This window comes from Enhygromyxa salina (assembly GCF_000737335.2).
GTDB classification, from domain to species: domain Bacteria; phylum Myxococcota_A; class Polyangia; order Nannocystales; family Nannocystaceae; genus Plesiocystis; species Plesiocystis salina_C.
The window spans coordinates 1-56,305 of the sequence record NZ_JMCC02000023.1 but is presented as its reverse complement, the minus strand read 5'-3'; the positions used below and the strand labels follow the sequence as shown (position 1 = coordinate 56,305).

At 67.0% G+C, this 56,305-nt stretch carries 56 protein-coding genes (1 of these 56 cut by a window edge); 23 read left to right on the top strand and 33 right to left on the bottom strand.

Annotated elements, in window-relative coordinates:
- The 3 genes from DB30_RS10645 to DB30_RS10635 form a co-directional block, all read right to left on the bottom strand.
- Nucleotides 1-540 carry the 5' portion of an alpha/beta fold hydrolase gene (locus DB30_RS10645; RefSeq protein ID WP_146658469.1) on the bottom strand. The gene continues 273 nt to the left of window position 1, outside the view, so 540 of the gene's 813 nt are visible here — the first part of the coding sequence; it begins with the start codon at nt 538-540; its stop codon lies beyond the left edge, outside the window.
- A 221-nt stretch (nt 541-761) separates the two neighbouring features.
- Nucleotides 762-1,598, bottom strand: a complete 837-nt coding sequence (locus tag DB30_RS10640) for a hypothetical protein (protein WP_052548283.1) — start codon at nt 1,596-1,598, stop codon at nt 762-764.
- 10 nt (nt 1,599-1,608) lie between these two features.
- Nucleotides 1,609-2,502: a serine/threonine protein kinase gene (locus DB30_RS10635; RefSeq protein ID WP_052548282.1), complete on the bottom strand. Its 894-nt coding sequence runs from the start codon at nt 2,500-2,502 to the stop codon at nt 1,609-1,611.
- A 142-nt stretch (nt 2,503-2,644) separates the two neighbouring features.
- Here DB30_RS10635 and DB30_RS10630 point away from each other — a divergent pair, with 142 nt between their 5' ends.
- The gene (locus DB30_RS10630; protein ID WP_153258281.1) at nt 2,645-2,785 is read left to right on the top strand and encodes a hypothetical protein; all 141 of its coding nucleotides are present in this window, start codon (nt 2,645-2,647) and stop codon (nt 2,783-2,785) included.
- A 405-nt stretch (nt 2,786-3,190) separates the two neighbouring features.
- A complete protein-coding gene (locus DB30_RS10625) occupies nt 3,191-3,394 on the top strand; it encodes a cold-shock protein (protein WP_052548281.1) in 204 nt (67 codons plus the stop codon).
- 133 nt (nt 3,395-3,527) lie between these two features.
- On the opposite strand, the gene DB30_RS10620 is transcribed toward DB30_RS10625, so the two are convergent.
- On the bottom strand, nt 3,528-4,937 hold the full coding sequence (locus DB30_RS10620) for a penicillin-insensitive murein endopeptidase (protein ID WP_165703697.1): 1,410 nt from the start codon (nt 4,935-4,937) through the stop codon (nt 3,528-3,530).
- A 240-nt stretch (nt 4,938-5,177) separates the two neighbouring features.
- Here DB30_RS10620 and DB30_RS10615 point away from each other — a divergent pair, with 240 nt between their 5' ends.
- From DB30_RS10615 to DB30_RS10605, 3 genes are read left to right on the top strand one after another with little or no spacing between them, the layout of a single operon-like run.
- The gene (locus DB30_RS10615) at nt 5,178-5,645 is read left to right on the top strand and encodes a hypothetical protein (protein WP_052548279.1); all 468 of its coding nucleotides are present in this window, start codon (nt 5,178-5,180) and stop codon (nt 5,643-5,645) included.
- 3 nt (nt 5,646-5,648) lie between these two features.
- A complete protein-coding gene (locus DB30_RS10610) occupies nt 5,649-6,224 on the top strand; it encodes a MotA/TolQ/ExbB proton channel family protein (RefSeq protein ID WP_052548278.1) in 576 nt (191 codons plus the stop codon).
- A gap of 8 nt (nt 6,225-6,232) precedes the next feature.
- Entirely contained in the window at nt 6,233-6,976 is a 744-nt protein-coding gene (locus tag DB30_RS10605; RefSeq protein ID WP_052548277.1) for a hypothetical protein, read from the top strand.
- Nucleotides 6,977-6,994: 18 nt separating this feature from the next.
- Here the strand turns inward: DB30_RS10605 and DB30_RS10600 are convergent, their stop codons facing one another.
- Both DB30_RS10600 and def read right to left on the bottom strand, forming a co-directional pair.
- Nucleotides 6,995-8,362, bottom strand: coding sequence for an FAD-dependent oxidoreductase (locus tag DB30_RS10600; RefSeq protein WP_052548276.1), 1,368 nt, complete (start codon nt 8,360-8,362; stop codon nt 6,995-6,997).
- Between the two features lie 324 nt (nt 8,363-8,686).
- Nucleotides 8,687-9,244, bottom strand: a complete 558-nt coding sequence (gene def / locus DB30_RS10595; protein ID WP_052548275.1) for a peptide deformylase — start codon at nt 9,242-9,244, stop codon at nt 8,687-8,689.
- A gap of 326 nt (nt 9,245-9,570) precedes the next feature.
- Between def and DB30_RS10590 the strand changes: the two genes are divergently transcribed.
- Both DB30_RS10590 and DB30_RS10585 read left to right on the top strand, forming a co-directional pair.
- Nucleotides 9,571-10,650, top strand: coding sequence for an Mrp/NBP35 family ATP-binding protein (locus DB30_RS10590; protein ID WP_052548341.1), 1,080 nt, complete (start codon nt 9,571-9,573; stop codon nt 10,648-10,650).
- A 239-nt stretch (nt 10,651-10,889) separates the two neighbouring features.
- Nucleotides 10,890-11,558 (top strand): hypothetical protein, encoded by a 669-nt coding sequence (locus tag DB30_RS10585; RefSeq protein WP_146658465.1) that lies wholly within the window; start codon nt 10,890-10,892, stop codon nt 11,556-11,558.
- A gap of 19 nt (nt 11,559-11,577) precedes the next feature.
- Here the strand turns inward: DB30_RS10585 and DB30_RS10580 are convergent, their stop codons facing one another.
- From DB30_RS10580 to DB30_RS10560, 5 genes are all read right to left on the bottom strand, one after another.
- Nucleotides 11,578-13,029 carry a flavin-containing monooxygenase gene (locus DB30_RS10580; RefSeq protein ID WP_052548273.1) on the bottom strand — a complete coding sequence of 484 codons (1,452 nt, stop codon included), beginning with the start codon at nt 13,027-13,029 and terminating at the stop codon, nt 11,578-11,580.
- A gap of 117 nt (nt 13,030-13,146) precedes the next feature.
- Nucleotides 13,147-15,429, bottom strand: a complete 2,283-nt coding sequence (locus tag DB30_RS10575; protein ID WP_052548272.1) for a hypothetical protein — start codon at nt 15,427-15,429, stop codon at nt 13,147-13,149.
- A 95-nt stretch (nt 15,430-15,524) separates the two neighbouring features.
- The gene (locus DB30_RS10570; protein WP_165703696.1) at nt 15,525-16,082 is read right to left on the bottom strand and encodes an RNA polymerase sigma factor; all 558 of its coding nucleotides are present in this window, start codon (nt 16,080-16,082) and stop codon (nt 15,525-15,527) included.
- 76 nt (nt 16,083-16,158) lie between these two features.
- Nucleotides 16,159-18,468, bottom strand: coding sequence for a heavy metal translocating P-type ATPase (locus DB30_RS10565; RefSeq protein WP_052548270.1), 2,310 nt, complete (start codon nt 18,466-18,468; stop codon nt 16,159-16,161).
- A 79-nt stretch (nt 18,469-18,547) separates the two neighbouring features.
- A complete protein-coding gene (locus DB30_RS10560) occupies nt 18,548-18,847 on the bottom strand; it encodes a hypothetical protein (RefSeq protein WP_052548269.1) in 300 nt (99 codons plus the stop codon).
- 49 nt (nt 18,848-18,896) lie between these two features.
- Here DB30_RS10560 and DB30_RS10555 point away from each other — a divergent pair, with 49 nt between their 5' ends.
- Complete coding sequence (locus DB30_RS10555) at nt 18,897-20,600, top strand: ABC1 kinase family protein (RefSeq protein ID WP_205632956.1); 1,704 nt, start codon at nt 18,897-18,899, stop codon at nt 20,598-20,600.
- A gap of 43 nt (nt 20,601-20,643) precedes the next feature.
- On the opposite strand, the gene DB30_RS10550 is transcribed toward DB30_RS10555, so the two are convergent.
- Nucleotides 20,644-21,702 carry a hypothetical protein gene (locus DB30_RS10550; protein WP_052548267.1) on the bottom strand — a complete coding sequence of 353 codons (1,059 nt, stop codon included), beginning with the start codon at nt 21,700-21,702 and terminating at the stop codon, nt 20,644-20,646.
- 467 nt (nt 21,703-22,169) lie between these two features.
- On the opposite strand from DB30_RS10550, the gene DB30_RS10545 reads away from it, so the two are divergent.
- From DB30_RS10545 to DB30_RS10525, 5 genes are read left to right on the top strand one after another with little or no spacing between them, the layout of a single operon-like run.
- A complete protein-coding gene (locus tag DB30_RS10545; RefSeq protein ID WP_052548266.1) occupies nt 22,170-24,008 on the top strand; it encodes a serine/threonine-protein kinase in 1,839 nt (612 codons plus the stop codon).
- Entirely contained in the window at nt 24,005-25,423 is a 1,419-nt protein-coding gene (locus DB30_RS10540; RefSeq protein ID WP_052548265.1) for a serine/threonine protein kinase, read from the top strand. Before DB30_RS10545 ends, DB30_RS10540 begins: the two co-directional genes overlap by 4 nt.
- Nucleotides 25,424-25,452: 29 nt before the next feature.
- Nucleotides 25,453-26,379 carry a hypothetical protein gene (locus DB30_RS10535; protein ID WP_146658463.1) on the top strand — a complete coding sequence of 309 codons (927 nt, stop codon included), beginning with the start codon at nt 25,453-25,455 and terminating at the stop codon, nt 26,377-26,379.
- 27 nt (nt 26,380-26,406) lie between these two features.
- A complete protein-coding gene (locus tag DB30_RS10530) occupies nt 26,407-27,918 on the top strand; it encodes a hypothetical protein (RefSeq protein ID WP_146658462.1) in 1,512 nt (503 codons plus the stop codon).
- Nucleotides 27,919-27,941: 23 nt separating this feature from the next.
- Nucleotides 27,942-28,775 carry a hypothetical protein gene (locus DB30_RS10525; RefSeq protein ID WP_052548262.1) on the top strand — a complete coding sequence of 278 codons (834 nt, stop codon included), beginning with the start codon at nt 27,942-27,944 and terminating at the stop codon, nt 28,773-28,775.
- Here DB30_RS10525 and DB30_RS10520 read toward each other — a convergent pair.
- On the bottom strand, nt 28,764-29,354 hold the full coding sequence (locus DB30_RS10520) for a hypothetical protein (RefSeq protein WP_052548261.1): 591 nt from the start codon (nt 29,352-29,354) through the stop codon (nt 28,764-28,766). The two genes, DB30_RS10525 and DB30_RS10520, sit on opposite strands and share 12 nt — an antisense overlap.
- A gap of 96 nt (nt 29,355-29,450) precedes the next feature.
- Here DB30_RS10520 and DB30_RS10515 point away from each other — a divergent pair, with 96 nt between their 5' ends.
- The gene (locus DB30_RS10515) at nt 29,451-30,359 is read left to right on the top strand and encodes a metal-dependent hydrolase (RefSeq protein WP_052548260.1); all 909 of its coding nucleotides are present in this window, start codon (nt 29,451-29,453) and stop codon (nt 30,357-30,359) included.
- On the opposite strand, the gene DB30_RS10510 is transcribed toward DB30_RS10515, so the two are convergent.
- Both DB30_RS10510 and DB30_RS41345 read right to left on the bottom strand, forming a co-directional pair.
- On the bottom strand, nt 30,356-30,958 hold the full coding sequence (locus tag DB30_RS10510) for a glutathione S-transferase family protein (RefSeq protein ID WP_052548259.1): 603 nt from the start codon (nt 30,956-30,958) through the stop codon (nt 30,356-30,358). The genes DB30_RS10515 and DB30_RS10510 overlap by 4 nt on opposite strands.
- A gap of 19 nt (nt 30,959-30,977) precedes the next feature.
- Nucleotides 30,978-31,448 carry a hypothetical protein gene (locus DB30_RS41345; RefSeq protein ID WP_205632955.1) on the bottom strand — a complete coding sequence of 157 codons (471 nt, stop codon included), beginning with the start codon at nt 31,446-31,448 and terminating at the stop codon, nt 30,978-30,980.
- Between the two features lie 46 nt (nt 31,449-31,494).
- Here DB30_RS41345 and DB30_RS10500 point away from each other — a divergent pair, with 46 nt between their 5' ends.
- Nucleotides 31,495-31,644 carry a hypothetical protein gene (locus DB30_RS10500; protein WP_153258278.1) on the top strand — a complete coding sequence of 50 codons (150 nt, stop codon included), beginning with the start codon at nt 31,495-31,497 and terminating at the stop codon, nt 31,642-31,644.
- A 34-nt stretch (nt 31,645-31,678) separates the two neighbouring features.
- Nucleotides 31,679-32,668, top strand: a complete 990-nt coding sequence (locus DB30_RS10495; RefSeq protein ID WP_146658459.1) for a spermidine synthase — start codon at nt 31,679-31,681, stop codon at nt 32,666-32,668.
- A 3-nt stretch (nt 32,669-32,671) separates the two neighbouring features.
- On the opposite strand, the gene DB30_RS10490 is transcribed toward DB30_RS10495, so the two are convergent.
- The 14 genes from DB30_RS10490 to DB30_RS10430 all read right to left on the bottom strand — a co-directional run bounded on the left by DB30_RS10490 (nt 32,672) and on the right by DB30_RS10430 (nt 47,129).
- Nucleotides 32,672-33,070, bottom strand: coding sequence for a VOC family protein (locus tag DB30_RS10490; protein WP_052548256.1), 399 nt, complete (start codon nt 33,068-33,070; stop codon nt 32,672-32,674).
- Between the two features lie 92 nt (nt 33,071-33,162).
- Entirely contained in the window at nt 33,163-34,653 is a 1,491-nt protein-coding gene (locus DB30_RS10485) for a DUF1552 domain-containing protein (protein WP_240480201.1), read from the bottom strand.
- Nucleotides 34,650-36,374 carry a DUF1592 domain-containing protein gene (locus tag DB30_RS10480; RefSeq protein WP_146658458.1) on the bottom strand — a complete coding sequence of 575 codons (1,725 nt, stop codon included), beginning with the start codon at nt 36,372-36,374 and terminating at the stop codon, nt 34,650-34,652. The genes DB30_RS10485 and DB30_RS10480 overlap by 4 nt, the downstream gene beginning before the upstream one ends.
- Before the next feature lie 242 nt (nt 36,375-36,616).
- Nucleotides 36,617-37,891 carry a DUF4215 domain-containing protein gene (locus tag DB30_RS10475; RefSeq protein WP_052548254.1) on the bottom strand — a complete coding sequence of 425 codons (1,275 nt, stop codon included), beginning with the start codon at nt 37,889-37,891 and terminating at the stop codon, nt 36,617-36,619.
- A 164-nt stretch (nt 37,892-38,055) separates the two neighbouring features.
- Entirely contained in the window at nt 38,056-38,583 is a 528-nt protein-coding gene (locus DB30_RS10470; protein WP_146658457.1) for a hypothetical protein, read from the bottom strand.
- Between the two features lie 268 nt (nt 38,584-38,851).
- Nucleotides 38,852-39,391 carry a hypothetical protein gene (locus tag DB30_RS10465; RefSeq protein WP_052548252.1) on the bottom strand — a complete coding sequence of 180 codons (540 nt, stop codon included), beginning with the start codon at nt 39,389-39,391 and terminating at the stop codon, nt 38,852-38,854.
- Nucleotides 39,392-39,446: 55 nt separating this feature from the next.
- A complete protein-coding gene (locus tag DB30_RS10460; RefSeq protein WP_153258275.1) occupies nt 39,447-40,094 on the bottom strand; it encodes a hypothetical protein in 648 nt (215 codons plus the stop codon).
- Nucleotides 40,095-40,489: 395 nt separating this feature from the next.
- Complete coding sequence (locus DB30_RS42730; RefSeq protein WP_276204346.1) at nt 40,490-40,624, bottom strand: hypothetical protein; 135 nt, start codon at nt 40,622-40,624, stop codon at nt 40,490-40,492.
- Nucleotides 40,621-41,112, bottom strand: a complete 492-nt coding sequence (locus DB30_RS10455; RefSeq protein ID WP_052548250.1) for a hypothetical protein — start codon at nt 41,110-41,112, stop codon at nt 40,621-40,623. Before DB30_RS10455 ends, DB30_RS42730 begins: the two co-directional genes overlap by 4 nt.
- A gap of 650 nt (nt 41,113-41,762) precedes the next feature.
- Nucleotides 41,763-43,298 (bottom strand): IS1380 family transposase, encoded by a 1,536-nt coding sequence (locus tag DB30_RS10450; RefSeq protein ID WP_146658456.1) that lies wholly within the window; start codon nt 43,296-43,298, stop codon nt 41,763-41,765.
- Nucleotides 43,299-43,418: 120 nt separating this feature from the next.
- On the bottom strand, nt 43,419-43,727 hold the full coding sequence (locus DB30_RS10445; RefSeq protein ID WP_052548248.1) for a heavy-metal-associated domain-containing protein: 309 nt from the start codon (nt 43,725-43,727) through the stop codon (nt 43,419-43,421).
- Between the two features lie 46 nt (nt 43,728-43,773).
- Nucleotides 43,774-44,676: a hypothetical protein gene (locus DB30_RS10440; protein WP_052548247.1), complete on the bottom strand. Its 903-nt coding sequence runs from the start codon at nt 44,674-44,676 to the stop codon at nt 43,774-43,776.
- Nucleotides 44,677-44,772: 96 nt separating this feature from the next.
- Complete coding sequence (locus DB30_RS10435) at nt 44,773-45,531, bottom strand: YqjF family protein (protein ID WP_205632954.1); 759 nt, start codon at nt 45,529-45,531, stop codon at nt 44,773-44,775.
- A gap of 2 nt (nt 45,532-45,533) precedes the next feature.
- Nucleotides 45,534-47,129 carry a TolC family protein gene (locus DB30_RS10430; protein ID WP_146658455.1) on the bottom strand — a complete coding sequence of 532 codons (1,596 nt, stop codon included), beginning with the start codon at nt 47,127-47,129 and terminating at the stop codon, nt 45,534-45,536.
- 574 nt (nt 47,130-47,703) lie between these two features.
- Between DB30_RS10430 and DB30_RS10425 the strand changes: the two genes are divergently transcribed.
- The 5 genes from DB30_RS10425 to DB30_RS10405 all read left to right on the top strand — a co-directional run bounded on the left by DB30_RS10425 (nt 47,704) and on the right by DB30_RS10405 (nt 50,991).
- A complete protein-coding gene (locus tag DB30_RS10425) occupies nt 47,704-48,333 on the top strand; it encodes an RNA polymerase sigma factor (protein WP_052548245.1) in 630 nt (209 codons plus the stop codon).
- Between the two features lie 20 nt (nt 48,334-48,353).
- Nucleotides 48,354-48,911, top strand: a complete 558-nt coding sequence (locus DB30_RS10420; RefSeq protein WP_146658453.1) for a hypothetical protein — start codon at nt 48,354-48,356, stop codon at nt 48,909-48,911.
- The gene (locus tag DB30_RS10415) at nt 48,908-49,462 is read left to right on the top strand and encodes a hypothetical protein (RefSeq protein WP_052548243.1); all 555 of its coding nucleotides are present in this window, start codon (nt 48,908-48,910) and stop codon (nt 49,460-49,462) included. The genes DB30_RS10420 and DB30_RS10415 overlap by 4 nt, the downstream gene beginning before the upstream one ends.
- On the top strand, nt 49,459-49,956 hold the full coding sequence (locus tag DB30_RS10410; protein WP_146658452.1) for a hypothetical protein: 498 nt from the start codon (nt 49,459-49,461) through the stop codon (nt 49,954-49,956). The genes DB30_RS10415 and DB30_RS10410 overlap by 4 nt, the downstream gene beginning before the upstream one ends.
- 132 nt (nt 49,957-50,088) lie before the next feature.
- Nucleotides 50,089-50,991 carry a universal stress protein gene (locus DB30_RS10405; RefSeq protein WP_052548241.1) on the top strand — a complete coding sequence of 301 codons (903 nt, stop codon included), beginning with the start codon at nt 50,089-50,091 and terminating at the stop codon, nt 50,989-50,991.
- 23 nt (nt 50,992-51,014) lie between these two features.
- Here the strand turns inward: DB30_RS10405 and DB30_RS10400 are convergent, their stop codons facing one another.
- Genes DB30_RS10400 through DB30_RS10385 form a run of 4 tightly spaced genes read right to left on the bottom strand, consistent with a single transcriptional unit; the run spans nt 51,015 to nt 54,610 of the window.
- Complete coding sequence (locus tag DB30_RS10400) at nt 51,015-51,842, bottom strand: alpha-ketoglutarate-dependent dioxygenase AlkB (RefSeq protein ID WP_052548240.1); 828 nt, start codon at nt 51,840-51,842, stop codon at nt 51,015-51,017.
- Between the two features lie 29 nt (nt 51,843-51,871).
- Nucleotides 51,872-52,411 (bottom strand): alpha/beta family hydrolase, encoded by a 540-nt coding sequence (locus DB30_RS10395; RefSeq protein ID WP_052548239.1) that lies wholly within the window; start codon nt 52,409-52,411, stop codon nt 51,872-51,874.
- Nucleotides 52,412-52,414: 3 nt separating this feature from the next.
- Nucleotides 52,415-52,903 carry a hypothetical protein gene (locus DB30_RS10390; RefSeq protein WP_052548238.1) on the bottom strand — a complete coding sequence of 163 codons (489 nt, stop codon included), beginning with the start codon at nt 52,901-52,903 and terminating at the stop codon, nt 52,415-52,417.
- 36 nt (nt 52,904-52,939) lie between these two features.
- Nucleotides 52,940-54,610: an FAD-binding oxidoreductase gene (locus DB30_RS10385; RefSeq protein WP_052548237.1), complete on the bottom strand. Its 1,671-nt coding sequence runs from the start codon at nt 54,608-54,610 to the stop codon at nt 52,940-52,942.
- Nucleotides 54,611-54,846: 236 nt separating this feature from the next.
- Between DB30_RS10385 and DB30_RS10380 the strand changes: the two genes are divergently transcribed.
- Both DB30_RS10380 and DB30_RS10375 read left to right on the top strand, forming a co-directional pair.
- Nucleotides 54,847-55,329: a zinc ribbon domain-containing protein gene (locus DB30_RS10380; RefSeq protein WP_052548236.1), complete on the top strand. Its 483-nt coding sequence runs from the start codon at nt 54,847-54,849 to the stop codon at nt 55,327-55,329.
- A gap of 3 nt (nt 55,330-55,332) precedes the next feature.
- The gene (locus DB30_RS10375; RefSeq protein WP_146658451.1) at nt 55,333-56,091 is read left to right on the top strand and encodes a CPBP family intramembrane glutamic endopeptidase; all 759 of its coding nucleotides are present in this window, start codon (nt 55,333-55,335) and stop codon (nt 56,089-56,091) included.
- Nucleotides 56,092-56,305: the final 214 nt, after the last annotated feature.

The following is a 56,305-nucleotide window of genomic DNA, read 5'->3' as shown; positions in this document are numbered from 1 at the left end:
CAGATCAAACCACCCCGACAGCAGCGAACGCGCGTTGCGCAGCTCGGAGTCTGGCAGGATCAAGCGCGCGAACGGCTCGATCTCCCCGCGGCGCAGCAGCGACGAGCCAAACAGATCACCGAGCGTCCGCAGGCCCGGCAGCTTGCCGTGCGGCAGCCCCGGCGTGGTCGCCATCAACACCAAGCCCGCGACCCGCTCTGGATGCCGCAGCGCGACGTGCTGGGCGATCATGCCGCCCATCGAGATCCCCGCGAGCACGGCCTTGCGAACGCCGGCAGCGTCGAGCACCGCCGCGACGTCGTCGGCCATGTCGCCCATCGTCCACGGTCGCGTGGGCATGTCGCTGCGACCGACCCCCCGGTTGTCGGGCACCAACACATGCCACGGAAGCTCCGGGTCCGAGGCCAGCTCCGCTGGCATCTGAAACCAAAACCGACCGTCGAGCATCAGGCCCTGAATCAACACAATCGTTGGATTCGCCCGCGAGCCGTACTCTTGAAAGTGGACGCGGTGCTCACCAGATCCCGTAGCGAAAGGCACCGGGCATGTGTAGGAGAGCCCTGCGTGCTTGGCAACCGCGGGCGCGGCTACGCGCTAGGAGCCCGTGGTGCAATGCATCGCGTCGCCTCGCGCCGGGATTTTCGTCGAGATTGAGGAGCCGAAACGCACCTGTACCGGGCGTACTGGAAGTTTCGGCGACGAAGAGCTCGGCGGAAAGACCAAGCGAGGCGGCGTGAGGCGTTGCACCACGGGCTCCTAGGCTAGAACCGTCCAGCGACGCCGAAGCTGACCCCGCCGCGGGTCGGCGCCAGGGTGGGCACCACGCTCAGGAAGGTCGACTGGCGCCAGCTCCGATAGCGATCGCGCTGGATCATCCCCGTCGTCACGCCAACGATCCCAAACACGGCCCCAGCCGCGCCGATCCCAAACAAGGTCGGCGTCAACGGCCGATCAAAGGCCCCAGGCTCGCGGGCCTGGACGCCCGCCGCGATCAACGTGACCCCGCCGACCACGAAGCTCATCGTTCCGGCCACGAGCAGGCCGTTGCCGGACGGCCGCGACTTGGCCTGGGTGTACGTCTTCCAGTCGTTGAAGTTGGCGCGCGCCCGAGCCCCGCGGACCAGCAGGTAGGTACCCACGCCAATGCACGCGAGCCCGAGCGGCACGAAGGTCGAGGCCACGAAGCGAGGGTTGCCGTCGGTCCGCGCGGCCTCGACGACCACCGCAGAGCCCGCCGCGAGACCCAGGCCGATCGTCAGGCTCCCCGCCACCAGCCGACCCGCGCCGCTTGGCGGCGGCGGCGGTGGTGGCAGCGGTGGCGGCTGCATCACGGTGTCCCACGGCTCCGCCAGTTCAGTGGGCGATACGGGCTCGGGCGCGGGCTGGAGCTCGGGCAGCCGCGGACGCTCGGGGGGCGGCGTGATCTGGACGGGCTCGATCCCACGGTCGAGGCTACGCGGCTCGCTCGCCGCATCGCTTGGCGTGGGCGCGTAGATCACCCCCTCGTCGGTTGCCCCTCCCGGGCCGGGCGAGGGAGCGCCAACAAACAGCGCACCGAGCTCCAAGGCGAGCTCCAAGGCGAGCACCAAGGCGAGCATGGTAGCGAGGCTACCCGATCTCCGCGCGCACGCCCGCCGCGGTGATCGCCGCGTGGATGTCTCGCCAGAACTCGAGCGCCGTCGGTGTGCGCTCGGCCGCGCACGGGTTGAGGGCCCGCGCCAACGGCGGGCCGTAGATCGAGTCGAGCGAGCGGGCCAGCCGCTGCGGCTCACCAGCGAGGATCTGCTCGCGGTTGAACCTGAGGATCTGCCCATACACCACACACATGAAGGTCAGCGCCGCGTGATAGATGTCGACGCGACGATCGATCGGCCCGAACCGGGCTGGATCGATCGCCTCGGGCGGGAGCATCCAGCGGGCCAGCTCGGACCCGTGTGGGCGAATGCTGCCCTCCATGCGCGAGATCCCAAAGTCGCCGAGCTTGAAGCCGATCACCGGCTCGCGGGCCTCGTCGAAGGGATCCTTGGTCGCGCTCACGAACACGTTGCCAACGTGGATGTCCTTGTGCACCCAGCCAGCCCGATGAATGTAGGCGGTTGCCTGCAGCAGATCCCGAGCCATCTGCGGGAGCCACAGCTCGCTCGCCACGTGCAGCTCGGCCGAGAGCGGATACAGGCACTTCTCGATGATGAGGTAGAACAGGTTGTGATAGACGAACGCGTCGTGGATATACGTAATGCTGGGATGCCGCATGGTCGTGAGCACGGCGGCCTCCCGCTGCCAGCGATCCGCGACCTGTTGGAACGAGCCCATCGGCTTGAGCACCTTCGCGACTAATTCGTTGCCCCAGTCGTCGGTGCAGTCGTAGACGATGCCGTAGTAGCCCTGGCCGATCGGCGCGCCAATGTAGTAGTTCGCGTGGTCGCGTCGGACCGCCTCCCCCGCGTCGGGGAACACGTAGTGGACGGGCTCGGGGTTGGGCTGGGGCGGGGTCTCGCTCATGCGGCTGGCGGTCGCACTCTAGCAAACCTGTCCTCAGACCCCCACGCAGTCCTGACAACCACGCATCACCGGATCCACGCGGGGCTCGATGACCATGACCGAGTGGGCGATGGTCTGACCGAGTGGGCGATGGTCATCGCCTTTGTCGACCGTTGCCGGCCCACTCGGACCGCTTGCAGGCGCCCTGGTCGGATCGCTGGCTGGGTGGCTTGGCGTCAGCGCGCTGCTGCTCGCTATCATGGTCGCGGACGAGTGCCGCTTGCTCGCGGCGCCGCCCGAGTGAGGCGGTGGCGGTCGCTACACCCGCCTCGTCGGTGGGCGACCGCCGACATCCGGCGAGTTTGCCGCAGCACACGTTGACGCACGCGGTTCCGAGCGGTCACGGTCGAGGGCGCGCCACCGTGGTCCGACGCTATAGGGGAGAACACGGGTGCTCGTTCGAGTAGAACCGGACAATTCTGCGGAATTTCCCCACCCAGAGCGCCTGTGTGTCGCCGAGATGGCCGTCACCGACAGTCTCGCGCGGCCAAAAGCGCAACGAGCGCGCGCCTCGGCGCCAACGGCAGCCGCCGCGGCGCCATCGACGAGAGTGGACACGCGCCCTCAATTCACGTACACGCCTCCCTCGCAAGGTCCGTGCCCCTTGGGTGGCGAAGGCGTTGCGAGACACTCTTTCAGGAAAACAAAAATGGCAGAAGGTACGATCAAGCGTCTCACGGACAAGGGCTTCGGATTCATCGACACTGGTACGGGCAAAGACATGTTCTTCCACATGTCCAACGTCGAGGGCGCCCGCTTCGATGAGCTCCGCGAAGGCCAGAAGGTTACTTTCAACGCGGGTGAAGGCCCCAAGGGCCCCCGCGCCGAAAACGTTCGCGTCCTCGAAGGCTGAGGATCCGAAAGGCGCTGATGCGCTTTAAAGAAGGGCCGATTCGTCGGCCCTTTTTTATTGGTTGCTAGGAGCCCGTCCCATGGACACAGGAAGCGCCTCAGCTCGGGGCCGAGCTGAGGCCCAGGCAAGCCCGCTACTTCCGAAAGCGCACGTGGAAGTGGTTCACGTGGCCTTTGGAGTGGCGGATGATCCCGTGCCCACGACCCTTGCCGCGCGGGTATTGGAACAGCTCGTCCAGCGTGTCGCTCGACACGCCCTTCTTCTGGGCGTGCTCGTACAGCAGCTTCTGGACCGAGTAATCCATGAAAATGTACTTGATCTCGTCCGTGTTCAAGAACGCCTGGATCAGATCCCAGGTCCGCGCGACGTCGAGGTTGTTTGCGTTGACGGCGACGAACTTGGTCTCGTCGGCCTTGTCGCCCTTGAGCACGTAGCCCATGTCGACGTCCTTGCCGTGCTGGTGGCTGCGGTGCGGCGGGAACTTGCCGCCGCCCTTCTTGGAGATGTCGCCAACGTGGATCTTTGGCGAGCTGCGCCACACGTTACGGTACGATGAGATCGCAGTCTGGATCAGCCGCACGGTGTCCCCAGTGCCCCACGCCAGGCCCGGGTTCTTGACCACGTAGTACTTGCCCGAGGGCATCTGCACGCCGCTTGGGAGCACGCCGGTGTCATCGTCGAAGCCGCCAAAGCCGGGCAGGATCGAGCCCTCTTTGTAGACGACCAGCGTCTTGCCGACCTTGAGATCGTTGGCGTCTTTGAGCTTGCCGCGCTGAAACCCGAGCAGCTCGCCGGTCGTGAGCCCGTACTTCTCGGCGATGTCCCCCAGCGTGTCGCCCGAGCGCACCGTGTACTCGAACTTGGTTCGCTCGCGCGGGGCGATCTCCGGACACACGCGCAGCTTCTGCCCCACGCTGAGCAGGTTGGCGTTGGACCGGAGCGAGCTGTTGAGCTTGATCAAGTCGCCGCGCCGAACCCCGTAGCGACCGGCGATCTCGCCAAGGTGCTCGCCCGGCACGACCACGTGGGTGTGCAGCGGCGTGCGGTAGCCACAGGTCTTGCTGTTCTTGGTCTTCTTGGTCTCGAGGCAGATCAGCAGCTCTTGCCCGACCCTGAGCGAGTTCGGGTTTTTCTTCAGCGACGCGTTGCGCGAGATCACCGTGTCGGTGCTGACGTCGTACTGGGCCGCGATACCGCTGAGCGTGTCGCCGGAGCTGACCTCGTGGGTAGCGATGGTCTTGCCGCCGCCGCAGGACTTGCCGCTGCCGCTCGACTTCGACTTTGACTTTGACGAGCCCGAGTCGGCGTTTGGGTTGGGCAAGCAGATCTTCAGCTTCTGGCCCTCGCGGATCTTGTTGGGGTCGAGGCCGGGGTTGGAGCGCTCGATCGAGCGCTGGCTGACCCCGTGCTTGACCGCGATCCCGCTGAGCGTCTGACCGCTCGCTATCTCGTGCTCGATCATCTCGCCACCGTCTGGACAGCCACCCGCGCTCACGAGGCTCGGTGCCACGAACGGCGCCGCGAGGCCGACGACAAAGCCCACAATGAGTCCCAATCGGACGCGCACCCGGATTGACTCGCATGAGCGCGAGGCGATCGCAAGAGCCCGGACAGGGCTCTCAGTGGCTGTTCTCGGGGTTTGGACCGCGACTGAATACACACGAGGCTCGGTGCGTCGCCCGCCAATTCGCGCCGAATCGCACGCGCGGCGCGTTTGACTCCAGGAGAACCGTCCGGCCCGATCGGTTGATCTAGTTCGGCCTTCGGGTGATCTTCGCCGCGCATGGCCGAGAAGCAAGAGCGCAAGCGCAAGGGTAGTGGCGGGAGGACGACCGTGCTCGGCGCGTTGCTGGCGGTCGTCACACTCGTCGCCCTGTGGCTGTCGGACTGTATCCCCGGCTTCGGGATCGGCTCGTCAGGAGACGCCGAAGGTGACGCGGACCAAGCCGAGCCCGCGCAGCCGGCCGAGCCCGAGCAGGTCACCCCGCCCGAGCCCGAGCCCGAGCCCGAGCCGCCAGCGCCCGAGTCGGCGGCCAACAAGACCCTGAAGATCACGATCGACGTGCACGGCTGCTCGATCGACGGCGCGCCCGCCAGCGATTGTGCGAGCGTGTGCGAGCGCGGCGAGCTGTTCGAAGGGGTCGACGACGCGATCCTCGACGTCAAAGAAGCATCGCATGGATCGGTCATCGCCATGACCGACTGCTTGAAATCCAAGGGCATCGAGAAGGTCGCGATCAACCGCGAGTAGCCAATGGGGATCTCGACCCTCTTTGATCCACTCTCGGTGTTGGTGCTCATTGCCGTGCTGGGCATGACCGGCACCTCGGCGCTGTGGTTTCGTCAGGGTCAGCAAGCCTTCGACCAGGTCGTTGGCGCGCTCGGGATCCTGCGTCGCGTCGCGGCCCAGCTCGCGGCTGACCACCCAATTCGCAAGCGGCTCGAGGCCGCACCGGTCGTGGATCTGAGCTTCGAAGAGATCACCCGCCTGATGAGCGGGGACACGAGCGAGCCTGCCGCCCGCGCGATCGTCCGGCTCAACGAGCGGATCGGCTGGATCGAGCGCTTCGCTCAATTCGCCGTCCACCTGGGCATCCTCGGCACCGTGTTCGCGCTGGTCAGCTCGGATCCAACCGATCTGGTCGGCTTCCGCGCGCGCCTGCCGACTGCTCTGGGGACCACGTTCTGGGGGCTGATCGGCGCGCTCATGCTGTCGGCGGTCGCCGGCACCTGCGAGAGCCTGATCGAGCGCGCGCGCCTGCACGTTCGCATGGCCCTGCTCGAGGGGCTCGAGCAGCGACCCGAGCAAGTCGCCAAACCACTCGACTGAGCGACCTCATGCGCAGGCGCAACATCGACATGCTCCCGCTGCTCGACGTGTTCATGGTCGTGCTGTTCGTGTTCGCAACCATCCAAGAGAGCGAGCTCGACAGCACCGCCCACGAGATCGAACAGCTGGAGGCCGAGCTGGTCGAGGCCCAAGCGATCGCGGCCGCCGAAGCTGCCCGCGCCGCCACGCAGGCCGCCCAGCTCGAGGTCCAAGCGCAGCATGAGAAGCGTGCCGCCCAGCTCGAGGCCGAGCTCGCCAACTACCAGCGCGCTTGTGGCCCGCGCCTGCCCGGCGATCCGCTGTGCCCTGCCGCGGATCCGCAGCGGCGCGAGCAGGCCGAGACCGCGGTGATGCAAGATCAGCTGCTGGCCAACATCGCCGTGTTTCAAATTGAGATCGCCGGCGAGGTCGACCTCGAGTCCGGCCGCGTGATCAACCACTGCTGCTTTCGCGCTGATCCGCCGCAGGGCGAGTGGCGTCGCTGCGGCGAGGTGCCGTACTCGCGGCTCGCCCAGTCCGATTGGTTTGACGAGGGCGCCGACGGCCTCCGCGAGAGCCTCAAGCAGACCCGCGAGGGCTACGCGATCATCTTGTTGCAGCAGGACAAGCCGGCCAGCTATCAGCTGACCAAGGACTTCGCGCAGCTGCTGCAATCGCGGTTGCGCGACCACTACGTGTACGACAACGGGGTCGCGAGTGGACAGCTGCAGTGTCCGCTGCTCGCCCGCGAGCCCGCGGCCCCGCAGCCGTGACGGCCCAACTCATGAGACTCACGAGCCAGAACGCCGCAGCCCCGAGAGCTCGGCGGCGACGGAGAGTTCACGCGTGGCGGTGGGACGCTGCTGCGCGGGCGCCCGTTCGCGGCGGCCGAACAGCACGGGCCACAATACCCGCGGACGAAACAACCTCGACGCGGGACTCACGAATTGCATGACCTCGGTGAGGGTCCGGTAGACCTCGAGATCGTGGGCTGAGAGAGCGACCACGCGGTTGAGGTATCGGTGCATCAGCGCGGCTCCCAGAGACACCTCTTGATGACTCTCGGGCCAGCAGAAGGCTTCTGTCGATGTCATCTGCCACGGCACGTCCGTCACCCGTGCGATCCGACGCTGCATGCGAGCCGTTCGTTGGCCGGGCCGCAGCTGGCTGAGCAGCTCGGCCTGCATCGCGGCTGTGGTCATGCCTTGTCCAAAGCTCGGGTCGAAGCTGCACAGGGCGTCGCCCATGACCAAGTACCCGGCCGGTAGCCGCTGCATCCCAGCGTAGTTGCGCCGCAGCTGGTAGGGCATCGTGTGTTGGCGCAGCTCCCCGATCAAGCTGGAGCGCGAGAGCAACGCGTGTAGCTGCGGCTCCGCCAGCGTCTTGGCCCACTGCACAAAGCCAGCGAGATCCAGCGGCGCCCGATCCCCGTGGTAGCCAAACAGCGTCACCATCATGCGACCGCCCTCGACGCGAAGGCCGATCCCGCCGCGGTGGTTGTTGGGCGCCTGGGGGTAGATCATCACCCCGTCGGGGTAGTGACCGCCGTGCAGGTCAAACAGACCGGACACGTAGGTCATCCCAATCTCGACCCGCTGCTCCTCGACTTCGCCGTAGCCCCACGCGGCGAGCCACTTCGAAGAGCTCGAGCCGCGGCCAAGCGCATCGACGACCAGATCGGCCTCGAGCACGGTCCCGTCACGCAAGCGCACACCTTGGACGCGGCCACGCCGGACGCCGCCCCAGACACCACCTCCAAGCTCGCCCCGCTCATGGATGGGCGCCTCGACCGGGCAGTCGAACCGCAACTCCACGTTGCCCCGCGCGGCCAGTGAATCGCGCAGACGCGACTCGAGGAGCGGACGGGAGACCATCCAATTGTCGATGCCGAGCCGACCACGAACACGCCACGTGCCGTGGTGGTGCCACCGAAATTTCTGACCAAAATCGCTGACGCTGGCGCCGTCGGCCAACAACGCATCGAATGCGCCTGGGAACAGCTGGGCCATGATCTGCTGGCCCCGGTGGAGCAGCGCGTGGGTGTGATGGCTCTGCGGCACCCCGCGCCGCGGCACGGGCCCCGGCAGAGCGTCACGCTCGAGCACGGTGACCTTTTCGAAGTTCTTCGCCAACGCCGCCGCGGCACACAGCCCAGTCACGCTGCCACCGATGACAATCGCGTGAGTCGCTGCCGACCTTCGATTCGACCGATCCGAGCGTTCTAGGGGTTCGCTAGACTCGTGACTGGCTTTGTCGAGGCGGCTCACGCCATCAAAGTTGCACGATGCGTGTTCCCAAGCTCATCAAAATTGCCAGAAAAAGCCCCGCTGATCGCACGAATTCAATGAGAGCAGAGTTTCCCGCACACATGACGGAATCGCTCGTCATGTGCGTATGCTTGGCTACGACCTCACCAGAGCGCGATTCACAAATAAGTATGCAGACCCGTGTGCTGCTCGCACACGGGCGCACAGTCAAAAAGCTCACTCAGCGGATGCGGACGCGCCGCGGTCCGTAGTCTCTGCGTCGTGTTGCGAATGCCAGCGCTTCATCTTGCGCTTGATCATCTCTTTTTTGACCATACCAACCAGATCGATCATCAGCTTACCGGTGAGGTGATCGTGCTCGTGCTGCAGCGCGCGCCCGAACAGCTCGTCGCCCTCGGCCTCGAACATCTCACCCTCGACGTTCATCGCCCGAAGCTTGGCCCAGCGCGGGCGCTTGACGTCAACGAACACGTCCGGGAACGACAGGCAGCCCTCCTCGGCGATCGCGAGGCCCTTGCCGGTCTCGACCACTTCGGGGTTGATGAACACCAGCGGGTCCGCGGTCTCGGAGCCCGTCGCGACCTTGCCGTCGATGATGAAGATCCGCTCGAGCCGGCCGACCTGGATGGCGGCGATGCCCGCGGCGTTGAGCGAGAACATCGTGTCGATCAGGTCGCGCACGAGCTGACGGATCTCGTCGGTGACGGCCTCGACGGAGAAGGTGTCCTCGCGCAAGCGCGGATCGGGGTACTTGACGACTTCGAGCACTGCCATGATTTGGTGGTCCAGGGTGGTCCAGCGGACGCGCGAGGGTAGCCCGAAGCCGCACCGGAGGCCAGATCACGCCGCTTCGGTGCCACCCGCGCCACGCACCGCGCGACCCAGCTCGCCCGCAAGCCGCCGGGTTCCAGCTGGCCAAGCGCGAAGGTCGGTGAGGGGGGATCGGGCCCGCTTGGAGATGGGGGTCATTCTTGCTAGGTTTTTCCGCGCTCGCGCGGCCCCATGCCCACAGGAAACCGAGTCTTCGATCCCCTTCTCAGGGGGCCAGTCATGTCCCCCCGCACAATCAACCCGCGCAGCGGCTGGATGTGGGGTTCACGATGAGCGCCACACCCGACAGCGTCCGCCAAGCACTGAGCACCGTCGAAGACCCGGCGACCGAGCGGGACCTCGTCAGCGCTCGTCAGGTCGGCGAGATCAGCGTCGGTGACTCGATCGACGTCGAGGTCGCGCTGATCTCACCGGGCTACCCGCTGCGAGGCACGCTCGAGACTCGGATCCGCGCGGCGCTCGAGCCCTTCGCCAAGCCGGTCAACATCGCGTGGGGGCTCAAGGTCCCGCGCAAGCCGCCGCGCCAGGATCTGGATCGGCTGCCCACCGTCAAGAACGTGCTCGCCGTGGCCGCGGGCAAGGGTGGCGTTGGCAAGAGCACGGTCGCGGTCAACCTCGCGATGGCGCTGCAGCGACTTGGCGCCAGCGTCGGTCTGCTCGACGCCGACATCTACGGGCCAAGCGTGCCGAAGATGATGGGCCCGGCCTCGCGCCAGTGCGACAAGAGCGTCGGCGGAGCGCGGATCATCCCAGCGCTGCACCGCGGGATCCCGGTCATGAGCGTCGACTTCTTCGTCGAGACTGGGCGCGCGGTGATCTGGCGGGGCCCGATGATCCACAAGCTGTTGCAGCAGTTCCTCGAGGACGTCGAGTGGGGCGAGCTGGACTACCTGATCATCGATCTCCCCCCGGGTACGGGCGACGCCCAGCTCTCGCTCGGGCAGCTGCTCCCAATCACGGGCGGCGTGATCGTCACGACCCCGCAAGAGGTCGCGCTGCTCGACGTGCGCAAGGCCGTGGACATGTTCAAGACCCTCGAGATCCCGCTGCTCGGGCTGATCGAGAACATGAGCCACTATCGCTGCCCCTCGTGCGGCCACGTGGATCACATCTTCAGCAGCGGCGGCGGCAAGCGGCTCGGAGAGGAGTTCAACGTGGAGCTGCTCGGCCAGCTGCCGATCGACAACACCGTCAGCGCTGGCGGTGAGACCGGGAACCCCGTGGTCAACTCGGCGCCCGACGGCGAGCACGCCAAGGTGTTTCTCGAGACGGCGGCGAAGGTCGCCCTGGTCGCCGCCAAGATGCACGCGACCGGCCCCAAGCGCAGCTCGCTGCTACGGACCGTCTAGAGCTAGAGCGCGCACCTCTTGGCCTGTCCCGGCCCTTGGGTTGCGCTGACCCAAGCCGTTGTCACCAATGATCGCTCGACGTGGGTGACGACCTCGAACTCCTCGACGCTGGCAGTCCTGGTGCAATGCCTCGCACGAGCGCAAAACAGATTGAGATCTGCCACCGTCCGTGGGACGCTGCGGCCATGACAGTTCGAAGAGGGAGTGTGGCTGACAAGGCAGCGCTTGGATTGGCCCTCATGACGCTCGGCTGCGCGTCGCGGGACAACGGCTTCACCCTCGACGATGGCGACGCCGGCGGCAGCGAGGACGCTTCGGGCGATGGCAGTGGCGATGGCGATGGCGATGGCGGTCCCTCGGGCGACACCAACACCGAGCCCAATGACGTTCCCTTCGAGCTGGTCTCCGCGAGCCTCAACGCGACGGGCCAGTTCGTGGTCCTGCGCTTCAGCGAGCCGGTCGCGCCGGTCAACGGGGTCGATCCCGCCGACTTTCGGATCAGCTTCGCCGCACTGTCCGCGCTGTGCAGCGGCAGGGATGGCTGCGTCGATCAGACCTCGTACTGGGACCCCAACTTCTTCGCCGCCACCTACATCGGCTACCAACCCTACTCGAACGCGCGCTTCGAAGTCGACCTCATCACCGCGGGCAATCAGGCGACCGATGTGTTCTTGCGCTTCGAGACCCCGCTCGACCCCGCGCTGTGTGAGTACTTCGCGCCCTACGAGGGTGAGTATGGCGCCTTGTTCGTCCACCACGCGCCCGGAAACATCCCGCTGAAGAGCAGCGACGGCGAGTCGCTCGCGGCGATCGGGCCGCAGTGGGTCGCGCAAGCCCAGCCGTTTTGGGACACCGACGGCGAGTATCCAAACCTGAACCCGAAGATCTCGATCCCGTGTCCGCCCTAGAACACCGTAGGGCGCTGGCTCACGCGTCGAGCAGGTAGTCGCCGCGATCGAACTTTGCCCGGCGCATGTACGCGTGGGTTGACCACGGCCACAGCGTCGAGTTGCGCCCGGTCTCGTCGAGGTACCAGCTCGCGCAGCCACCCGCGGTCCACACCGTGCCCTGGCCGCCGCGCTCGATCTGCTGGACATAGCGGGCCTGAACGCCAGGATCGGGCTCGACGGTCGCGGTGTCGTTGCCGTCGATCTCGCCGAGGACCCCGAGCAGCAGCTCGAGCTGGGCCTCGATCATCAAGAGCATCGAGGTGTGCCCAAGCCCGGTGTTGGGGCCGGTCAACAAGAACAAGTTGGGGAACCCGGCGACCATCGAGCCAAGGTGGGCCGTCGGGCTGCCGCGCCAGACCTCGGCCAGGCTCTCGCCGCTGCGGCCGCGCACGTACTTGGCGAAGGGCGGGTTGGCGACGTGAAAGCCGGTCGCCCAGATGATCGCGTCGAGCTCGTGGAGCTGGCCCTCGGTGTCGACGATGCCCTCGGGCACCAGCTCGCGGATCCCGGCGCTGACGAGGCTGACGTTGTCCTGGGCGAGCGCGGGGTAGTAGTCGTCGGACAGCAGCACGCGCTTGCAGCCAAAGGTGAAGTTGGGGCGCAGGCGCTCGCGCAGCTGGGGATCTTTGATCTGGTGATGCAGGTAGCGCAGCGCCTGGCGCTGGACCACGCGCATGATCCACGGGTTGCGAAACCCGAGCAGCAGGCTCTCGTGGCGGACATACAAGCCGGCGCGCATCAGCCGTTGGGTCAGCGGCACGCTCGAGAACAGCCGGCGCTCGAGCGGGCCGAACGCCCGATCCTTGCGCGGCACCACCCACGGGGCGGTGCGCTGAAACAAGCTCAGGTGGCCAACCCGCGCTTGGATCCGTGGCACGATCTGGATCGCCGAGGCGCCGGTGCCCACAACCGCGACGCGCCGGCCGTCGAGCTGCGCGTCCTCGTCCCAGCGGGCCGAGTGAAACGCCTGGCCCGCGTAGCGCTCGATCCCGCGAAACCCTGGGACCCACGGCTCGCTGAGCGCCCCCATCCCCGCGACCAACACGTCGGCGGTGAACGGCCCGCGCGAGCTGGAGAGCTGCCACCGCTTGGTGACGGGATCCCACGCCGCTTCGCGAATGGTGTGGCCAAACCGAACATGGGGCAGCACGCCAAACTCACCAGCGCAGCGGCGCACGTAGTCCAGGATCTCCGCTTGCGGAGAGAACATCCGCGACCACGCGGGGTTGGGCGCAAACGAGTAACTGTACAGCGGCGACTCTACGTCGCAGGCACAGCCGGGGTAGCGATTGTCTCGCCACACACCGCCCACTTCTTCGCCGCGCTCGAACACCACGAAGTCGTTGATGCCGGCCTGGCGCAGCCGAATCGCCGCGCCGACGCCCGAGAACCCCGCGCCAACGATCGCAATGTGGACGTGCTCGCTCATCGTACCGAGCCAGCAATCTATCAGGCCAGGTTTGCGACCGGCAACCAGCTTTGGACTTCGCGCGTGCCGTTCGCGGGTCGTCCTACGCAGGTGTCTTGGTCGTTCCGGTCACGCCAGTCATGGCGCACACACGCTGCCGCCCTGCCAGGGCGTGCATGTTCCGCTCTTGCACGGATGCCCGTCGTCGCAGGCCGCGAAGCAGGCGTTGCTAGCGAACGCGTGGACCGCCCCCTCTGGACACTCCGGCGCGGTGAGGGGGTCGTTCTGCACGCACGAGAGCAGCCGGCCGCAGTTGTCACCAAAGCTGCGGGTGCACGACTCGATCAGGGCCGGATCCCCCCACAGCCCGCCACACGACTCCTGGCATTGATGGGCCTCACCGTCGGGGTAGGTCTCGAGGCACCAGAATTCTTGCGCGGTCTTCTCGTAGCAAGTGCACAGCGGGGCGAGTGCAGCAGCAGGCTCCTGCACCTTGGGCTGGCCCTCGACGTCGACGAAGGTCCCCACGAACTTCGGCTTGCCGTCGTCGCCGAGCGGCCAGCGGATCTGCAGCTCGCGGATCTGCTTGGCGAAGTGAAAGCGGGCGGTCACCGGGGCGCCGATCGTGAGCGGCGTGGTCAGGGTCAGGCCGTCGCGGTTGTGCACGAGCATCGTCGCTGGGGTCCCTCCTTCGATCAGCTCGATCGCGCCAAACCCATCGCGCTTGTCTTTGCGGACGCAGCGGACCCGCAGCCAGTCGCCCTCGATCTGGGTCGCGCAGCCGGCCTTGGTCGAGCCCGCGACGTTGACTTCTTCGGTTGGGCTCCACTCGTCGCGGGCCGGGACGAAGCTCAGCCCCTCGGGAAGGCCGCCGCCCGGCAGCGCGACCGGCAAGCCCGAAGCCAGGCGCACGGCCAGGGCCCCACCCACGGCGGCGTGGCCCTTGGCGGTCATGTGGATGTCGTGATCCAAGAACGCGCCCGGCTCGGCCCCACGCAGAGCCTCGGTCGCGTCGAGCGAGCGGATGCCGTGCTGCTCGGCGTTGTCGACCAAGTCACGCAGCAGCACCAGCGACTCGCTCATGTCGGGGCGATCGCTGACGCCGTACTTGTCCCACTCACTCGCGTCGACTTGAACGTCGACAGGCAGCGCGACCAACACCAGCTCCGCGCCGTGCTCGTCGCACAGCGCCTTTAACTCTTGCAGGTAAGCGTCGAACACCGACGTGGGTGGGGGCACCAGCGGGACACCAGCGGCGATCTGCTCGCGCAGGGCGTGGCGCTCGGCGAGCAATTGTTCCTCTGCTTGGATCAGATCTTTGGCCTGGGTTTCGCCCTTGCGCTCTTGCTTGCGCAGCAGCTTCTGGAGGTGAGCCTCGCGCTGGCGCGCGGCCTTGCGGATCAGCCCGGCGGTCAGCAGCACCGAGCGGCCCTCTTCGCCAAAGTCTTCGTCAACGATGTCGCCAGGCTCGCCCCGGGTCACGTCGCGCTCGAACTCACCAAACTCGTACTCGCTCGCCTCGCGCACCAGATCGTCGAGCTGGTCACGGTTGCTGCGCAGCTCTTCGTCGACCTCGCTGATCCGCTCGCGCGAGGCGTCGAGCGCCTGCTTGGCCTGGTCGAGCTCGGCGTCATGCTGGGCGTGGGCGGTGATGCTGGTGACGACGAGATCCTCGAAGCGCCCCTCGGAGGGGGTGCCGAGATCGACCTGCTCCTCGCCGTCGGGCAGCTCGGCCTTGCCCCGCTCGTGGCGCCAGCGGCGAAACGCATAGAACGCGTGGGACTGCGAATACAGCCACTTGCGTCCGGGGAATTGCCGGACCTCGGTCGGCGCGTGCTCGGCCCGGACCGCCCAACCATCCCACACGGTGTGGCGATCTTTGTTGGGCCGATCGATCTCGAACGCGTCGTTGAGGAAGTTGATCGTCAAGACCACGACCGCCGGCTTGCGCTGCTCGAGCAGCTCTTTTGCCAGCGCCAGGTACTCTGGCGGCCCGTAGGTCGGGACCCCCGCGTTGAGCACCGGGCGGCTGGTGATCGCGGCGAGCTGGGCGGAGAAGGTCTCGTCATCGTTGACGCCAAGCCCAAACACCTGCGAGTCGCCGAGCACGATGATCTCACCGGGGTTGGTGCCGGCGGCCGGCCAGTCGGCCCCGCGGTAGCCCTGCGCGTTGACGTTGATCGTAGACAGGGGGTTGTTGCGCAGCCGGAACTTCATGGTTGCCCCAGGCTCGAGCCGGACGCCGAGCTCGGGGTCTTCCACATAGAAATTGACGTGGGGGAACGCGCCCTCGTAGCGATCGGCGAACACCTTCTCGGCGATCACCAGGCCAAGACCGAGTCCAAGCACAACCTGGCTGGCAATGAAGACGCGACGCAACCACTTGCGCTTGGGTTTGGGCGTGGGTTCCTCGGTGGACATGGCGGGCTCACCCGGACGGCCGGGCGCTGCGAGCATATTCCAACCCAGCCGGCGACGGATACCACCCGCGCCCCCCCCCCACCGCTCAGCTCGGCTCAGCTCGAACAGGTGCAGTCGGCACAACCGAGCGAGGCACAGGCGCCGCAGTGTTCAACGAGATCTTTGGCGAGGGCCCGACGAGCACGATGGATCCGCACGCCCGCGTTGGAGGCCGACAGCCCACGCTCGGCCGCGAAGTCCTTGACCGCCAGGCCGTCGACGTCGATCCGCGAGAGGGCTTCGGCGTACGCAGGCCTGAGCTCGGCGGCGACCTGAGCCACGCACCGACAGCCGCGATCGAGCGCGTCGAGCTCGGGCGGGTGTTCGTGGAGCGAGGCCTCGACCGTGACGGCGTCGACCGTTCGCTGCAGCCGCGCGCGGCTGCGATGGCTGTCTGCGCAGGCGTTGCGGAGCACCCGGTAAAACCACGCCCGCGCGGCCTCTGGACGCCGGATCTCGGCGAGCTGCTGGACGCTCTTGGCGAAGGTGTCCTGCAAGATGTCTTCGGCGAGCGCGGGGTCGCCCACGCGGCGGACCGCGAACGCGAGCAGCGCCTCACGCTGGGCGAGGAGCTGGGCGAGCGCGCTGCTGGAGTCACGGGTCGCGGCGGTCATCGTCGGGTCCATCCAGCGCAGACGCGGGCCTGCGCGTGGCATTACAGTAGCTCCGTCGGCGGCAGGACAAAACGCCTCATGCCCTACCCTCGCGCATGCTGGGCGAGAACCCACGCAGGCGCAGGGCATTGACGATCACGAACACGCTCGAGATCGCCATCGCGGCGGCGGCGACGGCGGGCGAGACCAGCAGACCAAACCGGGGATACAAGACGCCGGCTGCCATCGGGATCAAGCTCGCGTTGTAGGCGAACGCCCAGAACAAGTTCTGGCGGATGTTGGTCATGGTCCTGCGCGACAGCTCGACCGCGGTGACGACCCCCGCGAGGTCCGCCGTCATCAGGACCAGGTCCGCGCTCTCGATCGCCACGCGGGTCCCCGTGCCCATCGCGATGCCAACGTCGGCCTCGGCCAGGGCCGGCGCGTCGTTGATGCCATCACCCACGAACGCGACCTTCCGGTCATCCCGATCACCCCGTTCGCCCCGTTCGCCCCGATCATCGGCCCGCAGCGCTCGAAGTGCGTCGACCTTGCCGCCGGGCAAGACCTCGGCGATGACGCGATCGACACCAAGGGCCGCGCCGACGGCTGCCGCGGTGCGGCGATTGTCGCCGGTGATCAACGCGAGCTCGAGCCCGTGCCGCCGCAGCGCGTCGAGGGCCGCGCGGGCGCCCGGGCGGATCGGATCGGCGACCCCGAGCACGGCGACGACGCGGCCGTCGATCGCCACACACACGGGGGTGTTGGCGCGGTCGCTGGCGCGATCGAGGGCGGCCTGCGCCGCCCCCAGCGGGTAGCCGCGATCACGCATGAAGCGATCCGCGCCGATCTCGACGAGCTGGCCCTCGACGCGCCCGCGCACGCCCATACCCGGCACCGCTTCAAACTGGGTCGCCGCCAGCATCGGCAGCCCTCGCTCGACGGCCGCGGCGACGATCGCCCGCGCAACCGGGTGCTCGGACTTGACCTCGAGCGCCGCCACGTAGGCCAGCAATCGGGCCTCGCCGAGCTCGCTCCCGGCGTCGAAGCGCTCGATGTCGGTCAGCGCCGGCCGGCCCTGGGTCAGCGTCCCGGTCTTGTCAAACGCGATCACCTGGGTCCGCTGCAGGGTCTGCAAGGCGTCGCCGCGGCGAAACAGCACGCCAAGCTGGGCGGCGCGCCCGGTCCCCACCACCGTCGACATGGGCGTCGCCAGCCCCATCGCGCACGGGCACGCGATGATCAGCACCGCCACGGCGTTGACCAACCCCAGCTGAAGGCCAAGCGCGGCGCCGAACACCCACCAACCCAAGAATGTCAGCAGCGCCAGGCCCATCACGATCGGCACGAAGTAGCCGGTGACGCGGTCCACGACCCGCTGAATCGGCAGCTTGGCGCCCTGCGCCGTCTCGACCATGGCGATGATCTGGGCCAGCACCGTGGCGTCGCCGGTTCGCGTGGCCCGGACGTCGAGGCTACCCAGGCCGTTGATCGTACCCCCAACGACTGGGTCGTTGGGTCGCTTGTGCACGGGGTTTGGCTCGCCGCTGATCATCGACTCGTCGACGTGCGAGTCGCCATCGATGACATCACCGTCAACGGGGACCGTCTCGCCCGGCCGCACGATCACGTGATCGCCAACGAGGACCTCAGAACTAGGGATTTCGATTGTCTCGCCGTCACGCATGACCCGCGCGGTTCGAGGGGCGAGCGCGATCAGCTGTTCGATCGCGGCCGAGCTCCGACCCTTGCTCAGCGCCTCGAGGTGCTTGCCGAGCAGGACCAAGGTGATGATGACCGCCGCCGCCTCGAAATAGACATGGACCGCCGCGGCGGGCAACAGCGCGGGCGCGACGACGGCGACCACGGAGTAGCCATAGGCCGCCGAGGTCCCGATCGCGATCAGAGAATTCATGTCGGGGTGGCCGCGAAGCAGCGCGGGGAACCCTTTGCGATGAAACCTCAGACCCGGTCCCAGCATCACCGCGGTCGCGATGATCATGGCGATCCAATTGAGCAGCTCGCGGCCCACGTTGAGGCTCAACCAGTGGTGAAACGACGGGATCGCGTGACCCAGCATCTCGACCACGAACAGCGGCGTGCTCAGCAGCGCCGCCACCACCAGCGAGCGGCGAAGCCCGCGATGCTCACTGGCCTTGGTGTCGGCCAGGTCCTCGTCGGTCCCGGCGGTCACGGGTCGGGCCTCGTAGCCAGCGGTGCGCACGGCTCCGGCCAGCGCCGCGAAGTCCACACCCTCCTGGTGGCGGATCGTGGCGCGCTCGGTCGCGAGGTTCACGCTGACGGCGTCGACGCCAGCGACCGTGGCCAACGCTCGCTCGACGTGGCTCACGCACGAGGCGCAGCTCATCCCGCCGATGCTGATCTGAGTGGAGTGGTTTGCTTGCATGTCTGACCGCGCACGGTTGCGCGCCTTTGCCCTGCAGACGCCACGACGGCGCCGGTATTACGCCGCTGGCGACGATGGTTCACTGGTGAGGCGCAGCGCCAAAGCGATCGCCAAACCGCTTCACCAGCTTGTCGAGTACTTGCTGCGGGGTCTGGCTGCCAAGCTCGTCGAGGTGCCGATACAGCGCGTCAGCTGGCCCAAGCGCCGCGGCCCACTCACTCGCGGCCGCGCGCAGGTCAGCGGCCGCCGCGTAGTGGATCATGGCGCTGCGACCGGTCGGGTAGTCGATCAGGCCGCGCACCCGAACTTGAAACACCCCAGGGGCGGAGGGCGCCTGCTCGGCGATCTGCGCCGCCGGGTACCAGGTCGAGAAGCGCATGGCCGCAGCGTACCCCCACACCCACGAACCGGCTATCATCCCGACCTTCGTGTCGGTCCTTCGCACCATCGTTCACTCCTCGCGCGCGCTCGTGACCACGGCCAAGGACGTGGTCCGGTTCCGCGAGATCGCCCAGGTGTTCATGACCCATGGGTTTGGCTGGGTCGTGGCGCAACTTCGGCTGCGGCGCGAGCTGGGCATCGAGCACGAGGGCGAGGACCTCGGCAGCGCGGCGCTGACCAGCCCCGACACCGGCAAGCGCCTCGTCAAGGCGCTCACCAGCTTGGGGCCGACGTGGGTCAAGTTTGGCCAGATCCTCTCGACCCGCCCCGACCTGCTCCCGGCGCCGATCATCGCCGAGCTCGAGACCCTGCAAGACGACGTCGAGCGGGTCCCCTTCGAGGAGATCGACGCGCAGCTGCAGCGCAACCTTGGCAAGGAGTGGCGCGACAACTTCCTGAGCTTCGAGGAGCAGCCGCTGGCCTCGGCCAGCATTGGCCAGGTCCACGAGGCGGTGCTGCAAGACGGGACCCGGGTCGTGCTCAAGATCCAGCGCCCGGACATTCGCGCGAAGATAGAGAGCGACGTCAACATCCTGCACACGACCGCCGGCTACCTCGAGGACGCGTTCCCCGAGGCCCACATCATGGATCTGCGCGGGATGGTGCGCGGCTTCGCCAAGTCGCTCTCGCAGGAGCTCGACTACAACGTCGAGTCCAACAACATGGAGCGGTTCCGGCGAAACTTCCCGGACAGCGAAGACGTGCGGATCCCCGCCACCTTCCGCGAGCTCAGCACCGAGCAAGTGCTGACCATGGAGTTCCTCGACGGCAAGAAGTTCGAGGCCGTGATCGCCGAAGGCCGGGCCCCCGAAGAGATCGCGCGCCGCTACTTCAACGTCGCCTACAAGATGCTGTTCGTCGACGGCTTCTTCCACGGTGATCTGCACCCCGGCAATGTCCTGCTCATGGAAGATGGCCGGCTCGCGCTGTTGGACTGCGGAATGGTCGGGCGCCTGGCCCCAAGCCGCAAAGAGAAGGTCGTTGACATCATTCATGCGGTGATCAACGAAGACCTCGAGCTGCTCGCGCGAACCTTCTACTCGCTGGCGATCACGACCGTGCCCGTTGACTATGCCGCGTTCGAGGCTGACTGCATTGCGATCGCGGAGCAATATTTGATCGGCGTCCCGCTCGCGCAGATCGAGATTGGCCAGCTGTTTCAGCAGCTGGTCGGCGGCGCGGCCCGCCACGCAGTGCGCATGCCAACCGACTTCACGATGATGTTCAAGGCGATCATCACGACAGAAGGGTTGGCCAAGGCGATCGCCCCCGACGTCGATCCGATCGAGCTCGCGCGCCCGTTCATCACGCAGATGGTCACGGAGCGCTACAGCCCCGAGCGGCTCAAGAGCCAGGCGATCCGCGATCTGGTGGCCTTCTCGGGCATGGCCCGCAGCATCCCCAACAGCCTGCCGATGCTGCTTGATGACCTGCAGGCCGGCAAGATCAAGTTTGGGCTCAACGACGAGGTGCTCGAGCTGCAGCACAAGGCCGCGGATCTGCGCGTGGGTCGTGGGATTCGGGCGGCGTTGTCGATCGCCCTGATTGTCTGCGGGGCGGTCGTGGTCGGCGTGGACACGCTGCCGATCGCGTTCGCAGGGATCCCGTGGCTCAGCGTCGTCGCATGGACGATCGCCCTGTTGCTCAACGCCACGCTGCTGCGCAACAAGGGCCTGATCTCGCGCGATTGAGCGCAGCCTGGCCCGGCCCCTGCTCGGTTGGCGACTCGGTTGGTTACTCGATTGGCTCGAAGTTGTCGCAGGCGCTCTCGATCGTAGGGATCGCGCTGGCGAAGAAGCCTGCATAGGAGTCGTCGCAGATGTTGCCGACCGCGTTGTTGGTGAACATCTCCGTGAACGCCTCGATCTGGTAGCCGTCGGTCTCGCTGAACGCGTTGTCGCAATTATTGAAGCTCTGATCCCAGATCAGCGAGAGCACCACGACGTTCTCTTCGGTGCCCTTGGCGTCGACGACGGCCTGGAACCACTGGTTCTCGTTGGTTGACGAGGAGTCGTTCTCATCGGTCAACATCACGATGATCAGCATCGCATCGGGGCGCAAGAAGTTGGCGTTGCAGCCGGTGTTGAGCTGGCCCTCGGCCAGCAGGGCGATCAGCGCGTCGCCCATGTACTCGTCGCTGTCCCCGTCCTCGCCGACGTTGGCGATACACTCGAATTTGGGCGCGAGGTTGTCCGCCTGCGTGATGAAATTGTCGCCACCCGCGAACGGCGTGCACAGACCCGAGTGAGCTTGCACGACGAGCCCGCCAAGGTGCTGACATTCGGGCACCTGGGCGTTGACCGTGTTGGCGCCGTCGTCGATCCAGCCGCCGTCTTGATAGTCGTCCGAGGTGATCACACCCACGTGATAGCTGTTGACGCCATCGAGCGCGGTCTGCATGTCTGCCACGAAGTTGCCAAAGTTGGCGATCAGGGTCTGCTGCTCCTCGTACATGCTCGGCGAGTTGTCGATGATGTATAGGATGTCGACCTTGGCGCACTGATCGTCCATGGGGATGCCGTCGTCACCGGCCTCTTGCGGGCTGATGTCGAACAGCGGCCCATCGTCTTGACCTGGGTCACCGTCGCCGTCGCCGTCGCCGTCGCCCGGGTCGCCGTCGCCGTCGCCAGAGTTCTCGCCGCTGGTGGTTCCAGAACTGCTGGTCTCGTCGTTGGTGGTAGCGAGCGTCGAGACCCCGCTGTCGGCGGTGAACGCCGAGGAGCCGTCGTCACCAGCGCCGCCGCACGCGGTCGACAGCAGGACCCAGCTCAGCGCCAACAGCCCGCTGCCCACGAAGGCGTCCGCAAGCGGGCGAGAAGCCCTCGCCCGAGCTGAAAACAGCCCGCTGCCCACGGTGAACCTGTCTACCAAGGCGTCCGCAAGCGGGCGAGAAGCCCTCGCCCGAGCTGAAAACAGCCCGCTGCCCACGGTGAACCTGTCTACGAAGGCGTCCGCAAGCGGGCGAGAAGCCCTCGCCCGAGCTGATAACAGCCCGCTGCCCACGGTGAACCTGTCTACCAAGGCGTCCGCAAGCGGGCGAGAAGCCCTCGCCCGAGCTGATAACAGTTTGTGAGCACGACCTAGTTCAACAGCCACGCCGCGATGTTGCCCCGACTCCCCTGGCGAACGCAATACCCCTGTTCTGGATCGCAGTTGTTTCGTGCCGCCATGGAGCCCCGTTGGGTCATCCTTCGTCGTGAGAATGATCGGTGATCCGTGTATTTGGCGCTCGCGGGGCGGGGCGTGACGGGCGTGACGCAATGAAGGATGTGTCAGGCAAGTACCAACTACTGTGCAAGCTTGGACGCGGCGGCATGGGGCAGGTCTGGGGCGGTATCCGACGCGGGCGCGAGGACATGGTGATGCCCTGCGCGATCAAGGTTCTGCATCCAGCTCTCGCCCAGACCGACAAGGATCGTGAGCGCTTCTTCGACGAGGCCCGCATCGCTGCGCAGCTCGACCACGGTCGGATCGTCAAGGTCACCGACATCAGCGAAGTCCATGGCACCCCCTGTCTGGTCATGGAGTGGGTCGATGGGGTCAATTTGCGGGAGTTCATCCGGCGGATCGCGCTGCCCCTCGAGCTCGATGTCTGTCTGCACATCGTGGGCGAGGTCCTCGCGGCCCTCGAGTACGCGCACGAGCGCACGGTCGCCGGCGAGGATGCTGGTGTGATCCACTATGATGTGACCCCTGGCAACATCCTGATCTCCTCGAGTGGGGAGGTCAAGCTGACCGACTTTGGGATCGCGCGCTTCGCCGCGGCAGTCGACGTCACCGCATCCCGCTCGATGGGAACGCCGCGCTACATGTCGCCAGAGCAAATGAGCGGCCGGGCCAGACGCGAGACGGACATCTACAGCCTTGGGGTCGTGCTGCACGAGCTGATCGAGGGCGCGCGCTTCCTCGCTGGCTGCGATCGCCAGCAACTGCAGACGCTGGTGTTGGGCGGGCACGTTCCCAAGCTGACCCGCGCGGGGGTTCCGGCATGGGTTGCGCAGCTGCATCGCCAGATGCTCGCCACCCAGCCAAGCGCCAGACCGCGGGCCGCCGATGCCCGGTCGTTGATCCTCCAGAAGACCGATCACTATCACCTCGCCGGCCAGCAGCTGCGCGAGCTGTATCAGCGCCTGATCGGCGAGCGGCGATCTGGACTGACTGATTTGATGAACACCCAGGAAGTGTTTGCCGCGCCGAGCTTGGCGGCGGTGGCAGCTGCGCCGGTCGTCGATCCGGTGCCAGGCGTCGCGTCGACGCGCGCGTGTTCTCCGTTGTTTGGCGACGACAATGTCGCGCCAACCGAGGTGCTCGACATGCGCGAGCCCTTGCATCGCTCGCTCCGGATCGTCGCCGGATTCGCTGGCTCGGGCCTGTTGCTGTCCGGCGTCACGATCGGCCTGCTCGTCGATGGATGCAGGCCCGAACGAGCGGAGCGACCGACCGAGACGGCCAGGAGCGTCGACATTCGGGGTGAAGCGGCCGAGCCCGCGTTCGCACAGTCAGTTGACGTGAGCACGGTCGAACCGCCCGAGCTTCAAGCCGGGCCTCCACTCCAAGCCGAGCCCGTCCAGTCCAGACTCGAAGCTGCAGGACCCGAGCCGTCGCTCGCGGTGCTCGAGCTCGAACCTGCACAGTCCGCCCCCGAGCCAGAGCCAGAGCCAGAGCCAGAACTTGGACAAGCCGAGCCAGAGCCAGAGCCGGAGCCAGAGCCCGAACCTGGACGAGCCGCCCCAGAGCCAGAGCCAGAACCTGGACAAGCCGAGCCGGAGCCGGAGCCGGAGCCAGAGCCAGAGCCGTCGGCTCAGGACCGCAACGCCAGCAAGCCGCGAGCGCCCAAGGTCGAGGTCACCTTCGTGATCACGGGAGTCTCGAGCGCCGAGATCAAGGTCGGCTCGCGGCTCGTCGCCTACCGCCACGTCGCCATGACCAAGCTATTGCCAGGAAAGTACAGCATCCGCTGGCGCGAGTCCCCCGATCAGCCCTGGCGGCGGTCGGGCTCGCTGGTCGTCGAGGGCCTCGGCAAGGGCGCCTACTACGAGGTTCGACTCGGACCCAGTGACATCCGCACCAACAAGCGCACCGGAGGTTCGGCGCAGTGAGCCCAACGGCCCAAGAGCTACCCGCGGTCGGGCAGATCATCGCAGATGGCCGCTTCGAGCTGCGGGCCAAGCTCGGCGAAGGGGGCATGAGCGGGGTATTTCGTGCCCAGGATCATCAGCTTGGTCATGAGGTCGCGCTCAAGCTGCTGCTCCCGCGCTACCTCGGCCGGGCCGAGCGAGAGCAGCGGATCATCAATGAGGGCGCATACCTGATGCGGCTTCGGGGCCACCCCAACATCGTCGAGATCAGCGACTGTGGGCGACTGCGCGACACCGGCTGGCCATGGGTCTCGACCGAGCTGCTTCGCGGTGAGGTGCTCGATTGGCTGCTGGTGCGCAATCGGATCGGGACGGACCGGGTCCTCGACATCGCGCGGCAGGTCGCCGCCGCGCTCGCCCGCTGTCATCGAGACGGCGTTGTCCATCGCGACACCACGCCGGCCAACCTGTTCGTGCTCGAGGACGGCAGCGTCAAGCTGTTCGACTTCAGTCACGCGGGCGATGTCGCCGCTCCGCGGCTGCGCGCGGGGGCTCTGGGACGGCTCACGGGTCTCCACGATACTCCGGGCACGCTCGGCTACATGAGCCCCGAGCAGGCCGCGAAGGCCTCGGCCGAGTCGGCGATGGACGTGTTTGGGTTTGGCGCGCTGCTGTTCGAGCTGATCACCCGGCGCAACCCATTTCGCCAGTTCAACGACCGCGACGAATTCATTCGGGCCCAGCGCGAAGCCGAGATCGAGGTCCCGCCGATCCATGCGTGGGCCTACGAAGTCCCCGAGGAGTTGGCGGTGGTCGTTCATGACTGCACGCGCCGCGCCGCCGCGGATCGTCCGTCGATCTTCGAGGTCATCGAGCGCCTCGCGGTGATCGACGGCCCCCAGCAACCTAGCGAATGTCCGGCTCGGACCCCAGACCCCAGCGACGACGAGCTCTACGAGACCGTGGCGCCCCGCGGACGCCGGCTGGTGATCCTGACAATGGCCGCGCTGGTGGCCGCGGGCGCGGGCTGGACGATGCGGACAGTTGCCAGCATCTCCGCGCGCACGGGCACCAGATTGATCGCCGAAGACGAGCCCGAGCCCGTACCCGCCCCGGCCATGCTCTGGCCCGAGGCCGCGTACAAACCCATCGTCGCTCCGGCCCCGGCAAAGCCCAACAGCTGCGACGGCGCGCAAGCCCGAGGACGGGCGGCGTTCGAACATCGACAATGGCGAGATGTCCTCGCGCACACCCGCCGCAATACATGCTGGTCGTCTAAGTCCGAACGAGTGCTACTGCGCAGCACCGCCCTCCTCAACCTGGGTCGCTGGGCAGAATGTACCAAGCTCACCGCAAAATCCCGCGATCCCCAGATTCGCTCGCTCGCCGATGCATGTGAATCGGCGGCGGAGCTCAACCACCCGGAGCCGAGATGAACGAGTCAAGAATGAGTTCGCTGCCCACGGTGAACCAGTCTACGAAAGCGTCCGCAAGCGGGCGAGAAGCCCTCGCCCGAGCTGAAAACATCCTGTTTGCCAGTTGCTGCGTGTGCGTGGTGCTGGTGGTCCCCCAGCCAAGCCAGGCCGCGCCGCCAAGCCCAAGGTCGCACGCGCGGACCGTGTCGCTGCAAGTTGACGTGGACAGCCTCGGTGATCGCGGCATCGGCCTGGACCAGACCGTCCGCCAACAGCTGGGTCCACGGATCGCGCAGGCGGGCTTTGAAGTCGTGGCCCCGGACGAAGCCGCGATCGTCTTGCAGGTTCGGTTTCGTGCGCTGCAATCGGGCGACTACGACTACGGGGTCCACTTCGAGTTCGTCGACCACGACCCACTCGAGCCCGCGATCGAGCCCGCGATCGAGCCCGCGATCGAGTGGGTTGACTGCCACATGTGCGTGGATGCCCGGCTGATGCCCTTGCTCGACGCGCAGACGCCAGCCTTGCTCGGGGCGCTCGACGCCCGCGTCGCGGTGCGTCAGACCGCGCCGCGGCCTTGGGAGGGCTCCCCGCCCAGCGTCCAAGCGGCCGCGGATCCAAGTGGGCCCGTGCCCGCGCCTGCGCTGGTGCCTGCCCACCCACAGCCCAGCGAGACGCCAAGTCGCAGGACCATCACCACCCTGGGCACCTCGGGATCTGTGATCGCGGGGGTTGGCGTCGGCGCGCTAATCGGAGCTGGCGTCGAGCTTGGGCGGGGGGTCGTGACCCAGGACACCGGCCGCGAGCAGGTCGAGCGGGTCGACCACCGGCCGGCCGGCTACGTGTTGCTGGGTGTGGGGAGCACGGCGCTGGCGGCGGGCATCACCATGCTGCTCGTCGATGTCAGCCGAAGAACTCATTTTTATCCAATGGCGAGCCGCGATGGTGCGGGTCTCGCCATCAGCGGTTCGTTCTAGCCCAATCACCTTCAAGGAGTATTCACAATGTTACATCGACACACCCTCATTCTGAGTCTTGGCTTTGGCGTGGGTCTATTGGCCTCGGCCTGCGTGTCCCTCGTGCCCAACGACTCACACTGTCGCCACGCCCAGGGCGACCAGACTTGCGCCGAGCGCTACGGAGACGCGCGCCCATTTTGCACGGCGGCGACCTGCGACGCGTCGTCCGAGGGGACCTACGGGTGCGTGGCCGAGCGGCCGAGCGACGATTGCTACTATCCGTGTGGTGGTGACAATGACGTCACGGTCGACAATGGGTGCCGGTTCGCCGACGACGGCGACGGCGACGGTGACGAGCCCACCCACAACGGCGACGAGAACGGTGACCCCGGCGACGAGGAAGGCGACGCGCCGTGCTTGGACGCGGGCGACTGCGCCGATGACAGCGCGCCGTTTTGCGACCTAGACACTGGCGTGTGCGTTGGCTGCGGCAGCATGTCTGACGCCGACGGGGCTTGCGCGGGCGTTGATCCGGCGCTGCCGGTCTGTCATGCGGATGTCTGCGTGGCGTGTACGCCCGACAAGACCCAGGCCTGCGCCGAGACTGCGCCGATCTGCGACGTCGCGACCAACGCCTGCGTGGGCTGTAACGATCACGATCAATGCTCGGACAGCGCGTGTAACCTCGCTACGGGGAGCTGCTTCGATCCGGCGGCGGTATTTTACGTGGATGGTGGTAACAAAGAATGCGAGGCAGCTGACGGGACCCAATCCAAGCCATTTTGCACTCTGGCCGAGGCGATCGACGCGGTCACGGTACCCTCGAGGATCCTCATTTCCACAGTCGACGAAATCCACTATGAGGCCGAGGTCGTCATCGCAGACAAGACCATCGCGCTGTTCGCCGCGAACGACGGCCCCGCCCCCGTCCTCGAAGGCCCCGAAGACAAGGTGGCGGTGGCGGTGACCTCGTCCGGTCAGCTGTACATGCGCGGCGTGGACATCGTGCGGACCGAGAACGGCCTTGGGCTCGAGATCAACGATGGCCACGCGTGGGTACAGCAGTCCCGAATCGTGAAGAACGAGCGCGGCGGCATCCGCGTCGACGGTGGCACGCTGCGGCTCGAGCACAGCTTCGTCGGCGGCGACGCCGACGACGTCAACGCGATCGAGGTTCTCGATGGCGAGGTCTCGATCATCTACACCACAATCGTCGCCGGTGGCGACGACTCCCACGCGTTCGTGTGTGAAACTTCGAGCGAGTCGACGATTCGCAACAGCATTATCGTCTCGCTCGGCGACTCGGCGGAGGTCATGTGCGACGCGGTCGAGATCATCGACTCGTTCAACGAGGCCGACTCGGCCGAGAAATTCGACGACAACTCCGACTGGTTTGAGGACTGGAGGGATGACTTCCACCTCGTGCCCGGCAAGTATCCAGCGATCCTCGAGACCCTGGCGATCTGGCGCACCGGCGACCCACAAAAGGACATCGACGGAGATCCACGCCCAACCGCCGACGGCACGCAGGACTTCGCTGGCGCGGACCTGCCCTGACCTCCGCTGCAAAGGGACCGATCATGCTGACCCAAGCCAATCGTGAGTTCACCGCCTTCGTCGTGCTGTTCGCTGCAATCGCCACATTTGCAGTCATCCCACCAGCGCGGGCCCAGGCACCCTCGGCTCACGCCCCGCCTGCGGACGCAGGCCCGGTCAGCACCCGCGTCGAGCTGGTCGCGGACACCTTGCCCAAGACAACCCGCGCCGCCGTCGATCTCGAGCTCGAGACCCAGCTCGCCGCCGCGCTCGCCGAGCTCGACCTGGTCGCGGCCACGTCCGAGTCCGCCGAGCTCGTCTTGCGTGTCGAGGTCGGCCAGCCAAACCACAAGTCGCCGGTCTACGTGGTCCACTCCGTGGCGCTGCACGAGGGTCAGGTGCTGGTGCGTGGCGATGCACGGACGTGCCTGCGCTGCACCCCCACCGAGCTGGTGTCCGCCGGCCTCGCTATCCTTCCAAGCGCCGCAGCCAAGGCTCGCTACGCCCGCCCCGCCTCCGTCGAGCCGCCACCCCTTGCGCTCACGCCTCAGCTCGCTGACGCGGGGATGCAGCTGGGTCCGCGCCCAACTCCGCCTGGACCAACCGCGTACGTGGGCATCGCCCTTGGCAGCCTGGGCCTGGTCGGTGCGATCACGGGCGGCGTCCTGCTCAACCGTGACGACGTGACCCGCGACGGGACCGAGGCGAGCCTGAGAGTGTCCGACTATGGCGCGCCGGGGATCGCCCTGCTCAGCGCGGGCTTGACCTCAATGGTCTCCGGCGTCGCCCTGCTCGTGCTCGACATCTGGGTGCTCGCGCCGCACCGCCAAGCCAAGCACAGCCGGCTTGCGGTGAGCCCCGCGGGCCTACACTTTTAGCGCGCCCTCGACTGGGGCCTCGAACGCGAAGTCGTACAGCGCCTCGCGCATGCGCACCAGCTCGGCCACCATCCGCTGGTTGCCCTCTTGCATCGCCAGCGCCGTCGCCTTGGCCTCGGCCAAGAGCAGCACGACCAGGGTTGGCGGCAGCCCCAGGTTTGCGCCCAGCTCGACGGCGAAGTCGCGCTCTTCCGCGGACAGACCATCGAGCGCGGCCACCGTGGTGGTCCCCGAGAGCACGTAGCAGGCCTTGCGGCTGGCGTGGGGAAACAGCGCGGCGACGTCGTCGACCCGGGTCGTCGAGGCGTCGAACGAGAGGATGTGGTCTTGGACCAGCGGCGGAACGCCCGAGATGATCAGCAGGTATTTGAGCCCGGTCAGCTCCTCGCGGCTGAGCCCGTCGGCGCCCGCGATGCACATCATTGCCTTGCCCAGGTTGATCTCGTCGGCGAGGCTCATCTCGACGCCTTCGGCCCGGACCGAGTCGCGCAACATCTCTTGTTCGGCCCGCTCGCGTGACCCGGCGTCGAGGCTAGCGAGAAAGCGAGCGGTACTCTCGGCGATCGGGTTGTAGCTCATGACGTCCGGCGAAGGCGCCACGATACCCCATCGCGTGGGCGGTGCGCGACCTCCCCATCCCGTCAGCGATCGGTGACAATGGCACGGAGGACCCGCATGAAGCTCCCCGTCCAAGCCCATGAGTTGTTCGATCGCCTGCGTGCGCGTGCAACTGCAAGCCGGTCGCGGCCTGCCGCCACGCCCACCCGCGACCCGATCGTGCGGCGCATGAAGTTCGACTTTCAAGGCGCCGCGATCCCGCGGCACTGGGCCGGCGGCAGCCCCGTGTGGACCGCGATCGCCAACTCCTTGAACTTGGTGTTCCCCGACGGCGAGCGCTTCTTCGTGCGCAGCGTCAACTACTTCCTAGACGAGCTGGATCCGATCGCCGACGCCGAGCTGCGCGACCGGGTCAAGCGCTTTTATGGGCAAGAGGGCCAGCACGCCCACGAGCACGAGCAGCTGTTCGAGATCATGCGCGGCCACGGCTACGACATCGACGCGTTCTTGCGGCCCTACCGGCGGATCGCCTACGAGCTGCTCGCGCCCAACCTGCCGCCCAAGCTGCGGCTGTCGATCACCGCCGCGCTCGAGCACTTCACCGCGAGCTTCGCCGAGCAGGCGCTCGAGTCCCGCATGCTCGATCAGTTCGCGCCGCCGATCATGGCCCAGCTGTTGCTGTGGCACGCCGCCGAAGAGATCGAGCACAAAGACGTCGCCTACGACGTGCTGCAGCGGGTCGACGACGCCTACGCGCTGCGGGTCGCCGGCCTGGTCGCCGCCACGCTCGCGCTCGCGGGGTTTTGGGTGCACGGGATCGTCGTGCTGCTGCGGCAAGAACCCGAGCTGCGCCTTGGCGAGCTCGTCCGCGACTATGCGGGCGTGCGCGCCAAGGGTCAGGGGGTCGGCGCGACCATGCCCGGTGCGTTCATGGCCTACTTGGCGCCGGACTTTCACCCCTCGAAGGTCCCCAACGATGCGCTCGCGCTCGAGTACCTCGAGTCGATCGGGCGCCGGGACTTCTAGGAGCTAGGCGGGCGGGTCTCGACCAAGCTCGGTCGGGACCCGTGGCGCTCGACCAGCCGCGCGATCGATGCGTGCCGCTCGACCGGGTAGGTCTTGCGAAACTGCATCCACCCTGCGCAGGTACACAGCGCGATCTCGGCCAGCCCAAACTGCTTGGCTGGGGTCAGCCAGCCATCGTCAACGCGATCCGCGATCCACTGCATCGCCGCCGCCGCGCGCTGTTGCTGCTTGCCCACGTACGACGCGGACTCGGGACTCACGCCGTCCTTGCTCAGATAGAACGCGTTGATCAGCGCGTCGAGGGCCCCGTCGATCACGGTCACGAGGTTGTCCGTCGCCGGATCATCGGCGGAGACCGGCGCGAGCGACCCGGGGCCATGGCGGCGCAGCAAGGTGTGGTTGATCACCCGCGAGTCGAAGATCGGCTGGCCGTCGAGCTCCGCCGTCGGCACCTTCCACAGCGGGTTGAGGGCACGCATCGCCGCCTGCCCCTCGTCTCCAAAGGTGTCGACGAGCTCGCAGGCAAGCCCAAGCTCGTGCGCGACGATGCGAACACGACGGACATACGGTGAGGTCACGGTTCCGTAGAGGCGGAGCACCGGGCGAGCATGCCACGACTCAGGGTGGGGGTGGCGGACACTCCATCGTGTTGGGGTCGATCTGCGTGCAAACGAAGTCGCAACCGTCGACACCGCACGGGTAGCAGCACACCAGCCCCGGGCCGCACGCGTCCTGCATGCCCGTGCAGACCTCGCCCTCGCCTAGGCCCCCGGTGTCGCCGTCGCCGTCGCCGTCGCCCGTATCGCCATCGCCATCGCCGTCGCCATCGCCGGTGTCGCCGTCTCCGTCACCGGTGTCGCCGTCGCCATCGCCGGTGTCGCCGTCGCCGTCGCCATCGCCGGTGTCGCCGTCGCCGTCTCCATCTCCAGTATCGCCATCGCCGTCACCGCTTCCGGTCTGGTCACCATCACCATCACCATCACCGCTTCCGGTCTCTCCAGCCCCGTCGCCGCTGTCGTCGGAGCACGCGAGCGGGCCCAACCCGGGCGCGAGGATCAGCGACATCAAGATCATCTGCATGCGCGTCATCGCCCCAGTATGCCCAAGCCCCCTACCAAATGCTAAGTTGCCGCCAATGCTCCGTATCGCCGACGCGGCGGCGCGGGTGGTTTGGTGGGTGGACCTCGAGCGCGTCGACGCCCGCGACGAGCTCGAGCCCGAGCGCTCGATCCTCGCGGGCGAGGTCCGACTCGCGCAAGGCGAGCTCGAGCTGGCTCAGCCGTAGGTGTTGACGCCGACGTTCCCGGCTACGATGCCGCATGCGTCGACGCGCGTTCGTTGCTGCCTGCGCCCTGGTGCCGCTGTCGCAGGCGCTGGGCTGCCGGGCGACCACCGTGGCCCCAACGACCACGCCCGCGTCCGCCCCCGAACCCGCGCACGACGAGGAGCAGATCCTCGAGGAGGCCCACTCCGACTACAACCACGTGATCGTCACCGAGCAGGGCTCGCTGCGGCGCATGTACTTCGAGACGGACGGCCGCTGGCTGCTGCAGTCGACCTACGAGCTCGACCGCCCCGACGCGCTGCACCACGAGGTGTTCCAGACCATGGTCTCGAGCATGCTGGTCCAGCCCCAGGTTCGGCGCATGTGCATGATCGGGGTCGGCGGCGGGCAGCTCAGCAATTATTTGTTTCGCCACGTCCCCGGCCTCGAGCTCGACGTGGTCGACATCTGCCCCGAGGTGGTGCGCCTGGCCTGCACGTACTTTGGCGTGCCCAAGTCGGATCCGCGCTATCGCCTGCACGTCGCAGACGGCCGCGTGTTCATCGAGTCGCTGGCGCCGCAGAGCGTCGATCTGCTGGTCCTCGACGCGTTCCGTGGCCACTCGATCCCCAGGCACCTGCGCACGCGCGAGTTCTTCGAGGCCTGCGCCAAGCGGCTGGCGCCAGGGGGTGTACAGGTTGCGAACATGCACCGCCGAACCCCGCGCTATCCGGCCGACCGCGCGACGCTGGCGAGCGTGTTCGCCCACAACTACCGCTTCGCTAGCAACGACGACGTCCAGACCTCGATCGTGTCGACCAACACCGACGCCGCGCTCACGCCAGCGCAGCTGCAGGCCAACGCGAGCACCCTGCAGCCCAACTTTGACTTTGACCTGTCTGGCCTGGCGCGGCGGTGCGTCGTCAACGAGCAAGGCTGGGATCCGAACGCCATCGCGCATGACGACTTCGAGTCACAGCAGCTGCAGGAGGCCGCCGAGCGCCACAACCGAAGCTGCGCGCCGACCTGTGACGACGACGGCTGACGCTCAGTCAACCCCCTCGGGCAGCTTGGCCGGCGGCTCCCACAGCTCCATGCGGTTGCCGTCCACGTCGACGGCCCAGCCAAACTTGCCGTACTCGTGCTCCTCGACCTTGTCGTCGACCTGGACCCCAGCGGCCCGCAGCTGCGCGAGCAACCCGTGCAGATCATCGACGATGTAGTTGATCATGTAGCGGGACTTGGTCGGATCGAAGTAGGTCGAGTCGGCCGGGAACGGGTTCCACACCGTCCGCCCCTCGGCCTCGGGGTTGCTGGGGTCGCGCCACGCGAAGGTGTGCCCGTACGGGCCCGCGTCGATCCCCAAGTGCTGCTTGTACCAAGCGCGGGTCCGCTCCGGGTCCTCGACCTTGAAGAAGACCCCACCAATTCCGGTTACACGTGCCATGCCGGCACAGTGTAACCGCTTGGGGGGTTGGCGATGATCACGCGATGATCACGCGATGATCACGCGATGATCACGCGATGATCACGCGATGATCAGGCGATGATCTCGTCGATCAGCCCCGGCGCGAGCTCGGGATCGCCGAAGTCGTCGATCCACTCGCCGCCCGGCTTGCGCACGCCCTGCGCCGTCAACAGCGTATTGAACAGCTTGTTGTGGGTGGTCAGCTCGGGCAGCTCCACGTACTGCCCGGTCTTCAAGAACCCGCCGCAGCTGCCGGCCATCACGAACGGCACGTTGTTGTAGGTGTGGCTGACCCCGTGGCCAAGATCGTTGGTCCACACGGCGACGCTGTCATCGAGCAGCGTGCCCTTCTCCGTCCCGTACATCGACAGACGATCGAGCAGGTGGCGGAACAACCGGGCGTGGATCCGATCGATCTGGTGGTGCTTGGCGACCGCGTCGGGGATCGGGTCGCCCTCGGAGCCGTGGCTGTAAATCCGGTGCGAGATCATGTGGTAGTTGGGCTGCTTGACGCCGCCGACCCACCACTCGGTTCCGTCGTTGCCGTCGCCGATCTGCAAGGTTGCCGTGCAGGTGTAGTTGCACGCGAACGCCAGCGCGATCAGGTTCATCTGCAGCCGGCAGACGGTCTCCATGTTGTCGTTGTCGGAGTAGTTGTCGGCGTACGCCATGTACTCGCCGACCTCGGCCTCCCCTGGCAGCTCGCAGGTGAGCTCCAGCTCGAGATCACGGATCGCGTCGAAGTGCAGCTCGAGCCGCTCGCGGTCGGCCTGGCTGAGCTGGCTGCTGCCCATCAAGGTCTGCATCTGGTCGCGGACCAGGTCGTTGACGCTCATGCGCCGGGCTTGGATCTGCTCGGCGAGCTCGACATCGAGGGCCGAGAGCCCGACGATGTTGGTGTAGACGCTCCACGGGTTGGGGTTCGCGGCGCGAAGATCCATGCTGCCGCGATACGACAACACCTCATCGATGTAGCCGTTCATCTTGCCGGCGTAGAGCGTGAGCGGCTCGACGCCGACCGCGTTGAGCTCGGCCGCGGCCCGGTTGTCAACGGACTCGCCCATCGAGAGCGACTCGTTGCCCGCTGGCAGATCGCTGACCTTGGCGGCCGTCAGACATTGGTTGCCACCGCCCGAGTGCCCGCAGCCGTTGCCCGGAAACGCGAAGCGGAGCCCTTTGACCATGGTCAGCTGGCTCGCGTAGTCCGCCAGCTCGCTGACCGCCCGATCGCTCTGCGCGGCCAAGCCAGCGCTGTCGAGCGGGCCCGGAGCGACCGGCCAAAACTGCTCGGGGTCGCCCCCGCCAGCCTGGGCGACGCCGTTGGCCTGACGCACGTAGACCGAGAAGCGGGTGGCGTCGGTCCCGGCCGCGCCGGCCTTGCGCGGCGCCATGCTCTCGAGGAAGGGCAGGCCAAGCGCGACCCCGCCGATCCCAGCCAAGAACCGGCGGCGACCGGTCAGCAGGCCAGTGGGAAGGTTGCCCGGCGAGGGGTCGCGGCGCGGCGTCTTGGCCGTGTGGGAGCCGCGATGGCGCAACAGGGGCGTCTTGCGTGGGTTCTTCATTGTCCGGCCTCCAGCGGGTAGCGCGTCGCAAAGCTCTGGGTCTGGGTCAGCTCCAGCAACAGCGCGCGGATCGGCAGGGCGCCGTCGCGCGAGCGCGCGGCGAGTTCATTGACGATCGCCTTCTCTTGCGCCGCGACGTCGCGGGCGTAGGCGTACTCGAGCAGGTGGCCAACGTAGCAAGCGTGCACTTGGGTGCTGGCCGCCGCGTGCTTACCAAACTCCGCCGCGCCGTCGTAGGACTTGGGCTCGGCGTCGAAGTAGAAGGTGTCCGAGTCGTCAATCGGAAACCCGTTGTCTTGCTCGCGCCACTGGCCGATCGCGTCGTAGCCCTCGAACGCGAACCCGACCGGGTTGATGACCCCGGAGTGGCAGCCCTCGCCGCAGGTGCCGTCGCCGGTGTGGGCCTCGACGCGCTCGCGGTTGGTGTTGCCCATGGTTGGCGGCAGCGGCGGCACGTTGTCGGGCGGCGGCGGCAGCGGGGCGCACAGCAGGTTGCGGACGACCGAGACCCCGCGGTGGATCGAGTCGGGGTCGACCGGGTAGGCGTTGGACGACAAGAACCCGACCTGGGTCAGGATCCCGCTGCGCTGGGTGGCGTCGAGCATCACCCGCTCGTGCTCGGGGCCAAACCCATCGCCCAGCCCGTACATGTACGCGGTGTCCTGATTGACGAAGGTGTAGGGCGCGGTCAACAGCTCGGCGAGCCCGCCCTGATCGTCGAACACGATCGAGTTGACGAACAGCTCGGTCTCGCGCTGCATGGCGGCGCCGGTGATCGCCGCGTCGAACAGCGGGTAGAAGTTCGGGTCCTTGTATTGGTCGAGGTAGTGATCGGTGTCGAGCAGCTGGGCGTGGAAGTCCGTGACCATGTCCTGGGCCCGCGGGTCGTCGATCATGCGCGCGGCCTGGACCAACACGCCGGCCGCGTCATCGAGCTCGCCCTCTGCAGCGGCGTCAAACAGGGTCTGGTCGGGCATCGAGTTCCACAGCATGTAGCTGAGCCGGGTGGCGACCTCGTAGCCACCCAGGTGGATCAGGCCGTCGGCGCCCACGGTCTCGCTGGTCTCGACGCGATACACGAAGTGCGGCGACTGCAAGAACGCCTGGATGCACATGTGAACCCCGGCCGTGAACGGGTCGAGGGCGTCGTAGAGATCCACGCCCTGCTCGAACACGAAGTAGTGCGCATCCACTTCGGCGCCGGTCAGCGGGCGACGGTAGGCGCGGGCGCCAAACGCCGCGATCCATGCCTTGGCGCGCACGCTTGGGTCGCCGGCGTCCTCGGGCAGATCATCCGGGACGATCGCGGCCAGCAGCAGCGCGTCGCTGGTCACGTAGTCGGCGACCTGCTCGGCGGCGCGCTGGTAGTCGGCCCACAGCGTGGGCGTGACGTCGAGCGCGGCGGAGTCGTTGTCGAACTTGCCGCTGGTTGCATCGCCAATGAACAAGCTGGAGAAGCCGGTCTGCTCGGGCAACACGAACAGATCGCGGACGGTGTTCTCCCACTGCCCGTGGCTGAGGCGCGCGAAGCGGGTCGACTCGATCGGCTGGCTCTCGTCGCCGTCGCCGTCGCCGTCGCCGTTGCCCTCCTGCCCGGTGCCCGTGCCGGTGTCGCCGTCACCAGCGTCCCCGGCCGAGGCATCGACCCCGACGTAGCAAGCCGGCAGCGCGCACCCAAGCGCGAGCGCGGCCAAGCGTTTGGCCCATGTCAAACGGTTCACCGCTCCAGACTAACGAGGGTTGGCGGCTTAGAACAGGATGTTTTGTTGGCGCTGATGCCCATGCAAGCCAGTTCACGCGATGTACTGTCAATTGCGTGATGCGCATTCGCATGCGCTGTTTTCAGCTCGGGCGAGGGCTTCTCGCCCGCTTGCGGACTGCTTCGTAGACTGGTCCACGGTGGGCAGCGAACTGATCTTTCGACCGTGGGGGCCCGGGGCCCCCGCGTGGTCCTGATCCTGAACTATTGGCACACGACTTCGATCGTCTGCGTTGGCCCCGAGCAGGTCGCGGTGTTGACCCCGCCCCAGTTTGGATTGCCGCCGCCGATGCATGGACGCGCGATGTACCCGGGGTTGGTGCACTGGCACACCCCGTTGCCCTGGGCGTTGAGCTCGATGCCGGACCCGCAGGTCCCCACGTTCCACGTCCGGCCGTCACACGCGATGTTGGTCATCGCTTGGCCGCTCGCCAGCGCCTGGCAGATCGTGTTGGCGGCGGCCCCGTTGCACTCGACGCCCATCGGGTCGTTGCTGCCCCAGATCGCCACGCGCGTGAAGTTGTTGAAGGCCTGCAGATCGGTGCGGAACGTGTTCCACGAGGCGCACGCCATCTGCCCGTCCACGCCTTGGTTGAAGCTGCCCATCCAGAAGATCCCGTTCGAGATGCACTCGGAAGTGCAGATGTCGTCCTCGACGTCGTTGCCATCGTCGCACTCCTCCATGCCGGCCCAGGTGAAGCCGTCGCCACAAAACGCCGGCTCGCAGCTGCTCGGGCACGCGTCGTCGTCGTCGAGGTTGGCGTCGTCGCAGGTCTCCATGCCCTCGTAGATGAAGCCGTCGCCGCACACGTTGGGCGTGCAGAAGGTCGCCAGGCACGCGTCGTTGCTCAGGTCGTTGCCGTCGTCGCACTCCTCGACGCCGGCCTGGACGTAGCCATCGCCACAGAACGCCAGCTGGCAGGCCGGACACTCATCGCTGGTCACGTCGTTGCCGTCGTCGCACTGCTCGCCCGCTTGCAGGATCCCGTCGCCGCACGAGCCCTCGACGCACTCGGTCGTGCAGCCGTCGGCGTTGTCATCGTTGCCGTCGTCGCAGATCTCGACGCCGTCGTGTACGAATCCGTCGCCGCAGGTCGCGATCTTGCAGCCGGTCACGCAGTCGTCGGCGTTCGAGCTGTTGCCGTCGTCGCACTCTTCGAAGTTTTCGTACAGGTAGCCGTCGCCACACGCGGCGATCTTGCAGTCGGGCGTGCACTGGCCCATCGCGGAATTCTGCGGGCCCAGATCGCACTCTTCACCGGGATCGACCACCATGTCGCCGCAGCTGCTGTCGCCGTCTCCGTCTCCGGGATCACCGTCACCGTCGCCGGTCTCGGTCGAGTCACCGTCGCCGTCGCCCGGTGGGAGCGTGGTGAAGCTGGTGAAGCCATCGTCGTTCGAAGGGGCGGGGGTACACGAGACTGCGACGGACAGACCAACGAGAGCGGACAGACCAAGGGGCAACAGCTGGGGGCGCATGCCTCATTCAAACCCGGATCGCCCTCCGATCGATAGGACTTTGGCGCAGCGCTGAAAATGGGAGCGGCTAGCCGAACCACCGTCGGCTAGCCGCGCTCGTGATGCAGATCTGGAGGCCCGTGAAGCCCGCTCGGCCCACAACCACGCTGCGGCGTTCATCAGGGTCAGGGCAGCGAGTAGCCCTCGCGCGCGAGGTAGGCTACGGTTCGGTCACCCGCGCCCGACTCGCCGCGCCCATGCACCAAGAACCCGCGCCGTAGACCAGCCGCCGCCAGCCAGCTCATCTGCATCGCGCTGCCGGAGTCTGGCGGGAGCTCGATCTCGGTGATGCACACCGTCGTTCGACAGCGCGCCGAGACGAGCTTGGTGCCCGGCGGTCCGTGGGCGGCGATCCCCTCGGCGATGTCGACCTCCACAGCCGGGGCCCAGTCGGTGTCGACCGCCTCGAGAGCTGCCTTGGCCGTGATCTCTGCGGCGCGGCGATCGACGAGCATGCGCGTGCGAGCGATGACCGTGTTCTCGTCATCGTCGGCCTCGTCAACGTCGTCGTCTTCATCGGCGGCCTCGTCTTCATCGTCGACCTGTTCCGAATTGGCGACTTCGACGAGCTCGCCTTCATCGTCCCACTCGCCGCCGCCGAGGTCCGGCTGCTGCTCATCCCACTCGTCATCGTCGAGCGCATCGCTGGCCACCGTGCGCGCCGACCGTACGGACTTTCGGTCCGGTTGCGGCTCCACGGGCGCGCGGACGCCGACGGCGGGCCGGTCTGTGGACGCGTACGCCAGCACGCCAACCACTATGCCGAAGCTCGCTAGCACCCCCAACGATACACCCATCACATGTCCAATTCGTTTCGTCATCGATTCCTCATTTCATACGAAGACGACGAGGGGGCGACCGCATCGATCGTCCCCCCGTCGCGCTCACGCTAGCCCTGCGCTGCGAGAGCGGCGCCCGGCATCAATCCTCTTTGGTCCGGTAGCTGATGAGGCGGTCGCCCCTGCCCATCTCGCACTCGATCACGTAGTGTCCGTGATCGAACTCGATGAAACCGTTGAGCGAGAACGCCAGAGTATGAGTACCATTCATCGCCGGCGTGATTTCGGTCTCGAAGTCGGTCGACCCGGCGTCGACCGACACGGACCAGACCGTGCACTCCGGCCTATTGTTCGCTCCCTGGCGGTTCTCGGTCCGAAACCGCACGAAGTCGAGGTCGCCGTTGGTGTCGTCGCGAACCACCGGACACATGACCGTGGCCCTGTTCGGATCTGCGCTTGTCGCCTGGTACTCGATGAATCGGGGATCCCCGTAGTCCATTAGGTCGAACGTGGCGGCATCAACCGGGATGCACGTATGTGCGGGAAGGACCTTTTGGTCTGACGCCATCGCGGTCTGGCTGCCAAGATCGCCGATGACGATCCCGCCCAACGTGAGGGTGGAGATGGCGACGATGCCGATGATGGTCCGTTTACGATTGTGGCTTGCATTGTTACACTTCATGATTGCACTTTCCTTTCTACTCTGTGTTATTCTCGAGCTATCTAAACTGTTTCGTTCACTCAACTGGTGCTGCAGTCGGCGGCAGCGCATGTCCGGGTCGCGCGAGGTATAGGAGCGTTCGAGCCCCGACGCCCGGCTCGGGTTCGTGATGCACCAAGAACCCGCGCGAAACGCCGAACACGACGGGCCAGTTCACATGCGCTCGGCCGTCTTCCCCCTGTGGGTGTTCGATCTCGACGATGCAGATCGTGCTCATGCAGACCGCAGAGATCAATCGCACACCCCTGGGCCCGTTGGCGGCCAGGCCCTCGGTGATCTGCTCCTCCATGGCCGGGGCCCACTCCATGTCGACGCCCTCGCGGTCCGCCGCGGCGGTGAGTTCTTTGGCACGACCCAGGGCAATGGCACGATCACGGGCAGCCATCTGCTCGAAATCGAGGTCGTCGTCACCGTCGTCATCGTCATCGTCCTCGTCCTCGACCTCCTTCGAGGGGCCATCGCGGCGACCGTCTCGCTCGGCCAGTTCGCTAAGCTGCGTCAGCTCGCCCGTCAGCCTGACGACCTCCGCGTTCGCGCTGAGATCGGCGCGATCGCTGGCGTTCACAGGGGACTGCGCCTCCGACTTGTGCACGAGGCCGCCAACCAGCACGCCGCCAATGCAGATCAAGGCAAATACCGATATTCGTGTAATTCGTGTCATCATGGTCTCTCAATTAGCCAAGGCCAGGCAGGCCAGGCCAGGCCAGGCGTGGAACCGCACCAATGGCCGCCCGAACGCAGAACCGATCTACATTCGTGGGACACCCAAGAATACAGCGGCGCTAACATCTACCCCCGTCAGCCCCACGGATGAGCGGAGATGATTCTTCACATTCCGATGTCTCGGATTGTTCGAGCACCATGTCGACACGTTAGCACCTGGGGCCCAGCCCGGCCCCAGAAACGAATGCGCTTCGGCCCAGGTTTTGCACTCGCTAAGCCACAAAGGCGTGATTTCAAAGCTAACGTCTGCGAACCGAGGTTGCGGTGACACCCTCAGCGAGCCGGTCCACGCCCTCGCGTGCTAGCAGCCCACCACCGCGGGCTCGAGACGATCTCTCAGCCTTGAACGAACACTCGCAGCACCCGACGCTCGAGCTCGGTCTCGGAGTAGTGATCGAGCCAGCCCCACGCAGCGTGGGCGAGGATCAGCCGACCCGCGCTCTTTCGTCGAGCCGCGGTGCCGTCGTTCAAGCTCCATCGGCCCAGATCGCAGTCGGCGAACAACGCGTCGATGTCCCCGGTCCGCGCGACATCCGAGATCGCGTCGGCGCCCGCCGAGCAAGCGGCGGTCCACCCCCGCAGCGAGTCGGCGTCATCCGAAACGGCCGCACCAGCGCCAAGCTGAGCATGTCGGGTGGGACCGCACTGCCGGCCCTGAATGCCTCGACCATCGCCGCCGGCAACCGCTCGCCCTCGAGCTCGGCCATCGCGTGTGCGGCCACCTGCGCGCGCTCTTCTCGCGGCAGGGTGTCGATGCAGTCCAACGCCTCGGCGACGTCTTGCGCGAGCTCGGGGTCGAGCGGCGGCAGACCGGTCGCGCGCAAGTACGCCCACGCGCCGCCGACCACCGCGATGACGACTACGGTGCTCGCCAATCCCACGAGTCGACGCTTGCGCTGCCCGGCCTGAAAGCCCGCGAGCGGGTCGCCAGGATCCAGTGAGTCGGTCGGCTCGGTCATCGATCCAATCTCGTCCGCGACGCGAAGGCTGTCAAAGTGGCAGCACGCCGCTACGAGCTTCGCTCGTCAAACCGCCGAACACCGTCCATGTCGCGGTCCCAATCCGCGCCCGACCCACAAAAGATGTGGGTATTCGTCCCAACGCCGATCGGGTCGTCGTGCGTCCCCGCGGTCAGGTACACGTTGCCTACCGAGTGCGGGTCGCCGCCGTGCTCACTGATTGGCGCTCTAGCCCCGAATCAAGCGCTAAATTGGAGAGGCCAGCGGGCTTTTTGAAGGCTCCCTTGAAGATATAGTAGGCCCGAGCCGAGCGCGCAGCGCTTGATTCGGGCCTAGAGCCGCACACCCTAAGTTCGTTCCGGGTTAGGTGCGGAGCTGAGGCCCAAGGGCGAGGAGCGGCGACGACGCTGTACCGGGCCTCAGTGCCGTGCATAACCCGGATCGAACTTAGGGTGTGCGGCAGGGTACTAGGCCTTGATCAAGCGCTGCGGGCCGAAGAGAAGCGAGCCGCGCTCCGCAGACACAGGCTGCCGTCTGCGGGGGTCGGTGCTCCCTGCTGACCTCTTGTTTTTCGACCAGACCTCCTTCGTAGGGTGAGGGGTTGAAGTTTCCGCAGCCTGCCGGGGCACCATGCGACCGGCAGGCCGAGGTCACGATCCCTCGAGCGCACGCACGAGGATGTGCGCACATGGTCGCCAGGCCAGCAGCCGGTACACCAGCCGGCGGCCTGTGTTTACGATCTGCGCAGGGATCATCATGAAGTCGAGCACGAAGGTGCGGAAGTCCATGCGCACGACTTGTTCCCACTCGGCGTCATGCCGCTCTTGCCAGCGGGGCGACGACGGCATCGTGAGCGCGATCCAGGCTTTGAGCGACCACGCGAGCGTCGTCATCACCATCAAAGCCCAGTTGGCCTCGAGCGTGTTGAGCGGGGTCGTCAGGGAGCGGACCCCACCCTTGAGTTGCGCGATCAGGTTCTCTTGGTTGCAGCGTTCGTTGGCCTCGATGACGACCTGCTCGGCGGTGAGGTCCGGGTCGTTGGTCACGTAGAAGAAGTAGCGAATGTTGGTGCCGAGGCTTCGCTGGTAGCGCTCCTCGATGATCGTCTTGCGCAGCACGATCATCCGATACGACTTCTTGGCTCGCGCGGGCGTGTGTGCAAATTCGGCGATGTGCTCGGACTCGAGCCGCATGTCCTTGTAGCCGCGCTCCTCGACGACGGACTGCTTGACCCGCGGCTGCTTGGCTCGACGCACTTTTTCTTCGTCGAGCGCCCGCTCGGCCTTGCGGATGAGTTTGGCGTAGTCCTCCTCTGGAAGCCCGTCTGCACGCTGTTTGAGCGTCGGAGCGCCACCGTAGCCAAACACGAAGTGGACGCCGTCTTCGGTCCAGCGATCGAAGTGCTCGGTCGTCGAGAATGCCGAGTCACCTCGCATCAGGACGTTCTTGAAGCCAGCGCCGCGGCACAGCGCGACGGCTTCGTCGAGGAGTTCGGGGGCGCCCTCGCTCGAAGGCCGGTTGCCGCTTCGGTTAACCAAAAACAACGGCTCGTTGGTGTTCGCCAGCGAAACCAGCAAAGGGTGGTAGCCCCAGATACCCTTGTAGGACATGTCCATGCCTTTCCGGCACTCGCCAGTGGTGCCGACGATGCTGCTGTCGACATCGATGCGGGCGGTCTGCCCCAGCAACGCCTTGCCTCGGCGTTGCCAGACTTTCACTCGCGCATCGTTGATGAGCCCAGTCAGCGTGCCGACATCGTCGGCGGTGAATCGCCGGCAGAAGTCTCCCGCCGTCGTCGGGGCTGGGAGAGACCGAGCGCCCAAGGCTTGAAGGTAGCCGCCGTCGCAGCGGAGCCGGTGGATGTCATCGAGCGACTGCCCTCCGCACAGGAAGCTGTACGCGATATTGAGGACGTGATCCGACTCGTGATAGGGGCGGTGCTGGCTGAGCAACGGCAGCCACTCGTCAAGCGCCTCAGCAAGCCCGAGCGAGCGGACCAGGTTGTGGATCGCACCGATGCCGCCGAACGAGATCGCTCGGACTCGACCCGACAGCTCGTAGCGAGCTCGGCCAGCCCCGAGCTCGGGTCCGTCGTCACGCGGCGCCATGCCACCCCTGGCTTGCCTGAGGCAGCGGTCGATCTTGTACTTCTCGGCTCGTAGTTCTTGGAGTAGGATTCGGTTCACCTGAAGAGCTCCTCGTCGCGTTCGCGGAAGGTGTCGCAACCCCTCGTACGCTGGGCTCCTCAGGTGAATTTCATCTTTTTGCTGTTTTACAGCGCTTATTCAAGGCCTAGCTGACGCTCACTAGGGGTTTTCGACGGTCGCGACCCCGGGCTCCGCGTCGTAGCCGATCTTCTCGATCGTCTGCTCGATCGCGGCGAGCTCGATCTCGCCTTGCGTGAAGGTGACGACGGCGGTGCCTGCTTCGAGATCGACCTCGACCGAACGCACGCCCTCCAATCGCCCGACTTCATGGGTGATCGCCTGCACACACGAGTCGCAGGTCATGCCCGCGACGGCGAGCTCGACCCGCATGATCTGCGGCTCACCACGACAACCCATCAGCAGCGCGAGACACAGCGCGAGGGGGAACAGTCGACGAACAACGGGCATGCGGGCGCATGCCTAGCACGACTGAGCTGGAGTGTCCGCGTGGGGTCTAAAACCGGCCGCTGAGGGACAGGCCAGCCTGACCGTGGCCGCCCCAGGGTGCGACGCTGAGTTCGTATTTCTTGCGATGCTTCAGCTGGCTCTCGGCGGACATGCCAAGGCCCATGCCGACCGCGCCGAACAAGGTCGAGAAGTCCAAGACGACGACAGAGGCGACCGGCGAGCAGGTGTAGCTGAAGCCGTCGAGCTGGGTGTACGGGCCCAGCGCCTTGTCGTAGCAGACGTTGTAGAGGACGGTGTCGGCGATCAGACCGCTGACGCCCAGCGCGAACAAGGTCCAGCCAGCGGCGCGGCGCCCGGTCAGCTTCTTTTGGCCCGTGCCGTCCCGGTCTTCTTTCCAGGCGGCTCGGCGGCCGTCGAACCAGCCACCGCCGGCCGCGAAGCCCATGGTCCCCAGGCTGAGCGCGCGGTCGACGAAGCCCCGGTTGCCGCAGTAGACGTCGGAGCAAGTCAGGGCGGTCACCCACTGCCGCGTGATCATGATGCCAAACAGACCGCCGGCAGCGGCGTAGAAGCCACCACCTTTCGCGGGGCCACGGTCGACCGGAACGACGACCGGGACGCCCCACTCGTCGACGACCTGGACGTCGTTGGGATCGCCCGTGGGCAGCGGCACGGGCTCGGACTGCCAGCTCGGGAGCTCGTTGGCGCCCGAATCCGGGAGCGGCTCTGGGACGGGATCTGGGTCTGCGTCTGCCGGCGGATCCGCGATCGGGCCGACCTCGGGATCTGTGCTCAGATCGGGCTCGGGCGAGCTCGCGGCCTCGGAGTCGACGTGCGCGGGCGCGATCGCGGCTTCGCCGGTTGCGGGCTCGGCGGGGCCTACGGCTGGCTTTTGGACAGGGGGACCAAGGAGCAGGGTCACCGCGAAGTACAGGGAAGCCGAGGCCATGACGCAGCGTACCCGTCACGCGCGTCGCACGGCAACCTAAAGCGCCGGGGGTCGTCCGCGAGCGCGGCGCCAAACCTCACCCACGGTGGAACCAACTCAGGACACGGCTTCGAGCAACCACCCGACAACATCGATCCGCCGCACGAAGTGCAACACCGGCTCGTCATCCGGCAGCACGATCCCCCACCCGTCCGTCACCGTACACCGCTCGATCTCGGCCTGGGCCCGCTGCAGCGGCCACGGCTCGTGGTGAATCTCGCCGCGAAGAATCCGCCCGCGTCGATCCTGCGCGTACAGACAATAGCGCTCGGTCAACCATTGCTCGAGCGTCCCGACCGAGCTCAGATAGCGCTCCCCAACCCCGCGATAGCGCCCGATGAACTCCCCCGCTGGGGCCCCTCGGTGACGCCGCTCGCTGCGATACTCGATCCACCCATCGCGCTCTTCACAGCGCATCCGCGCCCGAAAATACGGCAGGTGAAACCCAGCCCGAGCCGCGGCCACGGCCACCTTGCTCGCGGCGTCCAAGCTAAAGAACCACACCCCTGGCTTGCCCCCCGCGGTCACATAAGTCCGCACATTGAGCTCGGGAAAGGCCGAGACCCCGGGCACCCAATTGAGCCCCCGCGGCCCCACGTGCTCCATTCGAAACGGCACCACGCCAACCCACGCGCGCCCGTTGTGGGTGTCGAGCTCCAACCCTGCGGGCAGCAACGCCGCGATCACGGCGGGGTCAAAGCTCCAATGTGCAAACAACAGATCCAGCCACGACATCGTCATGTGCCAGGGCCGGTCCGGCAGCGGATACGGCCGGTGATCACGTTGGTCGAGGATCGCTGACCAGTCCGGCGCCACGACTACCCCGGAATGTCCAGACCGTAAGCCGGCAGGATCTCGCCAGTCAGGGCCTGCAGCTGCGCGCGCGCCCGCAGGTAGTCCAACCCGGCCCGCAGCAAGGTCGTCTGCGCATTCAACAGCTCGTCGATCCGAAACAACACGTCGTAGTTGGTTGCCCGGCCGACCTCGAAGCGCGCCTGCTCGGCGGCCAGGTTCTGCTCGGCCAGCTCGACCGACACCTGGCCAAGCTCGATCTGCTTGGTGGCCGAACGCAAGCTGTTGGTCGCGGTGATCACCTGCGTCGCCGTGCTCTGGCGGATCGACTTGAGGTTGACCTCGGCCTGCCGCATCTCGGCGAGCACGCGCTGATGGTTGCCCTTCGCGGCCCGGTTCTGGACCGACCAAGTCAGATCCAAGGCGCCGCTGACCGTGTACTCGGCGAACAGCCCGTCGCGCGAGACGCTGTCGGTGCCGAAGTTGCGAAACGCCTCGCCCCAGCTGCCGGTCGTGCCCGACTCGCCCGTTGATGGATCTGGGAGCGCGTCGACGCTGCGGCCCTGCGGCGTGAAGGTGCCGGTGAAGTCGAGCTGCGGCAGCCGCTGGTTGACGGTCTCGATCTCGTCGATGCGCTTGCTCGCGAGGGCGATCTCCAGCTGGCGCACGGCCGGGTTGGCCGCGAGCGCGCGATCGATCGCGCCTTGCATGTCGACCGGCTCGGGCACGATCGACTCGACCGGATCCGTGGTTGGCACGACCCCCAAGACCTCGCGCCCGGCGAACTCCTGACCCATCAGCGTGCGCAGGCCCAAGCTGGTGTCGAGCAGCAGGTTCTCGGCCAGCAACACATCGGTCTCGCGCTGGGCGAGGCTCTGCTCGACGGCCTTGGACTCGACCGCGGCCAGCCGACCCGCGCTGACTTGCGCCTGGGTCCGGGCGAGCTGCTCTTTGGCGAGCTCGACAGACTGCCGCTTGTTCTCGAGGTCACGCTGGGCCGCGAGCACGTCCCAGTAGGCGCCGATCAGATCCCGCACCAAGTTCTGTGCGGTGACCAGCTGATCGGCCTCGGCGCTCGAGCGCGCGAGTCGGGCCCGATCCTGTGCCGCCCGGTTGACCCGAACACCCATGCCCTTGAGCAACGGGTGCATGAAGGTCAGCGTGGGGCGGACCTGGTACTGGGCCAGCGACGCCGAGCCGAGCGCCGGGTTGAAAAAGCTGATCGGCTGATCTGTCAGCGTGCGCGCGACGTCGACCGTGAGCGAGAGGTTGCCGCCGGTCTCGAGCCGCCGGCTGACCCCAAAGTTGGCCGAGACCGAGCGCGACCCGGTGCTGAACACGAACGCGGATCCGCGTGGCTTGCTGACCTGGACCGAGGCCGCGACCCCAGCGGTGATCGTCACGTCGAAGGCACCCGATGCTGCGAGGATCTGCGCTTCGGAGATCTCGATCGCGACCAAGCGGTTTTGCAGATCCAGGTTCTCTACGAGCGCGAGCTCGAGCACCTCGGACAACTGCAGCTCCTCCGTCTGGTACGGCAGCTCAACCTCACCGGTGTCCTTGAACGCCGGCGTAGGCGTGGACGTGGGCGCGGGCCCCTCCACATCTGCGGCGGGCGCCACGGCGGGCTCCGGCCCGGCGTCGGGCGGAAGAGGATCAGATGGCGGCGGCGCCCAGGTCAGGACGCCGCACACGAGCAGGGCTGAAAGAGAGCTGGGCACTGCGATCCGGCGGCCTGTGACTACGCCCGTGCCATGCCCCGGTCAAGCGGAGAGACACCGCATCGCGTGTGACACCCGCGCGCGTTGGCTTGTTTTGGTCATCCCGCCTGGGCAAGTCGCGCCCAACGGGTTTCGCGCAAGCCGCTTTCAAAAAACCTCGAGCGAGTCTTGTAAGTTGCCCCACGTCCATGAGTTTCGCCGTTAGGAATGGTCGGATTGCCTTGTCCGGCCATCCACGGAGCGGGGCAGAAGCCGGCCTCGCACAGCTCGAAGTCAGTGGCCTTGGCCAGCGTGTGAGCCCCCCCACCATGCAAGCCCCAGGATGATCCCTCCAGCCCAACCATCTCCGCCAAACCCCTCACCTCGCCCCGAGGCGGGCGATGTAAGGTGGCCTGGCAGGGCCCGTTTGCCGCGCGAGGACACCACTCGCGCACGGCGGCACCCATCCTTCGGGCATTCGACGCCAAGGACGCCAGTGGCGAACGAGACCCCACCCCATGCGACCAGCCCAGAACTCGAGCGGGAGCTCGTGGAGCGCGCCCAAGCAGGCGACCAACGAGCATTCCGCGAGCTCTACATGCTCCACGCCAACACCGTGTTCCGCTGCGCGATCATGCCGTTGGTCCGCGATCGAAACCTCGCCGAGGATCTGCTCGCCGACACCTTCGTCCGCGCGATGGAAAACCTTCGGCGTTTCACCTGGCAGGGAAAGGGTCTGCTTCCATGGTTGATCCGCATCGGCAAGAACCTGTGCCTGGACCACCTGCGCAAGGCCGGCCGCACGACCGCCTGGCCCGAGGGCTTCGAGCAGCAGATCCCCGACGTCTCGGACAGCAACGCCGAGTCACTGCTTGGCCGATCCGAACTCTCGGACGCGCTGCGCGAGCGCATCGACGCGTGCATGAGCGATCTCAACCCGCGCTACCGTCATGTCCTCGAGCTTCGGATGTTCGAGAAGCGCTCGCGCCAGTACGCGGCCGAGCAACTCGACGTCACGATCGGGACCCTCGACGTGCTGTTGTTCCGCGCGTGCAAGTCATTTCGTAAGGTCTATGTGCGACGCTATGGAACCGGCGAAGAAGGCTCCGAGTTCCCCGCACCGTGAAGCCCAACCCCCTCCAGCCCATGAGTGAAGCCCCCTCCAACACCGACGCCGCGAAGATCGCGGACGAGCTCGCCGCCCTCGGTGAGGCGCCGCCAAGCGCGGCTGAGCTGGCCCTCGATGATCCCGATCACGAGATTGATCACGAGATTGATCACGAGATTGATCCAGAGGTAGCGAGCGTGGCTCGACTCGCGCAGCTCGCCGAGCCGCTGGCGTTCGATGATCTGTCGGAGCTCGAGCTGCATCGCGGGTGGCGAGCTGTCGAGCAACGGCTGCCCGGCGCAGCGACGGCGCCCCAACCCGGTCGTGGAGGCGGCGCCAGGCCCTGGCTGTTCGCGGCGGTAGGTGTGGCCGCAGCGGCCGCCGTGCTGTTGTGGGTGGTCCAGCCCAGTGACAGCGGGGAGCAGGCCAAGGCCCCCACCCAAGATCTCCAACCGCAGCAAGTGTTGGAGCTTGGCGAGCAAGCCCGCGCGGCGCTGCGGATCGTCGACGACGGCCAGACCGACACCGAGCGCGCGACCCAACTCGCGACCGCGTATCAGCGCGAGCTCGCGGCTCAACAGGAGCAGGGCGGGTGACGAAGCGCAGGTTCACACGCTGGCGATCCGCCGCGTCCGCGCTGGTCCTGCTTGGCGTGATCACAATCGCCGCGTGCGGTGGTCCGAGCGACAGTGATCCACACGACCCGCCTGCCCTCGACACCCGGCTCGAGACCCACGCGGTCCTGCCTGGTCAGCCAAGCGCCGCCGGCCTCGAGTACGTGCAGGCGATCGCCCAAGCGCACAGCCAGGCCGACCGCAGCGAGCACCAAGCGGCGCTGAAGATCCTGATGACCGCGCTCGAGCGCACGCCGCCCGCGGGTGACGGCACCGCCGAGCTGCTGCACTACGAACTGCTCGCGCGCACCTCCGAGCTCATGTTGACCGAGCGGGATCCCGAGCGAGCCCTGCGCTTGCTCGGGCCGCATCTCGCCCCCGAGCGCTCGCTGCCGATCGATCGAGGCTCCGCGCGCTGCTTGGTCGCCCTGGGTGACGCCGCCGCGCAGACCGGCGACCATGCCCTGGCCATGAGCTCCTACGCACGCGCGCTCGAGCTGCTCACGCTGCTGCTCGAGGAGGTCGAAACATGAACCGAAGGACGAAAGCGGCACGGGTCCACTCGATCGGCGCCCTGTGTCTTGCCCTCTCGTGCTTGCTCGTTGGCGCCTGTGATCAACGCAGCGGCGGCGGCACCATCACCCCCACCGGCCACGGCTCCGACTCCAAGCTCACCCCCGAGGGCGAGTTCGAGGGCGAGTCGATCGACGAGCTCGACCTTCGCCTACGCCGCCTCGTCGAACAAAGCGAGCAGCAAGTCACCTCCGCCAACCTCGACACTGGCAAGTGCGAGGAGCTGTGCGAGCTGTCGCGGGCGATCTGCGAGGTCAAGACCAAGATGTGCGAGATCGCCGACGAACGCGTGGGCGACGACGAGTATCAGGATCTCTGCAGGGTCGCGAAGCAGCGCTGCCAGCGGGCCTCGCAGAGCTGCGTGCGCTGCGTCGAGCACCACCAGCGCGCCGCTCGAGCTGATGACGCCGGGCCCGAGCCGTCCAGCTGCGAGGGCGAACCAGAAGCCAAGTGACGCCCGCCCAGATCGTGGCAACATCACAGGACGCCGAAGCAAGTCAATGCGCTTCGGCTGTGTGCAGCACGCACGCAAAAAAATCGCCCGGCGACCCGTGACCTGAGCGCGAGCGCGTCCGACCATGGGGGCATGCCCAGCCCCGACAAACCACCGCCCTCAAAGTGGGCGATCGGCGTCGAGCTTCACGAAGCCCACCTCGGTCCGGTGCGCTTCGCCAGCGCGCTCGCTCGGACCGACGAAGATCTCGCGCTTGGGATCCACGCGCTGCCCGACCTCGAGTTGCTGCATCCGCTGGTCAACCAGGCCGAGGCCAAGCAAATGCATGAGAAGGTCGCTTCGCAGATCACCGCGCTCATGGCCCAAGCGGGGCACAACCCGGCCCAGGTCCGCGTGGAGTTGGTCGAGGATGCCGAGATCGAGCGCGGGCTCGCCGAAGCCAGCGTCCGGCTCGGCGTCGACGCGCTGGTCATCGGTCGCCGGGCCAATCGCGACGAAGATCCGATCGTGCGCCTGGGCGAGGTTGCGCGCAAGATCCTGCGCCGGCTGCCGGTCCCAGTGGTGGTCGTGCCCCCGGACTTTGGCAGCGAGGGCGACCCCGGCCTGGGCGACGGGCCGGTGATCGTGGGCGTGGATCTCACTGGCCACGGCGCGACCGCGACCCGGTTCGCGGCGGGCTTGGCCAAGAAGCTCGGGCGCCCGCTGATGCTGGCCCACGGGACCCAAGCGTTCGCCTGGGGCATCTCGTACATTCCGGCGGCCAGCATGGAGACGCTGCAGGCGCAGACGCGAGCGGGCGCCGGCCAAAAGCTGCGCGAGTGGGCCGGCGAGATGGGCCTCGAGGACGCAAAGCAGCACGTGTTCATGGGCGATCCTGCCAAGCAGCTGAGCGAGCTCGCCGTCGCCGAGGACGCGGCGATCTTGGTCACCGGCTCGCGCATGCTCGGGGTCGTCGAGCGCTTGTTCCTGTCGAGCGTGAGCAGTGAGCTCGCCGCGACAGCTCGGTGCCCGGTGGCGGTGGTGCCCGGCGACTGACCCTGGACTGGCGCTGTCGCCCCTCACTCGCGCGAGAGCTGCTCGTCAAAGTGCGCCGATCCACGCGCGAGCTGTTGCACGTAATCTCGCACCATGTCCCGAGACGCCGCGCTGAGCTCCGCAAAATCCAAGATCAGCTCCTGCGGCACGGTCCGAAACGACACGCTCACCCGGCGCGCTTCAAAGCCCTCGAGCTGACACCCGATCACCGGCTGGCGCCCGTGCCGGACCTCCGTGATGCGGTGGTACAGACGATCTTTAAACTCGGGCCCGCTCAGGATCGTGACCGAGCGATGCCGGGTCCAGACCGCCAGCTCGGGCGCGTCGCTGCGCTCGGGATCGATGAATTCCAGCAACCCAGGCTGACCAAGCGAGAACATCACCACGGGTCCCGGCTCGCCGTCGCGATGCATCCGCAGCCGCGCGTAGTCGACTGGCGGGCCGTCCGAGATCTCGCGGCCGTAGTAGTTGATCAGGCACGTGTTCGGGACCTCGTCCAAGCTGGGATCGTGACCGCGCAGGTTGGGCCACAGGCGATCCAGGATCGTGCGCATCACCGCTGGAAACGGCTCGGCGCGGACGCAGCGATCCTCGCGGTGGTCCGGCTCGGCGTAGTAGCCCAGGCACGCGAACTGCCACGCGCCCAGCCAGTAGACCGGCCGCGTGAGTCGCCGACTGTGCGCGCCCGGTCGCGCGTGTGCGTTGCTGCGATGGCGGTGCTCCCACAGCGGAACGAGCTGGGCGAAGTAGGCGATCAGCTGCTCGCCCTCGGCGACGCTGATGAAGCCGGGCAGATACGAGAAGCCCGAGCGCTCGATCGGCGAGCGACCGTCGTGGGGCGCGTTGCTCATGCGGGCGCAGTCATGCCACGAACGCCGGCTCACCGCGCTTGGATGAACGCGATCGCGGCCGCGCCCGCCGCTGCGAGGTGCTGCGCGTGCGTGTGCCCCGAGCGCTCGCGCGGCACGAAGTGATGGTTGCCGTCTTGCAGCCACGCGAGCTGGACCGTGTCCGGCAGCGCATAGCCGCAGACGTCGGCCTCGCTGCCGTGGGGATCTCGGGTGCCCTGGATGATCAGCGTTGGCACCCGCACGCGGCCCAGCGCCTCTAGACCATGGCGCGCGCGCGGCTGGCCCCGCACGTGAAACGGGTACCCCAAGCACAGCAGCGCCTGCGGAGCGAGCTCTGGGCACAGCCGCGCCGCGATCCGGCCCCCGAGCGAGAACCCACCGAGGATCACCGGCCCCTGCACGCCCGCGAGCGCGACCCGGTAGCGCTGCTCGTGGGCCGCGTCGTCCGTGCTCGTGGGATCGAGCGCCGCGACCCGAGCCGTGATCCCGGCGCGCTCGATCGCCGCGATGATCACGGCCATCGAGCTGGGGAGCGGCGCGGCCGGGCAGCCCAAGACGATCGTGGTCAAGACCTACTTCGCGCTCGCCGTGAAGTCTTGCGCCCACCCGCAGGGCGTCGTGACCATCACCAGGGCCTCGAAGCTCGCACAGTCGGCGCCGTCACAGTTGACCACGACCGTCTGCCGCCCGCTCATCTGGGTCTCGGACTCGAAGCTGCCCGACGCAGACACGTTGTAGCGCACGACCGCATCCAGGCTGAACTGGGCGCCGATGTCGTTCTCGCCGGCGAGCCGGCTTGGACAGCTGAAGCTCGAGCCGTCGATCGTGCAGTCGAACATGTTCTGGGTGTCGTTGACCGTGAACGTGCCGTCGCCGTTATTGGTGATCGTGAAGGTGCCCGGCATGTCGACGGTGAGCTCGTCGAGCATGCAGGTGTCGTCGACGGCCGCGCTGCCCATGTAACTCCAGGCGCCGTCGCGCGGCTCGATGTCACCAGCACCATCGCCGCACGCGGCTCCGAGCAGGACCAGGGGAAGGAAGAGCGCTCGCGCGATTCGCATCCGCGCATGCTATCAACATCTGGGCCAAGGGGGGCGTCAGCGCACGAGCTTGCCCGGGTTCATGATCCCACGCGGGTCGAGCTCGGACTTGATCGCGCCGAGCAAGCGAACCCCGAGCGGGCCCTTCTCGTGGGTCAGGTAGGCGCGGTGATCCGTGCCCACACCATGATGGTGGCTGATGGTCCCGCCGTGGTCGACGATCGCCTGACAGGCCGCAGCCTTGATCGCCTGCCACTGCTGCAGCTCCTCGCCTGCCGGCGCCTGCGGAAACACGATTGTGAAGTACAGCGACGCTCCGTCCACGTACGCGTGCGACACGTGGGCCATCATCATGGCCCGCTGACCCCTGCGCAGCGTCGCGCTGGCAGCCGCCGAGATCGCGCTGGACACCGCCTGGTGAAGCGGCAGCAGGTTCGACCACGACGTCGAAGTCTCGAGCGTGTCCACGGCGATCCCCCGGTCGAGCAGCGGGTCGCGGATGTAGGGCAGCGCAAACCGGTCGCGGTACCACGACTGGCCGGCCCCGCGGCCCAGCGGGATCCCTCGATTGCGCCGCACGATCGCGTTGGTTCGGGTGTGGGCCGCGTCGACAGCCCCACGCTCGCCCTCGTGGCCAATGATCAGCACGCAGCGATCCCCCCCGTAGCCCATCGCCTCGAGCGCGCGCCCGGCCACGCGGCGGCCCGTGCTGGGCGGCTTGCGGGCCTTGGCAAACTCCGAGAAGAAGTCGGTCTCGGACGGATCCGACAGGCGCAGCGTGGCGAGCGGGACCTCGGCCTGGACCAGTTCGCGGATCGCGGCGACGCCATGATGAAAGTCGGGGAACAGGCAGCCCCGGTAGTCGCGGGCGCTGGGGGATCGGTGCAGCCTGACCGTGGCCTGGGTGATGATCCCGAGCGCGCCCTCGCTGCCGGCGATCAGGTGGTTGAAGTCGGGCCCGGCGGCAGAGGCTGGGAACGCGCCAGTCGACCACTCGCCCGCGGGCGTCGCTAGCTTGGCGCCAACGAGCCAGGTCGCGGCGCCGCCGTAGCGGCTGGACTGCTGCCCGGCCCCGCGGGCGGCGATCCACCCACCCAGGGTCGAGAACTCGAACGACTGCGGGTAGTGCCCCAGCGTGAACCCGCGATCTTGCAGCGCCTGCTCGAGCTGGGGACCGTAGATCCCCGCTTCGAAGGTCGCGGTGTGGGAGGTCTCGTCGAGCCGCAGCAGCCGGTCCATGCGGGTGGTGTCGAGGGTCACGACAGCGCGGTGCTGACCGGCCTCGCCCGACACCCCACCCACCACGCTCGAGCCACCGCCGTAGGGCACGACCGCCACCTCGTGTGCGTCGGCCCAAGCGAGCACGGCCTGGACCTGTTCGGCGCGCGGATACACGACGAGATCCGGCGCCGTCTCGACTTCGCCAGCACGCAGCCGCAACAGGTCGTGGTAGCTCTGGCCGCGGGCATGGAAGGCCCGCTCGTAGGGATCCGCGCGCACCCACTGTGGCCCCACGATCCCCTCGAGCGCGACGCGGGCTTCGGCCGCCAGGGTGATCTTGGGCAGCACCAGCTCCTCGAGCGGGACCGCGGGCCGCCGCTCGAAGGCCGCGAGCCCCAGCTCGGACCGCAGCCACGTCCACACGGCGTCCGCGTGGTCACCAAACTCGAAGGCCCGGTCCCGCGCCCCCCAGCCATTCCAGCGTAGCGTCTGCCTGTTGATCGTCATGAGGCTCGGTCCCGAGCATAGCGCCCCAAACAAGGTCTCACGGGGTCCAACAGGCGCCGGCGTGAGCGCAAAAAACGGCTCCCACCATGACTCCGCTGCGAAACGAGTAGCGTGGCAGACCACCGCAACGCTAGGAGCGAACAGCTCGCTGCCCTCGGTGAACCAGTCTACAAATCCCGCCTGCAAGCGAGCGAGAAGCCCTCGCCCGAGCTGAAAACAACCGGTATCATTTTCCGATGCTCACCTGTTCCCAGTGTCTACACGCCAACGCGAGAGGGCTGAAGTTCTGCGAGAACTGCGGGTGCTCGCTCGCCAAGGTCGCCGAGGCCGAGCGGATCGCCGACGAGTCCGAAGCCGAGGTCATGCTGCTCGAGGTCAAGAAGGCCAGGGGCGCGATCGGGCTGGTGGCGATCCTGCAGACGCTGTTCGCCGGGATCTGGTTGGTCACCGACGTCATCGACACGACCGGCATGGTCGTGGTGTTGGGGCTTGGCGCAGTGTTCGGCGGGCTGTGGGTGTGGTGCAAGTCCAACCCGCTGGCCGCGTCGATCGTCGCGCTCTTGCTGTTCGCAACCATGCACTTGGCCGACGCGATCGCCGACCCAAGCACGATCACGAACGGCGTGTTGCTCAAGATCTTCGTCGTCGTGGTCTTGGTCAGGGCGATCTCGGCGGGGCTAAAACACCGTGAGTTCGTGCGCGAACGCGGGATGGCCTGAGCCATGGGTTACCGCGAGCCCCTGAGTTTTTGTGGTGAGTGCGGCACGGCTTGGGCGGCGGGCGCGTCGGCGTGCGGGCGCTGTGGCAAGCCGCGGGTTACCGCGGCTGCGGTCGAGCAGACTGGCATGTCGGCGGGCGCGGGGCTGGTCTCGGCGCTGGCGCTGTACTTCGTGTTGCTGGGGACGCTGCTGGCGTCGTACCTGCTCGACTCGGCGGACTTCTTTGCGGTGCTCGACTCGATCCTGGTCGTCGACACGATCGTGGTGCTGATCTGGGCGTTCGTGCACCGGGCGGATCTCGTTGGGCCGCTGCGGACGGTTGGGGACATGCGCTACTGGGGGATCGCGGTGGCGGCGGTTCCGGTCACGGTTGCGATCGCGTATGGGAATTTGTGGGCGGCGCAGAACCTGGTGGGGGCGAGCAGCGTCGACGCGCTGGGGCTGTGCATTGACGCTGGGTACTCGCTGCCTTTGCTCTTGTTGACTTGGTCGCTGCAGCCGGCGGTGATCGAGGAGTTGGCGTTTCGGGGGATCTTGTTCGAGCGGGTGTCGGCGGTGGTGGAGCCTTGGGCGGCTATTGTGGTGGTGGCTATTGCGTTTACTACCTTGCACTTGGCGGTGTTGAGTGGGGTGTTCTTGATGTGTTTGGGGGTGTTGGCGGGGTGGCTTCGGTGGCGGTCTGGGTCGATCTATCCGGGGGTGGTGTTGCACTTGTTGCACAATGCTGTGGTGGTTTTGTTGATGTGGATTGGGGTTTGGTAGCGGGGGTTTGGTAGCGGGGGGTTGGGTGGTTGTTTGCGGGGGTGTGGGGGGACGATGGGGACCGCGCACGGGCTGCAGACGACCCGAACCCGGCTAGGTCTACTCCAGTCTCGTGACCCCGCTTCCTTTCGATCGGTGTATTGGCCCGACCGGGCGTGGCTTCGTTAATCTCCACGTGCGTAGATACGCCGGGTTCGGGCCGTCTGCGGCCTTT

Bases quoted from the DNA above. Each gene is read 5' to 3' on its own strand.
- DB30_RS10640 (WP_052548283.1), bottom strand. From the start codon at position 1,598: ATGCTCGCCTTGGTGCTCGCCTTGGAGCTCGCCTTGGAGCTCGGTGCG.
- DB30_RS10635 (WP_052548282.1), bottom strand. From the start codon at position 2,502: ATGAGCGAGACCCCGCCCCAGCCCAACCCCGAGCCCGTCCACTACGTG.
- DB30_RS10625 (WP_052548281.1), top strand. From the start codon at position 3,191: ATGGCAGAAGGTACGATCAAGCGTCTCACGGACAAGGGCTTCGGATTC.
- DB30_RS10615 (WP_052548279.1), top strand. From the start codon at position 5,178: ATGGCCGAGAAGCAAGAGCGCAAGCGCAAGGGTAGTGGCGGGAGGACG.
- DB30_RS10610 (WP_052548278.1), top strand. From the start codon at position 5,649: ATGGGGATCTCGACCCTCTTTGATCCACTCTCGGTGTTGGTGCTCATT.
- DB30_RS10605 (WP_052548277.1), top strand. From the start codon at position 6,233: ATGCGCAGGCGCAACATCGACATGCTCCCGCTGCTCGACGTGTTCATG.
- def (WP_052548275.1), bottom strand. From the start codon at position 9,244: ATGGCAGTGCTCGAAGTCGTCAAGTACCCCGATCCGCGCTTGCGCGAG.
- DB30_RS10590 (WP_052548341.1), top strand. From the start codon at position 9,571: ATGAGCGCCACACCCGACAGCGTCCGCCAAGCACTGAGCACCGTCGAA.
- DB30_RS10585 (WP_146658465.1), top strand. From the start codon at position 10,890: ATGACGCTCGGCTGCGCGTCGCGGGACAACGGCTTCACCCTCGACGAT.
- DB30_RS10580 (WP_052548273.1), bottom strand. From the start codon at position 13,029: ATGAGCGAGCACGTCCACATTGCGATCGTTGGCGCGGGGTTCTCGGGC.
- DB30_RS10575 (WP_052548272.1), bottom strand. From the start codon at position 15,429: ATGTCCACCGAGGAACCCACGCCCAAACCCAAGCGCAAGTGGTTGCGT.
- DB30_RS10570 (WP_165703696.1), bottom strand. From the start codon at position 16,082: ATGACCGCCGCGACCCGTGACTCCAGCAGCGCGCTCGCCCAGCTCCTC.
- DB30_RS10565 (WP_052548270.1), bottom strand. From the start codon at position 18,468: ATGCAAGCAAACCACTCCACTCAGATCAGCATCGGCGGGATGAGCTGC.
- DB30_RS10560 (WP_052548269.1), bottom strand. From the start codon at position 18,847: ATGCGCTTCTCGACCTGGTACCCGGCGGCGCAGATCGCCGAGCAGGCG.
- DB30_RS10545 (WP_052548266.1), top strand. From the start codon at position 22,170: ATGAAGGATGTGTCAGGCAAGTACCAACTACTGTGCAAGCTTGGACGC.
- DB30_RS10530 (WP_146658462.1), top strand. From the start codon at position 26,407: ATGTTACATCGACACACCCTCATTCTGAGTCTTGGCTTTGGCGTGGGT.
- DB30_RS10525 (WP_052548262.1), top strand. From the start codon at position 27,942: ATGCTGACCCAAGCCAATCGTGAGTTCACCGCCTTCGTCGTGCTGTTC.
- DB30_RS10520 (WP_052548261.1), bottom strand. From the start codon at position 29,354: ATGAGCTACAACCCGATCGCCGAGAGTACCGCTCGCTTTCTCGCTAGC.
- DB30_RS10515 (WP_052548260.1), top strand. From the start codon at position 29,451: ATGAAGCTCCCCGTCCAAGCCCATGAGTTGTTCGATCGCCTGCGTGCG.
- DB30_RS41345 (WP_205632955.1), bottom strand. From the start codon at position 31,448: ATGACGCGCATGCAGATGATCTTGATGTCGCTGATCCTCGCGCCCGGG.
- DB30_RS10500 (WP_153258278.1), top strand. From the start codon at position 31,495: ATGCTCCGTATCGCCGACGCGGCGGCGCGGGTGGTTTGGTGGGTGGAC.
- DB30_RS10495 (WP_146658459.1), top strand. From the start codon at position 31,679: ATGCGTCGACGCGCGTTCGTTGCTGCCTGCGCCCTGGTGCCGCTGTCG.
- DB30_RS10490 (WP_052548256.1), bottom strand. From the start codon at position 33,070: ATGGCACGTGTAACCGGAATTGGTGGGGTCTTCTTCAAGGTCGAGGAC.
- DB30_RS10485 (WP_240480201.1), bottom strand. From the start codon at position 34,653: ATGAAGAACCCACGCAAGACGCCCCTGTTGCGCCATCGCGGCTCCCAC.
- DB30_RS10475 (WP_052548254.1), bottom strand. From the start codon at position 37,891: ATGCGCCCCCAGCTGTTGCCCCTTGGTCTGTCCGCTCTCGTTGGTCTG.
- DB30_RS10465 (WP_052548252.1), bottom strand. From the start codon at position 39,391: ATGAAGTGTAACAATGCAAGCCACAATCGTAAACGGACCATCATCGGC.
- DB30_RS10460 (WP_153258275.1), bottom strand. From the start codon at position 40,094: ATGATGACACGAATTACACGAATATCGGTATTTGCCTTGATCTGCATT.
- DB30_RS10455 (WP_052548250.1), bottom strand. From the start codon at position 41,112: ATGACCGAGCCGACCGACTCACTGGATCCTGGCGACCCGCTCGCGGGC.
- DB30_RS10445 (WP_052548248.1), bottom strand. From the start codon at position 43,727: ATGCCCGTTGTTCGTCGACTGTTCCCCCTCGCGCTGTGTCTCGCGCTG.
- DB30_RS10440 (WP_052548247.1), bottom strand. From the start codon at position 44,676: ATGGCCTCGGCTTCCCTGTACTTCGCGGTGACCCTGCTCCTTGGTCCC.
- DB30_RS10420 (WP_146658453.1), top strand. From the start codon at position 48,354: ATGAGTGAAGCCCCCTCCAACACCGACGCCGCGAAGATCGCGGACGAG.
- DB30_RS10410 (WP_146658452.1), top strand. From the start codon at position 49,459: ATGAACCGAAGGACGAAAGCGGCACGGGTCCACTCGATCGGCGCCCTG.
- DB30_RS10405 (WP_052548241.1), top strand. From the start codon at position 50,089: ATGCCCAGCCCCGACAAACCACCGCCCTCAAAGTGGGCGATCGGCGTC.
- DB30_RS10400 (WP_052548240.1), bottom strand. From the start codon at position 51,842: ATGAGCAACGCGCCCCACGACGGTCGCTCGCCGATCGAGCGCTCGGGC.
- DB30_RS10390 (WP_052548238.1), bottom strand. From the start codon at position 52,903: ATGCGAATCGCGCGAGCGCTCTTCCTTCCCCTGGTCCTGCTCGGAGCC.
- DB30_RS10385 (WP_052548237.1), bottom strand. From the start codon at position 54,610: ATGACGATCAACAGGCAGACGCTACGCTGGAATGGCTGGGGGGCGCGG.
- DB30_RS10380 (WP_052548236.1), top strand. From the start codon at position 54,847: ATGCTCACCTGTTCCCAGTGTCTACACGCCAACGCGAGAGGGCTGAAG.
- DB30_RS10375 (WP_146658451.1), top strand. From the start codon at position 55,333: ATGGGTTACCGCGAGCCCCTGAGTTTTTGTGGTGAGTGCGGCACGGCT.